Origin of the sequence: Streptomyces galbus, from assembly GCF_005280195.1 — a bacterium.
Classification (GTDB): domain Bacteria; phylum Actinomycetota; class Actinomycetes; order Streptomycetales; family Streptomycetaceae; genus Streptomyces; species Streptomyces galbus.
Genome location: NZ_SZPR01000010.1, coordinates 420,991 through 477,176 on the forward strand (window position 1 = coordinate 420,991; position 56,186 = coordinate 477,176).

The 56,186-nt window shown below is 73.9% G+C and carries 54 protein-coding genes (2 of these 54 only partly in view); 28 read left to right on the plus strand and 26 right to left on the minus strand.

Annotated elements, in window-relative coordinates; genetic code table 11:
- The 4 genes from E4U92_RS10190 to E4U92_RS10205 form a co-directional block, all read left to right on the plus strand.
- Positions 1–417: the 3' portion of an ROK family transcriptional regulator gene (locus E4U92_RS10190; RefSeq protein WP_137299980.1), read on the plus strand. The gene continues 792 nt to the left of window position 1, outside the view; the window shows 417 of its 1,209 coding nt (coding positions 793–1,209); the start codon falls outside the window, past its left edge; its stop codon occupies positions 415–417.
- A gap of 94 nt (positions 418–511) precedes the next feature.
- Positions 512–1,963 (plus strand): GAF domain-containing protein, encoded by a 1,452-nt coding sequence (locus E4U92_RS10195; protein WP_229862388.1) that lies wholly within the window; start codon positions 512–514, stop codon positions 1,961–1,963.
- Positions 1,964–2,029: 66 nt separating this feature from the next.
- Positions 2,030–3,553 carry an acetaldehyde dehydrogenase ExaC gene (gene exaC / locus E4U92_RS10200; protein ID WP_137299981.1) on the plus strand — a complete coding sequence of 508 codons (1,524 nt, stop codon included), beginning with the start codon at positions 2,030–2,032 and terminating at the stop codon, positions 3,551–3,553.
- A gap of 278 nt (positions 3,554–3,831) precedes the next feature.
- Complete coding sequence (locus E4U92_RS10205; protein WP_137300152.1) at positions 3,832–5,652, plus strand: rhamnogalacturonan lyase; 1,821 nt, start codon at positions 3,832–3,834, stop codon at positions 5,650–5,652.
- Here the strand turns inward: E4U92_RS10205 and E4U92_RS10210 are convergent.
- Both E4U92_RS10210 and E4U92_RS10215 read right to left on the minus strand, forming a co-directional pair.
- Positions 5,640–6,614 carry a D-2-hydroxyacid dehydrogenase family protein gene (locus tag E4U92_RS10210; RefSeq protein WP_137299982.1) on the minus strand — a complete coding sequence of 325 codons (975 nt, stop codon included), beginning with the start codon at positions 6,612–6,614 and terminating at the stop codon, positions 5,640–5,642. The genes E4U92_RS10205 and E4U92_RS10210 overlap by 13 nt on opposite strands.
- A gap of 168 nt (positions 6,615–6,782) precedes the next feature.
- Complete coding sequence (locus E4U92_RS10215) at positions 6,783–7,172, minus strand: hypothetical protein (protein ID WP_137299983.1); 390 nt, start codon at positions 7,170–7,172, stop codon at positions 6,783–6,785.
- A 40-nt stretch (positions 7,173–7,212) separates the two neighbouring features.
- On the opposite strand from E4U92_RS10215, the gene E4U92_RS10220 reads away from it, so the two are divergent.
- Complete coding sequence (locus tag E4U92_RS10220; protein WP_137299984.1) at positions 7,213–7,833, plus strand: hypothetical protein; 621 nt, start codon at positions 7,213–7,215, stop codon at positions 7,831–7,833.
- Positions 7,834–7,978: 145 nt separating this feature from the next.
- Here E4U92_RS10220 and E4U92_RS10225 read toward each other — a convergent pair whose 3' ends face one another.
- Positions 7,979–8,509: a hypothetical protein gene (locus E4U92_RS10225; RefSeq protein ID WP_137299985.1), complete on the minus strand. Its 531-nt coding sequence runs from the start codon at positions 8,507–8,509 to the stop codon at positions 7,979–7,981.
- Positions 8,510–9,330: 821 nt separating this feature from the next.
- Positions 9,331–11,352 (minus strand): sigma-70 family RNA polymerase sigma factor, encoded by a 2,022-nt coding sequence (locus tag E4U92_RS10235; RefSeq protein ID WP_137299986.1) that lies wholly within the window; start codon positions 11,350–11,352, stop codon positions 9,331–9,333.
- Positions 11,353–11,540: 188 nt separating this feature from the next.
- On the opposite strand from E4U92_RS10235, the gene E4U92_RS10240 reads away from it, so the two are divergent.
- The 3 genes from E4U92_RS10240 to tpg all read left to right on the plus strand — a co-directional run bounded on the left by E4U92_RS10240 (position 11,541) and on the right by tpg (position 15,458).
- Positions 11,541–12,599, plus strand: coding sequence for a thaumatin family protein (locus E4U92_RS10240; RefSeq protein WP_137299987.1), 1,059 nt, complete (start codon positions 11,541–11,543; stop codon positions 12,597–12,599).
- A 120-nt stretch (positions 12,600–12,719) separates the two neighbouring features.
- The gene (tap, locus tag E4U92_RS10245) at positions 12,720–14,888 is read left to right on the plus strand and encodes a telomere-associated protein Tap (RefSeq protein WP_137299988.1); all 2,169 of its coding nucleotides are present in this window, start codon (positions 12,720–12,722) and stop codon (positions 14,886–14,888) included.
- A 12-nt stretch (positions 14,889–14,900) separates the two neighbouring features.
- Entirely contained in the window at positions 14,901–15,458 is a 558-nt protein-coding gene (tpg, locus tag E4U92_RS10250; protein ID WP_137299989.1) for a telomere-protecting terminal protein Tpg, read from the plus strand.
- 196 nt (positions 15,459–15,654) lie between these two features.
- Here tpg and E4U92_RS10260 read toward each other — a convergent pair whose 3' ends face one another.
- Complete coding sequence (locus tag E4U92_RS10260) at positions 15,655–16,044, minus strand: ANTAR domain-containing protein (protein WP_373311484.1); 390 nt, start codon at positions 16,042–16,044, stop codon at positions 15,655–15,657.
- A 220-nt stretch (positions 16,045–16,264) separates the two neighbouring features.
- Here E4U92_RS10260 and E4U92_RS10265 point away from each other — a divergent pair, with 220 nt between their 5' ends.
- Together E4U92_RS10265 and E4U92_RS37010 are read left to right on the plus strand one after the other, a co-directional pair.
- A complete protein-coding gene (locus E4U92_RS10265) occupies positions 16,265–17,221 on the plus strand; it encodes a helix-turn-helix transcriptional regulator (RefSeq protein ID WP_137299990.1) in 957 nt (318 codons plus the stop codon).
- A gap of 81 nt (positions 17,222–17,302) precedes the next feature.
- On the plus strand, positions 17,303–17,431 hold the full coding sequence (locus E4U92_RS37010) for a hypothetical protein (RefSeq protein ID WP_268253524.1): 129 nt from the start codon (positions 17,303–17,305) through the stop codon (positions 17,429–17,431).
- 107 nt (positions 17,432–17,538) lie between these two features.
- On the opposite strand, the gene E4U92_RS10270 is transcribed toward E4U92_RS37010, so the two are convergent.
- Positions 17,539–18,036: a hypothetical protein gene (locus E4U92_RS10270; protein WP_137299991.1), complete on the minus strand. Its 498-nt coding sequence runs from the start codon at positions 18,034–18,036 to the stop codon at positions 17,539–17,541.
- A gap of 558 nt (positions 18,037–18,594) precedes the next feature.
- Here E4U92_RS10270 and E4U92_RS10275 point away from each other — a divergent pair.
- A complete protein-coding gene (locus E4U92_RS10275; protein WP_137299992.1) occupies positions 18,595–19,809 on the plus strand; it encodes a phosphodiester glycosidase family protein in 1,215 nt (404 codons plus the stop codon).
- Between the two features lie 12 nt (positions 19,810–19,821).
- Here the strand turns inward: E4U92_RS10275 and E4U92_RS10280 are convergent, their stop codons facing one another.
- The 6 genes from E4U92_RS10280 to E4U92_RS10305 all read right to left on the minus strand — a co-directional run bounded on the left by E4U92_RS10280 (position 19,822) and on the right by E4U92_RS10305 (position 25,133).
- A complete protein-coding gene (locus tag E4U92_RS10280) occupies positions 19,822–20,016 on the minus strand; it encodes a hypothetical protein (protein ID WP_137299993.1) in 195 nt (64 codons plus the stop codon).
- Positions 20,017–20,135: 119 nt separating this feature from the next.
- The gene (locus tag E4U92_RS10285) at positions 20,136–20,993 is read right to left on the minus strand and encodes a phosphatidylinositol-specific phospholipase C/glycerophosphodiester phosphodiesterase family protein (protein ID WP_137299994.1); all 858 of its coding nucleotides are present in this window, start codon (positions 20,991–20,993) and stop codon (positions 20,136–20,138) included.
- 178 nt (positions 20,994–21,171) lie between these two features.
- A complete protein-coding gene (locus E4U92_RS10290; RefSeq protein ID WP_137299995.1) occupies positions 21,172–22,257 on the minus strand; it encodes an acyl-CoA dehydrogenase family protein in 1,086 nt (361 codons plus the stop codon).
- Positions 22,254–23,444: an acyl-CoA dehydrogenase family protein gene (locus tag E4U92_RS10295; protein WP_137299996.1), complete on the minus strand. Its 1,191-nt coding sequence runs from the start codon at positions 23,442–23,444 to the stop codon at positions 22,254–22,256. The genes E4U92_RS10290 and E4U92_RS10295 overlap by 4 nt, the downstream gene beginning before the upstream one ends.
- On the minus strand, positions 23,441–24,418 hold the full coding sequence (locus E4U92_RS10300; RefSeq protein ID WP_137299997.1) for an NADPH:quinone oxidoreductase family protein: 978 nt from the start codon (positions 24,416–24,418) through the stop codon (positions 23,441–23,443). The genes E4U92_RS10295 and E4U92_RS10300 overlap by 4 nt, the downstream gene beginning before the upstream one ends.
- Positions 24,419–24,548: 130 nt before the next feature.
- Entirely contained in the window at positions 24,549–25,133 is a 585-nt protein-coding gene (locus tag E4U92_RS10305) for a helix-turn-helix domain-containing protein (protein WP_137299998.1), read from the minus strand.
- A 78-nt stretch (positions 25,134–25,211) separates the two neighbouring features.
- On the opposite strand from E4U92_RS10305, the gene E4U92_RS10310 reads away from it, so the two are divergent.
- From E4U92_RS10310 to E4U92_RS10330, 5 genes are all read left to right on the plus strand, one after another.
- Positions 25,212–26,177, plus strand: coding sequence for an NAD(P)/FAD-dependent oxidoreductase (locus E4U92_RS10310; protein ID WP_137299999.1), 966 nt, complete (start codon positions 25,212–25,214; stop codon positions 26,175–26,177).
- A gap of 29 nt (positions 26,178–26,206) precedes the next feature.
- Positions 26,207–27,745 (plus strand): ATP-dependent DNA ligase, encoded by a 1,539-nt coding sequence (locus E4U92_RS10315; protein WP_137300000.1) that lies wholly within the window; start codon positions 26,207–26,209, stop codon positions 27,743–27,745.
- Positions 27,742–28,206 (plus strand): NUDIX hydrolase, encoded by a 465-nt coding sequence (locus E4U92_RS10320; RefSeq protein WP_137300001.1) that lies wholly within the window; start codon positions 27,742–27,744, stop codon positions 28,204–28,206. Before E4U92_RS10315 ends, E4U92_RS10320 begins: the two co-directional genes overlap by 4 nt.
- A gap of 85 nt (positions 28,207–28,291) precedes the next feature.
- Entirely contained in the window at positions 28,292–29,677 is a 1,386-nt protein-coding gene (locus tag E4U92_RS10325) for an NADP-dependent succinic semialdehyde dehydrogenase (protein ID WP_137300002.1), read from the plus strand.
- 25 nt (positions 29,678–29,702) lie between these two features.
- Positions 29,703–29,936 carry a DUF6213 family protein gene (locus E4U92_RS10330; protein ID WP_137300003.1) on the plus strand — a complete coding sequence of 78 codons (234 nt, stop codon included), beginning with the start codon at positions 29,703–29,705 and terminating at the stop codon, positions 29,934–29,936.
- Between the two features lie 36 nt (positions 29,937–29,972).
- Here E4U92_RS10330 and E4U92_RS10335 read toward each other — a convergent pair whose 3' ends face one another.
- Both E4U92_RS10335 and E4U92_RS10340 read right to left on the minus strand, forming a co-directional pair.
- Positions 29,973–30,686 carry a hypothetical protein gene (locus E4U92_RS10335; RefSeq protein WP_137300004.1) on the minus strand — a complete coding sequence of 238 codons (714 nt, stop codon included), beginning with the start codon at positions 30,684–30,686 and terminating at the stop codon, positions 29,973–29,975.
- Positions 30,687–30,824: 138 nt separating this feature from the next.
- Positions 30,825–32,051, minus strand: coding sequence for an acyl-CoA dehydrogenase family protein (locus tag E4U92_RS10340; protein ID WP_137300005.1), 1,227 nt, complete (start codon positions 32,049–32,051; stop codon positions 30,825–30,827).
- Between the two features lie 174 nt (positions 32,052–32,225).
- Here E4U92_RS10340 and E4U92_RS10345 point away from each other — a divergent pair, with 174 nt between their 5' ends.
- Positions 32,226–32,882, plus strand: a complete 657-nt coding sequence (locus E4U92_RS10345) for a TetR/AcrR family transcriptional regulator (RefSeq protein ID WP_137300006.1) — start codon at positions 32,226–32,228, stop codon at positions 32,880–32,882.
- A 32-nt stretch (positions 32,883–32,914) separates the two neighbouring features.
- Here the strand turns inward: E4U92_RS10345 and def are convergent, their stop codons facing one another.
- Positions 32,915–33,454 carry a peptide deformylase gene (gene def / locus E4U92_RS10350; protein ID WP_137300007.1) on the minus strand — a complete coding sequence of 180 codons (540 nt, stop codon included), beginning with the start codon at positions 33,452–33,454 and terminating at the stop codon, positions 32,915–32,917.
- A 188-nt stretch (positions 33,455–33,642) separates the two neighbouring features.
- Between def and E4U92_RS10355 the strand changes: the two genes are divergently transcribed.
- The 5 genes from E4U92_RS10355 (at position 33,643) to E4U92_RS10375 (ending at position 38,151) form a co-directional block, all read left to right on the plus strand.
- Positions 33,643–34,881, plus strand: a complete 1,239-nt coding sequence (locus E4U92_RS10355) for a MurT ligase domain-containing protein (protein ID WP_067227575.1) — start codon at positions 33,643–33,645, stop codon at positions 34,879–34,881.
- Between the two features lie 16 nt (positions 34,882–34,897).
- On the plus strand, positions 34,898–35,626 hold the full coding sequence (locus E4U92_RS10360) for a type 1 glutamine amidotransferase (RefSeq protein ID WP_137300008.1): 729 nt from the start codon (positions 34,898–34,900) through the stop codon (positions 35,624–35,626).
- Positions 35,627–35,794: 168 nt separating this feature from the next.
- Positions 35,795–36,820 carry a 6-phosphofructokinase gene (locus E4U92_RS10365; protein ID WP_137300009.1) on the plus strand — a complete coding sequence of 342 codons (1,026 nt, stop codon included), beginning with the start codon at positions 35,795–35,797 and terminating at the stop codon, positions 36,818–36,820.
- 141 nt (positions 36,821–36,961) lie between these two features.
- Entirely contained in the window at positions 36,962–37,912 is a 951-nt protein-coding gene (locus E4U92_RS10370) for a cytochrome c oxidase assembly protein (protein ID WP_137300010.1), read from the plus strand.
- Between the two features lie 68 nt (positions 37,913–37,980).
- Positions 37,981–38,151: a hypothetical protein gene (locus E4U92_RS10375; RefSeq protein ID WP_137300011.1), complete on the plus strand. Its 171-nt coding sequence runs from the start codon at positions 37,981–37,983 to the stop codon at positions 38,149–38,151.
- Positions 38,152–38,169: 18 nt separating this feature from the next.
- Here the strand turns inward: E4U92_RS10375 and E4U92_RS10380 are convergent, their stop codons facing one another.
- From E4U92_RS10380 to E4U92_RS10395, 4 genes are read right to left on the minus strand one after another with little or no spacing between them, the layout of a single operon-like run.
- Complete coding sequence (locus E4U92_RS10380) at positions 38,170–39,375, minus strand: sensor histidine kinase (protein ID WP_137300012.1); 1,206 nt, start codon at positions 39,373–39,375, stop codon at positions 38,170–38,172.
- Positions 39,372–41,087 (minus strand): sodium/solute symporter, encoded by a 1,716-nt coding sequence (locus E4U92_RS10385; protein WP_137300013.1) that lies wholly within the window; start codon positions 41,085–41,087, stop codon positions 39,372–39,374. Before E4U92_RS10385 ends, E4U92_RS10380 begins: the two co-directional genes overlap by 4 nt.
- 18 nt (positions 41,088–41,105) lie before the next feature.
- Positions 41,106–41,489 (minus strand): hypothetical protein, encoded by a 384-nt coding sequence (locus E4U92_RS10390; RefSeq protein WP_137300014.1) that lies wholly within the window; start codon positions 41,487–41,489, stop codon positions 41,106–41,108.
- Positions 41,490–41,491: 2 nt separating this feature from the next.
- Entirely contained in the window at positions 41,492–42,244 is a 753-nt protein-coding gene (locus tag E4U92_RS10395) for a LytR/AlgR family response regulator transcription factor (RefSeq protein ID WP_137300015.1), read from the minus strand.
- Positions 42,245–42,333: 89 nt separating this feature from the next.
- Here E4U92_RS10395 and E4U92_RS10400 point away from each other — a divergent pair, with 89 nt between their 5' ends.
- From E4U92_RS10400 to E4U92_RS10425, 6 genes are all read left to right on the plus strand, one after another.
- Complete coding sequence (locus tag E4U92_RS10400) at positions 42,334–42,825, plus strand: Lrp/AsnC family transcriptional regulator (RefSeq protein ID WP_137300016.1); 492 nt, start codon at positions 42,334–42,336, stop codon at positions 42,823–42,825.
- A 137-nt stretch (positions 42,826–42,962) separates the two neighbouring features.
- A complete protein-coding gene (gene ddaH / locus E4U92_RS10405) occupies positions 42,963–43,772 on the plus strand; it encodes a dimethylargininase (protein ID WP_137300017.1) in 810 nt (269 codons plus the stop codon).
- Positions 43,772–44,998 (plus strand): ornithine--oxo-acid transaminase, encoded by a 1,227-nt coding sequence (gene rocD, locus E4U92_RS10410; protein ID WP_137300018.1) that lies wholly within the window; start codon positions 43,772–43,774, stop codon positions 44,996–44,998. The genes ddaH and rocD overlap by 1 nt, the downstream gene beginning before the upstream one ends.
- A gap of 150 nt (positions 44,999–45,148) precedes the next feature.
- Entirely contained in the window at positions 45,149–47,695 is a 2,547-nt protein-coding gene (locus tag E4U92_RS10415) for a SpoIIE family protein phosphatase (protein WP_137300019.1), read from the plus strand.
- A gap of 100 nt (positions 47,696–47,795) precedes the next feature.
- Positions 47,796–49,037 carry a PP2C family protein-serine/threonine phosphatase gene (locus E4U92_RS10420; RefSeq protein WP_137300020.1) on the plus strand — a complete coding sequence of 414 codons (1,242 nt, stop codon included), beginning with the start codon at positions 47,796–47,798 and terminating at the stop codon, positions 49,035–49,037.
- A gap of 156 nt (positions 49,038–49,193) precedes the next feature.
- Positions 49,194–49,919 carry a lysophospholipid acyltransferase family protein gene (locus tag E4U92_RS10425; protein ID WP_137300021.1) on the plus strand — a complete coding sequence of 242 codons (726 nt, stop codon included), beginning with the start codon at positions 49,194–49,196 and terminating at the stop codon, positions 49,917–49,919.
- A gap of 94 nt (positions 49,920–50,013) precedes the next feature.
- On the opposite strand, the gene E4U92_RS10430 is transcribed toward E4U92_RS10425, so the two are convergent.
- From E4U92_RS10430 to E4U92_RS10460, 7 genes are all read right to left on the minus strand, one after another.
- Complete coding sequence (locus E4U92_RS10430; RefSeq protein WP_137300022.1) at positions 50,014–51,609, minus strand: alpha/beta hydrolase; 1,596 nt, start codon at positions 51,607–51,609, stop codon at positions 50,014–50,016.
- Between the two features lie 139 nt (positions 51,610–51,748).
- Entirely contained in the window at positions 51,749–52,471 is a 723-nt protein-coding gene (locus E4U92_RS10435; protein ID WP_229862476.1) for an urease accessory protein UreD, read from the minus strand.
- 104 nt (positions 52,472–52,575) lie between these two features.
- Complete coding sequence (gene ureG, locus E4U92_RS10440; protein ID WP_137300024.1) at positions 52,576–53,256, minus strand: urease accessory protein UreG; 681 nt, start codon at positions 53,254–53,256, stop codon at positions 52,576–52,578.
- Positions 53,257–53,408: 152 nt separating this feature from the next.
- On the minus strand, positions 53,409–54,083 hold the full coding sequence (locus tag E4U92_RS10445) for an urease accessory protein UreF (protein WP_137300025.1): 675 nt from the start codon (positions 54,081–54,083) through the stop codon (positions 53,409–53,411).
- A 47-nt stretch (positions 54,084–54,130) separates the two neighbouring features.
- On the minus strand, positions 54,131–55,852 hold the full coding sequence (locus E4U92_RS10450) for an urease subunit alpha (protein ID WP_137300026.1): 1,722 nt from the start codon (positions 55,850–55,852) through the stop codon (positions 54,131–54,133).
- Positions 55,845–56,156 (minus strand): urease subunit beta, encoded by a 312-nt coding sequence (locus tag E4U92_RS10455; RefSeq protein WP_137300027.1) that lies wholly within the window; start codon positions 56,154–56,156, stop codon positions 55,845–55,847. The genes E4U92_RS10450 and E4U92_RS10455 overlap by 8 nt, the downstream gene beginning before the upstream one ends.
- Positions 56,157–56,166: 10 nt before the next feature.
- A protein-coding gene (locus tag E4U92_RS10460; RefSeq protein WP_137300028.1) for an urease subunit gamma crosses the window boundary here: on the minus strand, positions 56,167–56,186 show its 3' portion. It continues 283 nt past the right edge of the window; 20 of the gene's 303 nt are visible here — the last part of the coding sequence; its start codon lies off the right edge, out of view; the stop codon is at positions 56,167–56,169.

A 56,186-nucleotide genomic window follows, 5' to 3' on the forward strand; every position in this document is an offset into this window, starting at 1 on the left:
GCGTGCGGGTGCGGCGGGCGCGGCTGCCTGGAGCAGTACGCCGGCGAGGAGGCCGTGCTGCGCGCGGCCGGACTCGAACTGGGCGAGGACCGGGTGGGGTTGCTCGCGGGGCGGGCGGCCGACGGCGACGAGGACGTACGGCGCGCCCTGCGCGACGCCGGGGAAGCGCTGGGCATCGCGCTGACCGGCGCCGTCAACCTCCTCGACCCGCGGTCCGTGGTGCTGGGCGGCGCCCTCGCCGGGCTCGCGCCGTGGCTCCTGCCCTCCCTGGAGGAGGAGTTGGCGCGCCGCACGGCGGGACCCGCGTGCCCGGTGGCGGTGTCCCCGCTGGGCCCGCAGGGGCCGCTGCTCGGCGCGGCGCACGCGGTGGTGCGCGGGGTGCTGGACGACCCGGCGGGCGTGGCCGCCCACTCCTGACACCGGATCAGGGGCCGCAGGTGCGGCACCTGTTGTCGGGCCCCGGTCCCCGCGTGAGGATGGTCCCCAGCCGTATCGCTGTCGGGAGGCCGACTTGACCGATCCCTGGGTGGCTCTGGAGCCGGGCGCCGACCCCGGCGAGCGCGTACGGGCGCTGCGGCGCGCGCACGAGACGTTCACCGCGGCGGGCACCGTGCCGCGGCCGGTGCGGACCGTGGTGGCCGACTCCTGGAGACGGTCCGCGCGGGCCGGTGTCGGGCCGGACGGCGCCGCGAGCGTCGAGTTGAGCGACGGCGACCTCGGCGCGTACCGGGCGGAGCACCCGCTGGCCGCGGTGATGCCGCTGTTCCGGGAGCTGATGGGCACGTTCGCCGCCGACGGCGAGCACCTGCTCGCGGTGTGCGACGCGCACGGGCGGCTGCTGTGGGTCGAGGGGCACCCGGCGACGCGCCGCAAGGCGGGGCGGATGAACTTCGTGCCCGGCGCCCGGTGGGCGGAGAGCGCGGTCGGCACGAACGCGCCGGGGACGGCCGTCGCGGTGGACCGGCCGGTGCAGGTGTTCGCGGCCGAGCACTTCATCCGGCGCGTGCAGCCGTGGACGTGCGCGGCGGCCCCGGTGCACGACCCGCGCACCGGACGGGTGCTGGGCGCGGTGGACATCACCGGGGGCGACGGGCTGGCGCACCCGCACAGCCTGGGTTTCGTCCAGGCGGTCGCGCGGGCCGCCGAGTCGCACCTGGCGCTGCTCGCACCGCACCGCCCGCACCCGGACACACCGCAGCTGACGGCGCTCGGGCGCGACGAGGCGCTGCTGCGCGGCGGCGGACGGCGGATCCGGCTGAGCCGGCGGCACAGCGAGATCCTGGTGCTGCTGGCCGGTCACCCGGAGGGCCTGAGCGGGGACGAACTGCTGTGCGCGCTGTACGCGGACGAGTCGGTGACCCCGGTGACACTGCGGGCGGAACTGGCCCGGCTGCGCGGGGTGTTGGGGCCGGGTCTGCTGGCGTCGCGGCCGTACCGGCTCACGGGGCCGGTGACGTCCGACGCCGCGGTGGTGGAGCGCCGTCTGGCGGCCGGCTCGGTCACGGGCGCGGCGGCGGCGTACGCCGGTCCGCTGCTGCCGGCGTCGCAGGCCCCGGCGGTCGTCCGTATCCGGGAGCGGCTGGCCGACGAGGTGCGGGCCGCGCTGATCGCCCGCGGGGACCCCGACCTGCTGGCGGACTGGGTGCACGCGGCGTGGGGCGAGGAAGACCTCGACGCGTGGCGGGCGTTGGCGGCCGCGCGTCCCACGGCGGCGGTCCGGGCCCGGCTCGCGGCGCTGGAGGCGGAGCTCGCCGCGCCGGCCGGATGGGAGCGGGCGGGCGGCTCGGCCGGGACCGGACACCCGGCGGTCCGGGCCGGACAGCCGGCAGCGCGGGCCGGACAGGCGACGGCGTGGGCCGGGCACTCGACGGCGCGGCCGGGGCATCCGGCGGTCCAGGCCCGCGGGGGTGCGGCCCCGGACCCGGGCAGGCCCCCGACGGCACGCAACCTCCGTGCAACGTAGCGGCTCCTAGCCTCGCGTCGAGAGCCGCCCAACGGCGGGCGGCGCTTGCTGAGGGAGGCCACCCGCATGACTCGTTACGCCGCGCCGGGCACCGAAGGCGCGATCGTCTCCTACCAGTCGCGCTACGACCACTTCATCGGCGGGGAGTACGTCCCGCCGGCCCGGGGGCAGTACTTCGAGAACCCGAGCCCGGTGAACGGGCAGCCGTTCACGGAGGTGGCGCGGGGCACCGCCGAGGACGTGGAGAAGGCGCTGGACGCGGCGCACGCGGCGGCGCCCGGCTGGGCCCGCACCTCGGCCACCGAGCGGTCGGACATCCTGCTGAGGATCGCCGACCGCATGGAGGCGTACCTCGAACCGCTGGCGGTCGCGGAGAGCTGGGAGAACGGCAAGCCGGTGCGCGAGACGCTGGCCGCGGACATCCCCCTGGCCATCGACCACTTCCGCTACTTCGCGGGGGCGGTGCGCGCGCAGGAGGGCTCGCTCAGCGAGGTCGACGAGGACACGGTGGCGTACCACTTCCACGAGCCGCTGGGCGTGGTCGCGCAGATCATCCCGTGGAACTTCCCCGTCCTGATGGCCGCGTGGAAGCTGGCGCCGGCGCTGGCCGCGGGCAACGCGGTGGTGCTCAAGCCCGCCGAGCAGACCCCGGTGTCCATCCACTACTGGCTGAGCCTGGTCTCGGACCTGCTGCCGCCGGGCGTGCTGAACATCGTCAACGGCTTCGGCCCGGAGGCGGGCAAGCCCCTGGCGTCGAGCCCCCGGGTGGCCAAGGTGGCGTTCACCGGGGAGACGTCGACGGGCCGGCTGATCATGCAGTACGCGGCGGAGAACCTGAAGCCGGTCACGCTGGAGCTGGGCGGCAAGTCCCCGAACATCTTCTTCGACGACGTCTGGGAGAAGGACGACGACCTGCGGGACAAGGCGCTCGAGGGTTTCACGATGTTCGCGCTCAACCAGGGCGAGGTGTGCACCTGCCCGTCGCGCGGCCTGATCCAGAGCGGCAACTACGGCGACTTCCTGTCGGCGGCGGTCGCCCGCACCGAACTGATCAAGCCCGGGCACCCGCTGGACACCGACACGATGATCGGCGCCCAGGCCTCCAGCGAGCAGCTCCAGAAGATCCTGTCGTACATCGACATCGGCCGCGAGGAGGGCGCGAAGGTCCTCACCGGCGGCGAACGAGCCGAGTACGAGGGCGAGTTGAAGGGCGGCTACTACGTCCGTCCGACCATCTTCGAGGGCGACAACCGCATGCGGGTGTTCCAGGAGGAGATCTTCGGGCCGGTCGTCTCGGTGGCGTCGTTCGACGACTTCGACGACGCCGTCAAGATCGCGAACGACACGGCGTACGGCCTGGGCGCCGGGGTGTGGACGCGGGACATCAACACCGCGTACCGCGCGGGCCGGGCCATCCAGGCGGGCCGCGTCTGGACGAACTGCTACCACGCCTACCCGGCGCACGCGGCGTTCGGCGGCTACAAGCAGTCGGGGATCGGCCGGGAGACGCACAAGATGATGCTGGAGCACTACCAGCAGACGAAGAACCTCCTGGTGTCGTACTCACCGAAGAAGCTGGGCTTCTTCTAGAGACGGGGAGTCACACCCGCCGACACGCCCTGGGGCGCCCGGTGCCGCGCGAGCGGCGGCACCGGGCGCCCTTGCGTTGGTGGGTGCGCGCGTTCGGGCGTTGTTGCGCGCATCCTTGACGGTCCAACAACCGCTTTCTACGCTCCGGCTCACGCCGTGGAAGCGCTCCCACGCCTTCCCGAGCGCTGCCGCCCCCCACACCGGAGATCATCGTGACTTACACACACTGGCGCCCCCGCACGGCGTCGCCCCGGCCTCGCGGCCGACTGCTGGCCGGCATGACGGCCGCCGCCCTCGCGGCCTGCCTGCTCGGCGCGGCACCGCAGACCGCGCACGCCGCGACCGCGCGGCAGGCGGAGCGCCTCGACCGGGGGCTGGTCAGCGTCCACACCGGCAGCGGCAACCTGGTGTCATGGCGGTGGCTGGCCACCGACGCGGACGACGTGGCGTTCAACGTCTACCGCGGGGCGACGAAGCTGACCGCCTCCCCCGTCACCACCGCCACCGACTACTTCGACTCCGGGGCCCCCGACTCGGCCGACTACACCGTGCGCGCGGTGGTCGGCGGCGTCGAGCAGGCGTCCTCCGAGCACGCGCTCCAGTTCCGCGCCGGCTACAAGGACGTGCCGATCTCGCCCCCGGCAGGCGGCACCACCCCGGACGGAGTGGCGTACACCTACGAGGCGAACGACGCCTCCGTGGGCGACCTGGACGGCGACGGCGCGCTCGACCTCGTGCTGAAGTGGCAGCCGACCAACGCCAAGGACAACTCCCAGTCCGGCTACACCGGCACCACCGTCGTCGACGGCATCCGGCTCGACGGCACCCGGCTGTGGCGGATCGACCTGGGCCGCAACATCCGCTCGGGCGCGCACTACACGCAGTTCCAGGTGTACGACTACGACGGCGACGGCCGCGCCGAGGTCGCGATGAAGACCGCCGACGGCGCCCGGGACGGCACCGGCGCGGTCATCGGCAACTCCTCGGCCGACCACCGCAACTCCAGCGGCTACGTGCTGTCCGGCCCGGAGTACCTGACGATGTTCGACGGGCGGACCGGCAAGGCGATGGGCACGGTCGACTACGTCCCGGCCCGCGGCACCGTCTCCTCCTGGGGCGACTCCTACGGCAACCGCGTCGACCGGTTCCTGGCCGGCACCGCCTACCTGGACGGCTCCCGCCCCTCCCTGATCATGGCCCGGGGCTACTACACGCGGACCGTCATCGCCGCCTGGGACTGGCGCGGCGGTGCCTTCACCCGGCGGTGGACCTTCGACACCGCCTCTTCCACCAACACCGGCAAGGGCTACGACGGCCAGGGCAACCACCAGTTGGCGATCGCCGACGTCGACGGTGACGGCCGCGACGAGATCGTCTACGGGGCGATGGCCGTGGACGACAACGGCGCCGGTCTGTGGACCACGCGGAACGGCCACGGCGACGCGATGCACGTCGGCGACCTGGACCCCGCGCGTCCCGGGCTGGAGGAGTTCAAGGTCGACGAGGACTCCGCCAAGCCGTCGTCGTGGATGGCCGACGCCCGTACCGGGCAGGTCCTGTGGTCCACCCCCGCCAACGGCGACAACGGCCGCGGGGTCTCCGGGGACATCTGGTCCGGCAGCGCCGGTGCCGAGTCGTGGTCGTCGGCGGAGAGCGGTCTGCGCGGCCCGTCCGGCGCGGTCGTCACCGGCCGCAAGCCCTCCAGCACCAACTTCCTGTCCTGGTGGGACGGCGACACCGTACGCGAACTCCTCGACGCCACCCACATCGACAAGTACGGCCCCTCGGCCGACACCCGGCTGCTGACCGGCTCCGGCGTCCACGCCAACAACGGCACCAAGGCCACGCCGTCGCTGTCCGGGGACATCCTCGGCGACTGGCGCGAGGAGGTCGTCTGGCCCACCAGCGACAACCGGGCTCTGCGGATCTACTCCACGCCGTACCAGACGGGCACGAGGATCACCACGCTGCTCCACGACACCCAGTACCGCACCGCCCTGGCCTGGCAGAACACCGCCTACAACCAGCCGCCGCACCCCGGCTTCTTCATCGGCGCCGGCATGGCCACCGCCCCCCGTCCCGACGTCTACACCCCCTGACCCGGGCTCAGCACGCGCACCGGGTCGCCGTCGAGGTACGCGGCGATGTCCTCCACCACCTCGCCGTAGAAGGTGCGGTAGTTGCCCTCGGTGACGTAGCCGAGGTGCGGGGTGGCCAGCACGTTGGGCAGGGAGCGCAGGGGGTCGTCGGCGGGGAGGGGCTCGGTGTCGAAGACGTCGAGCCCGGCCCCGGCGATCCAGCCCTCGCGCAGGGCGCGCAGCAGCGCGCTCCGGTCGACGAGGCCGGCGCGGGAGGTGTTGATCAGGTGGGCGTGCGGGCGCATCGCGCGCAGTTCCGGCTCGCCGAGCAGACCGCGGGTGCGGTCGGACAGGACGAGGTGGAGGGACACGAAGTCGCTGCGGCGCAGCAGGTCCTCCTTGCCGGAGGCCAGTTCGGCACCGCCCTCGGCCGCCCGCTCGGCAGTGAGGTGGGGGCTCCAGGCGAGGACGTCCATGCCGAACGCGGTGGCGACGCGGGCGACCCGGCTGCCGATCCGGCCCAGTCCGAGCACGCCCAGCGTCCGGCCGGCGAGGTCCTGGCCGACGGTGGACTGCCAGGGTCCACCGTCGCGCAGGGCCCGGTTCTCGGTGGTGAGGTGGCGGGCGAGTCCGAGCAGGAGCGCCCAGGTGAGTTCGACGGGCGGGGTGGGGCTGCTCGCCGTGCCGCACACCGTCACGCCCTGCGCGGCCGCCGCGTCGACGTCGATGGAGGGGTTGCGCCGGCCGGTGGTGACCAGCAGGCGCAGCCTGGGCAGGCGGCGCAGCAGGCCGGCGTCGAACGGGGTGCGCTCCCGCATGGCCACGACGATCTCGCAGTCGACGAGTTCGGCGGCCAACCGGTCCTGATCGGTGTGGTGTTCGCGCAGCGTGCGCACCTCGACCCGGTCGGCGAGGGGGCTCCAGTCCGCGTGGGTGAGGGCGGCGTCCTGGTAGTCGTCGAGTACGGCGCAGTGGAAGATCATGCGGGAATTCTGCCGCGCCTCCCGCACTGGACGGCCAGCGGCTCGACCCGGACCGGCGGCCACCGGTGGGGGGGTTCCATGGCGGCCGCCTGCGGCTCCGCCACCGCCCGGACGTCCATACCGTCGCGGATCGTAGCTCCACCTGCAGAGCGCGCCACACGAATCCGGCTATGCGGCCGGGCGTCTCCCGTAGTACGCGCTCACGGTCCTGGCCAGCTTCCGCTGGATCCTTCGAAGCACCGGGAGCGTGGCCTCGTCACTGAGCCCGGTGGTTGTCTGCCACTCCACGCCTGAACCGACGAGGTCGCTGACGAAGACGATCTCCGCAGCCAGAAGAGTCCGCGCCCAATCGACGGGCTTGATCGGATCATCGTCAGCCAGAGCGCGGCCCAGGAGGCCGCACTGATCGAGCAGATCGCGAGCACTCTCGAATCCCATGCCGAAGGCGAGTTCGTCACTGCTCCGGGCCGGCCCGCCCCATTCGCCCAGAGCTCGCCGCAGCAGTTGGACCTCGCCCTCGGCCAGGAGCTCACTTGGCCTCACGGCTTGCTCCGGCATTCGTCCCGCCTTCCTGCCTCGCCCTTGCCGCAGGACGATCATGGAGGTCCGCAGCAGCCCGGACGACCGTGAACTGAGCAGCCTGTCGCGGAAGGTGATCCTGGACGAGCTGTCCGAGACGCTGGCCGGCTTCCGCACGCTGCTGGCCAAGCAGCAGTGGTCACCGGAGACCGTCACGATCCTCGGTTCCTTCCGCAACCTCGTGGGCCATCTGCGGACCGCCTGCCCCTGCCGGGACCGCACCGAGCAACTCGAACTGGCGCTGGAGCACTTCGCCCTCCACGCCGCACGTGAACCTTACCTGCCGACGGACGGCGATCTCCCTGCCGAGACCCGTCTCCTCATGGACGAGGCCGCCGGCTATGCGTACTTCTCGCTCACTCTGCTCGGCATCTTCGGACGCGAACCCTTCAACTCCCCCTTGGCCGCGGCCGCGCAGCACGGACCTGACGGCGACCCCGAACTCCTGGCACAGGCCCGGCTGGAACTCGCGATCTCCCCCCACAGCGCCAGACGTCTCGTCGACGGCATCCGTGTGGCCTGGGGTCTGCCCTCTGCGACCGTCGAACCGTTGATCGCCTCCGTCCCTCCGCCCCGCAGCAGGGTCTGCCCGCGGCATCACCGCTCCACGCGGACTGCGAGCAGAGGTGCCGGGCGATGAGCTGACGGCTCCGCCACCCGCACCACCGGTGCGGCGAACCGCCCTCGGCGATCCGGGCATCGCCGGGGTGCGGGCGCGGTCCGCCGTGTCCGCACCCCGGCCGCTTCACCGATCAGGTCCGTCGGAGCCGGGAGAACGGCCGCGCTCACAGGGGCAGGATCTCCAGGGTGCCGGGTCCGGCGACGCGCTGGACACCGGTGGTCAGGCACTGCACCGGGTCGATGGTCAGACGGGCGCTGGTGATCTGCAGGGTGCGGCCCTGGAAGTCGCCCGCGTCGATGGTGGCCACGACTATGCCGACGGTCTCGCCCACGGGACGCTGGCTCAGGGTGATGCTGCCCGTGAAGTGCGACGTGCCGGTGGTGTGGCCGGCGTCGTCCTGCCACCGCACGGTGCCGCTCGCGTTGGTGATCGGGACGTTGAGGGTGCAGCTGAGCGTTCCCCGGGCGCTGGAGGTGTACTCGGCGAAAGCGTGATCGGGATCGACGAGTTGTCCGGTACAGGGACCGAACTGCCCGTTCACGCTGACCGTCTCGGTCTGGGGCAGCACGGACAGTCCGGGGCTGATGGTCTGCTCGACGTAGCCGGGGCACGCTGCGACGGGAATGCCGTCCTGGGCTTGAGCGGGCTGCGAGACGACCGCGAGAAGCGCGAAGACCAGCGCTGGGACGGACAACAGGGCCGTTACAGCACGGCGTCGAGTCGGTATGCGGGGCATGGTGATGTCTCCTTTGCGCGGTTCGGATCCCGCTCGCTGCTGCCGGTGGGCACCAGGAGCGCTGGGACGTGCAGCCGGTTGCCGAGCAGGGCACGCCGGTTCGTACGGTGGCGACCGGCCAGTGAGCAGTTCTCGACGCAGCGGACTGCGGACTACGGCAGCCGACGCTTCCCGCGTCGGGAGTCTTGACGACACGGGCTGGTGCGTCAGACCATCCGGTCCGCCCTGCCCGGTACTGCGCGCCGCTTCGTTTTCCTTTCGGACGCGGCCACTATCCACCCATCGGACATACGGGTCATCAGCCAGAGTCACGGCCAACCCATATGGGTGACGAACGATGGATTGTCGGCTCGTACGGGCCAGGTTCCACCGCCCGTGCCGACGCGTGCGCCCCCCGGAACGAACCATGTACAGAAACGGTCGGAATGGCTGGCCAGGGCCTTAGTGAAGCGAGGCCGCCGACCACGACGCCTACTCCTGCGTCAACGACGACGCGACCAGCGTCCTCACCTGCTCCGGGGAGTGCGGCTACCGCGTCACTCGGGGCGTCAGCCCCTAGGCCGTGTCCGCAAAGTCCCGCCTGCCCTACGACGCCCGGCACGCACTCTCGCCGCACCGGTCGAACACCCGCGTACGGCCAGTACGCGGGCGTCCGCCCGGCACGCCGAGAGCACGCACCGGACGCCGCAGGGCCCGCCCTCCGGGCGGACGACGGGACTTTGCGGACACGACCTAGCCCGAGGGGCCGGTGCGGCGCGCCCGCCGCACCGGCCCTCGGTTCAGCGTGCCGCCTGGAACGCCCGGCCCGCCGCCGTGGCCGTCGTACCGTCCGTGAACAGCCCGCTGCTCGGCTTCGACGGGTCCGCACCGAGTCCGAACCACGCGTAACGATGCACGTAGGGCAGGCCGTCCAGCATCTTCGTGGACGCCGTGACGAACGCCGCCTGCTGCGCGGCCGAGGGGAACCGCGTCCCCTGCGAGAAGTCGATCAGCGCGTACTCGGTCAGCCAGATCGGCTTGTGGTAGCGCGCGTACACCGACGCCAGGTACGACTTGAGCTGCTCGACCGCCTGCGGGGTGCGGAAGTCACCGCCGTACCAGTGCAGCGTGACGAAGTCGACCCGGTACCCCTTCTGCGCCGCCCCGGCCATGAACCGGTCGAGCCAGCCGCCGGGTGTCGCCGCGCCCGTCGCGACCGCGGGGCTGCCCAGGACCTTCCCGGCCGACATCAACTTCGGCCACAGCTCGAGGGCTTGGTCCACCGACATGTTCGACTGCTGCGCGAAGTCGGGTTCGTTGAAGGCCAGCAGGTACGGCCCCGCGGCCCGGGCCTGCGCCAGCGCCGCGTCGGTGACGGACGCGGCACCCCAGATCATCGGCACGAACGAAGCCGACCTCGGAGTCGTCACGCCCTGGTGCTGGGTGTTCCAGGTGTAGTACCAGCTCGCCCCGCTCGCGGCGAGCGCCTGGCTCACCCCGTCGAACGTCCACACCCCGACCCCCTTCTTCGCGCCGGACGCGATCTGCACGGGAGGCGCGGAGTGTCGCCCGGAACTCCCCTTCACCGACGCCTTCGCCGACGGTGAAGGGGATGCACTGGCTGTGGCGCCGGCGCCGGCACGGGGAGTGGCACTGGGACCGGGACCGAGGCTCGGGCTCGCCGGGACGCTGGACGACGTGACGGCCTTCGGGGTGGGCGGCGCAACCGTCGCCGCGGCCGGCGCGGACGGCCCCGCCGTCAGCCGGGCGGCGACCAGCGCGGCCACCGCGACGGCCGCGACCACCGCCGAGCCACCGACGACGGCCTGCTTGCCCGCAACCCTCCTGCCGGCCACCCGCCTGCCCGTCCGCGCGTGCCGCCGGTGCCCCCGGCCGGCCGCCCGGCCTCCACCGCTCCCCGAGCCGGAAGACTCCCCGGACCCCGACGACCCCGACGACCCCGACGACGACGGGGACAACGGTGATGACGGGGACGAAGGAGCCGTCGCCCCCCAGACATGGGCGAGCACGCGCGCCGGATCGAGACTGGTCGGCACGGCAACCAACGGCAGTCCGCCGAGCAGCCGTTCCATCGGCAGCAGCCCCCGGTCCACGTCCCCGCACACCTCACAGCCGCGCACGTGACGGGCGAACCGCTTGCGCCACAGCGAACTCGGCGTGCCGTCCCACGGCGCGGCGATCTGGTCCAACTCCGCGCAGCGCGGCTCGGCGCCCAGCGCCCGCACCACGCCCCGCGATATCTCCATCTGCTTCTTCATCCGCTGCACCCGTACCGCCGCGTGCCGGCCGGACAGTCCCAGCGCACCGGCGAGGTCCGCGCGCTCCAGCTCGCCGGTCGCCTCCAGCCACCACAGGGACAGCAACTCCTGGTCCTCCGGATCGAGCCAGCGCGTCGCCTCGGCGACCTCACGGCGCTGCTCGGTCAGTCCCAGCCGCAGGATGGTCAGCCCGGCGAAGTCGAGGGCGGGGTCGGTGATCGCCTCGGCGTCGTCCAGGTGCGCCCTGCGGTCCCGGTCCGTGGCCCGCGACTGCTCCCGGTTCCGTACCTGCCGGATCGTGATCGCCACCAGCCAGGACCGGAACGCGGACGGATCCCGCAGCTTCGGCAGCCCGCGCACCATGCGCAACAGCGTCTCCTGTACGACGTCGTCGACGTCGGCATGACCGTTCAGGGCGCGGCCGACGATGTTGTAGACCAGCGGCAGGCAACGGCCCACCAACTCCTCAAGGGCCCGTCCGTCACCCGCGCGGGCGGCCGTGACCAAGCCGGGATCAGGCCCTCTCCGATGGTTGTCGCTCATGTGGGTGTGTTCCTCCACGCAGGGATCGGCTGTCGGAACGGAGACCGCCCGAGGCGCACGGGGACAACAGAAAACGGTGGATCGGCGTCAAGGCCCGTTTCTGCCCCGCACTTCCTGTTGTACGGACCCCGTCGACGAGGTCTCCGTGAGGTAGGCACCCGTCTGGCACGACCCGAGGAAGGCAAAGGATGGCACGAGGACGCAGGAGACGCGGCGCGCACCCACCACGGGGCCGCCGCTGGTGGCACGCCGCAGTGGCGGCCCTCGTCGCGGTCGCGGCCGTACTGGTCGTCCACGACGCCTGGGCGCCGTCCGGCGACGACAGCGTCGGCACCGCGCACCGCGAACGGGCCACCGAGGCGCTGCCGTCCGGGTCACGGGCCGCCCCGCCGGCCCCGACGGCCTCACCGAACGGCAGCGCCCAGCCCTCCGCATCGCCGTCGGCGGAGACGAAGACGAAGACGAAGACGAAGCCGCGGACAGAGCCGAAGTCGTCGGCCGACGCGTCGGCGAAGGCCACCGGCTCGGGTACCTCGGGCCGGGCCCAGCGGCAGTCGACCAGCGCACCCGCCGGCCAACGCCTGATCACCGTCGTCAACAAGACCCACAAGACGATCTGGGCCGTCGTCACCGACACCGCCGTGTACCCGGCCGGCCGGAAGCTCGCCCCCGGGCAGGTCATGTCGGTGACCGTGGCGGACAACTGGGCCGGCCGCATCTGGGGCCGCACCGGCTGCGCCACCACGGCCGCGAGCATCTGCGCCTCCGGCGACTGCACCAGTGTCTGCTCCGGCGCCAACCCGCCCACCACCCTCGGCGAGTTCACGTTCTCCGCCTTCGACGACCTGGACTTCTACGACGTCAGCATGGTCGACGGCGCGAATCTGCCCATGTACATCAACGTCTCCCACACCACGACCGTCGACCCGGTCAGCTCCTCCGGCTGCTACCGGGGCCGCTGCACCACGGAGGTCGAGTGCCCCAAGGCGATGCAGGCGCTGCGGAACGGCCAGGAGATCGGCTGCAAGCCCCCGTGCGCGGCGTTCGGCGGTGACACGTACTGCTGCCGGGGCACCTGGGCGGGCCGCGAGCACTGCCTCCCCGCCAAGTGGCCGGTCGACTACACCCAGGTCTTCAAACGGGCCGCGCCCTACGCCTACTCGTACGCCTTCGACGACTCGGCCACGATGTCCTGCAGGCACCGGTGCTACTACCGCGTCACCTTCGGCACCACGCACGGCACTTGACGTCAGTGGCCCCGGGGTCGGTGCGACATCGCGGCGAGAGCCGGTCAGGGACGCGACTCGTACGGCAAACGTACGCGATACGTACGCTCCTACGATAGGGTAGCGGCCAGGAGGTGTCCCATGTCCGAGTTGTTCGACGCGGTCGACGCGCTACTGGCGTCGCGCGCCGCGCTTCCGCCCCCGGCGGAGCGCAAGCGGCTGCGCGTCGCGCACGGCTTGACGATCGACGAGGTGGCCACCGCGCTGAAGGTGCGCCGAGCCACGGTGTCGAGCTGGGAGGCCGGCAAGACCGAGCCCCGCCCGCCCGAGCGCGAGGCGTACGCCCGGCTGCTGGACAAGCTCGCGGAGCTCTACCCCGCCGACGCGAACGCCGCGGCGCCGGCCACGTCCACCGCCCCTGCCGCCCCTCCCGCCCCGGCGGAAGCGCAGACTCCGGCCACGGACCGGGCGCCCGAGCCCGCGGACACGACCGCGACGGCGCGCACCGCCAAGCCGTCGTCGACGTCACGCCGCCCCGACACGAAGAAGGCGGCCCCGGCGGGCGGCACCGACCCACGGTTCGAGAACGGACCCCTCGCGGTCGTCGACGTCGAGGACGGCAAGGTGCTGGCGTACTGCACGGGCGGCCTGGTCCTGGACGTACCCGCCAGGAGCGTCCCGGCCCTGGTCGACTGGACACTGCGCGAGGCGAGGCTCGGGGCTCCGAAGCTCGCCGGGCCGGGCAAGGACGCCGATCCGCTGCTCGTGCTCACCGAGGCCGCCCTGGAGCGCTACGGCCTGCCCGTCACGCTCACGCAGGACGAGAAGCACGCAGGGCGGCTCCCGGAGGGCCACAAGGTCGTCAAGCAGCTCGCCCGCGCGGAGTGGAAGCTGACCAAGCGCGGGTTCGGCCCGTGGGCGCGGATCTACCGCCCCGCCACCGGTGCGGAACGGGCCTGCGTGCAGCTCTGCATCCCGTCGTGGAACGCGCTGGACCCCCGGCACTGGGGCGCGGCCGGGCAGCTCCCGCCGGCCCGACTCGCCCGCGTCCTGGGCGTGTATGCCTCGCGCGTGATGACGCCGCGCGGCTCCACCGCCGTGACCGGCCTGGAGCTGATGACCGCCCTGCACCCGCCGACCCGGGCCTCCGAACCGGACGCCCACGGCAAGCGGCACTCCGAGCACAACCCCGGCTCGCTCGGCAAGGACGCCGTCGACCCGATGAGCTGGCCGCCGTGCGAGGTCCCCGACGGCCACCCCGTCCTCAAGGACCTGCCCCGCTTCCACGTGCGCGGCCCCGGCGAGAAGCTGTTCGAGGAGGCGTACGACTGGGCACGGCCGATGACCGATGCCGAGTGCACCCTGCGGCACCTGGTCGGCATCGACGTCAACATGGCGTTCGCGGCAGGCGCGAACGGGCTGAACGTCGGCCTGGGTGAGGCGACGCACGTCCGGGCCCCCGCGTTCGACCCGAAGCTGCCCGGCTCCTGGCTGGTCGACCTCTCGCACGTCGACCTGTCGAAGGTGAAGGCCGGCAAGGACAGGTGGGTGGAGCTGGACGGCAGCCTGCTGCCCTCCCCGTTCACGCCGAAGGGCGAGCACCCGACCGGCCCGGCCTGGTACGCGACGCCCACCGTCGCCTACGCGGCGGAGCTCGGCTACGAGGTGCACCCGACCGAGGCGTGGGTCCGCTACGACAGCGGCCGCTACCTGGACGCCTGGTACAACCGCCTCCGGGACGCCTACCTGGCCACGATGGCCGACCTCGGCGTGCACGCGGACCTGCCGCCGGCCGACTTCCTCGCCGCGATGCAGGGCTACCAGGACCGTGACCCGGACCTGGCGATCGTCGTCGCGGCGATCAAGGCGACGGTGAAGGGCGGCCTGGGCAAGCTGCGCGAGCGTCCCCGCGGCGGGGGCTGGCGGCCCGGCGAGCCGTGGCGGGCACTGTCCCGGCCGACGTGGCGGCCGGACATCCGCGCGGCCGTCATCTCCCGCACCCGCGTCAACCTGCACCGCAAGATCGTCAAGCATGCGGCGTTCACCGGGCAGTACCCCGTCGCGATCCTGTCCGACTGCGTCGTCTACGCCTCCGACGGGCCCTCGCCGCTGGACTTCCTGCCCTACCGGGACGGCAAGCCGCTGCTCGGCGGCTTCAAGCTCGGCGTCAACCCCGGCCTGGTCAAGCACGAGGGGACCCAGTCCGTGCTGTGGGGCGAGGAGGTCCGCGAGCGCTTCGACGCCCCGGACCTCAACCTCGCCCGGTACATCAAGGACGGCACCGTCACCGACCTCGACAACGGCGAGTAGGGGCAGGGCACGATGAGCCTGTTCGGGGAGGGCCTGGACACCGCGGTGCAGAAGGCGTTCACCCGCCCCGCGCCCAAGAGCGCGGGCGCGCAGATGCGCTACCTGGTCAGGCAGCTCAAGGGCACGAAGGCGGTCGCCCAGCTGCTGCGGATCTCCCAGCGCACCGTCGAGCGGTACGTGAAGGACCAGATCAAGAAGCCGCGGCCCGACCTCGCCGCGCGCCTGGAGCGCGAGGTGACGAAGCGCTGGCAGCCCCGGATCCGGGCCAGGGCCAGGCAGCAGGCGGCCACCACCGGCGGCATCGTCATCGACACCCGGGCCCGCCTCGGCTACACGGCGCCGATCGGGTCGACGGACCAGGACCGCGTCCGGCACCTGACCGTCGCCCTGCCGCCCGTCCACGCCGCCCGCCTCTTCGACGCACAGGAGGCCGGCGCCACCGACCAGCAGCTCCAGCAGATCGCGGCCGAGGCCCTCAAGGAGGTCTACTTCCAGGACGGCGGCCGCCGCGCCGGCAGCCTGGAGGAGGTCCGGTTCACGGACATCGAGCACCTCGAGTTCGAGCTGTAGCAGCGACGCGGGGGTTGTCGCGGATCCGTTTCGCCTTGCCGGAGTCCGGTGGTGTCAGCGCATACAGCGTGCCGTCGTGGACGAGTCTCGAACCCGGACGAGCGCTGCGGTGACGGAGCCGGTGACGGGGACGGGCGGCGGACGCGACGGCGGCGAGGGGTGCGCCGGGGCGGCGCCCGGGGCCGGCGCCCGGCCGTCAGGTCCGCGGCGAGCGCTCCCGTTCCGCCGACCCCCACGGCCGGTACGGCCGGCGTACCAGGGCGCGGCCCAGGGGCGGGTGGTGGGCGGCGAGGACCGTGCTGAGGGTCGTGCGGGTCGGTTCGGGCAGGGCTTGGCTCTCCGCCCAGCGCACCACCTGGGCCGCGACCACCCGCAACTTGGTGTTGGTGCGCTGGGAGACCTCCCGCAGGATCTCCCAGCCCTGCTCGGGGCGCAGCCCGCTCACCGCGATGATCACGCCGATCGCCTGGTCCACCAGGGCGTGCGAGGCCACGGCCCGGCGGAGCTGGTCGACTTCCTCCTGCAGGGCGGCGATCCTGCCGACCAGGTCGTGCTGTCCGGTCATCTCCGGCCGTTCGTCTCCCATCGGTGCCTTCCCGTCACCCGCGCCCCGGCGCCCCCGGCCCGGCGCGGCACGTGCCTCCCGTTCCACCTTGCGCAGCGCGCGGCCGTGCGGCCAGCCGCCGGACGAACGATCCGGGCCATACCGGTACGGAAAACGAAAGGGCACGACCGGCACACGGGAAACGGGGTACCCGGGAGGGGACCCGGCGTGACGGCCGTCCGGGCGGGGAGACAAGGGCACCGTGCAGACCCTCACGTTCGACAGCGACGACCTGGACCTGACCGAGGACTTCCTCAGCCGCGCCTACGCCAGGATGCGCATCGGCGGCAGCCCCGCCGGCAGCCGGGCCCGCGTCCGGCGCAGCGCCACGCCGTCGCTGAGCGTGGACGAGCTGGCCCTCGACTTCGACATGAGCTACGCGGTCACCCCGCTGGGCCGGATCTGTCTGTGCGTCGTCCACGAGGGGACCATCGAGGACCACGTCTACCCGGGCGTCCAGGACTCCTTCGGCCCCGGCGACGTGGTGTCCTTCGCCCCGCCGGACCAGGCGTACGCGGGGCTGGTGCGCGCCGCCCGCTACAACATCACGATGTTGGACCCGGCCCTGCTCGACCAGGTCGCCACGACCGCGCCGGCGTCGCGCCCCGGTCCCGTCCGGCTGACCGGGCACCGGCCGCACTCCCCGGCGGCGGCCGACCGGCTGCGCGGCGCGATCACCTACCTGCGCGACCACGTCCTGGCCGACCCGGACCTCGCCGACCAGCCGCTGGTGGCCTCCACCGCCGCCCAGCATCTGGCCGCGACCGTGCTGGCCACCTTCCCCAACAGCGCGCTCACCGACCCGACGGGCTCCGACCGCGCCGACGCCCACCCGGCCGCGCTGCGCCGCGCCCTCGCCTACATCGACGACCACGCCGACGAGCCCGTGACCGTCGCGGAGATCGCCGGGGCCGCGCACATCACGGTGCGCGCGCTGCAGTACGCCTTCCGCCGGCACCTGGACACCACTCCGCTGGCCCATCTGCGCCGGGTGCGGCTCGCGCACGCCCACCACGAGCTGCTCGCGGGCGACCCCCGCGACGGCACCACGGTCACGCAGGTCGCCGCACGCTGGGGTTTCGCCCACCCGGGCCGCTTCGCCGCGCTCTACCGCGCCGCCTACGGCCGCTCCCCGCACCGGACGCTGGTCGAACCCTGACCCACCGCCCGAAGACGCGTACGACCTGGGGCGGCGGGGGTACCCGGTGCCCGTCCGTCCCGCACAGCGAAAGGCAGCACCATGACCGAGTCCACCCCGTCGCAGGCCGAGGGCGAGCGCGAGCCCGACGACGTGCCCACCGAGCCCGACCACTCGACCCCCTCGCAGGCGGAGGGCGAGCGCGAGCCCGACGAGGGCGAGGAGGCGTGAGCCCGACGAGGGCGAGGAGGCGTGAGCCGGCGCAGGCTCCGGCGCGACTGACGCGCCGCTGAGCACCCGCTCGAGCCGCCGACAGGGCCCCTAGGGGCCCGCCCCGCTCACACGCTGCTCAGGAGCTGCGGCGAGTGCTCCTTGAGCAGCGTGTTCGTCCAGCGGATCTGCCGCAGCGTCCGCGGGTGGCACTCGCTCGCCAGCGTCAGCAGGTCCTCGTCACGGGTCGCCTGGGCCGCCTGCGCGAGCATCCCCCAGTGCAGGGAGTTGCGCGTCGCGGCCAGGTGCAGGTCGCACAGGTCCTGCAGGAGCAGCAGTCCGTTCTCCGGCCGTCGGCCCAGCGCCCCGGCCGTCTTCTCGCGCAGCGCGGCGAGGACGCCGGGCGCCGGGTCGCCGGGCGGGCCGGACAGGCCCATGCCCCGTCCGCGGCCGCTGTCGGCGAGGCGGGAGCAGTGTTCGTGGGACCAGCGCGCGACGTCCATGGCGCCGTGGTGGAACTCGTGCTCGGTGCGGTGCCGCCCGGCCGCCGCCAGCAGGTTCCGCTCCAGTGAGCGTTCGCCGTCGTGCAGGGTGCGCAGCGTGAGCGTGATGCCCGTGGACGTCATAGGGGGTTCCCCTCCTCGGTGCGGGCGCCGTGCCGCGCGCCCGCGCCGCGCGGAGCGACGAAGGCGACGCGGGCGGCGCCCGACGTGAACGGCTGTCGTCTTGAGACGGGGTCCCCGTCCACGACGGGGACCCCGTAGGTGACCGCGCCCCCGTCACCGCCCCGGCCACCTGCCCCGCGGGGCGGTCGCCGTCGGCGTCCCGCACCCCCGCGCGCGCAGGCCGCACCGGCGGTGCGCCCGCTCCGGGGGCGTGGGGCCCCCCTGTTCCGATCAGCCACGTAGGCCACCGTTCCACCTCCGTCGGACGGTCGTGTCGCGCCCGGGTACCCCGCTGGGCGGATCCCGCGCGTGACGGCCCCGACCCGAAGCTCCCTCCCCCGTACGGATGACCCGCCCTGGACCCGAACGCCCCGGTGACACGTGCCTTTCCTCACCCGTTCTCGTGGAGTTCGCGCCTGTCCCGTACGGGCCGCCCCCGGTGCCGTGAGATGGTGTGGCGACTCGTGAGGGGGCTTCGTGACACTGCGTCAAACGTCGCTCGGGACAGGGCGGGACAGGATGATCCGCACCGCCAGGAGATCCGTCACCGTCCTCACCGCGCTCGGCACCCTGGCCGGCGCCGCCCTCGTCGGGGCGACCCCGGCGGGCGCCACGCCGCAGTGGACCGGCGTCGCCCCGGGGGTGACGTACCGCCAGTACGACGTGCCCGCGGCGGCCGGCGTGGCCCATGTGCACCTGCTGCGCGCCGACCTGAGCGACGCTCACGTGCGGCTCGGGCTGCTGCGGCCCGGGGCGGTGGCGGCCCGGGACACCGTGTCGCACATGGCGGGCCGTCAGAAGGCGGTCGCCGGCGTCAACGGGGATTTCTTCAACATCAGCGAGGCCCAGCACCCCGGGGTCCCGCCGACCGGGGCCAGTGTGGGTCCGGCGATCGCGGACGGCCGGATCCTGAAGGGCGCGGTGCCGGACGCCCAGCGGTTCGGGCCCGCCCTGCCGCCGGGCACCCACACGACGGCCGTGCTCGGCGTGGGCGCGGACGGCCGGGCGCACCTGGACGACCTGACCCTGAGCGGCTCGGTGGTCGCCGCAGGGCAGCGGCTGCCGCTCGGCGGGCTCAACCAGTACGCGCTGCCCGAGAACGGCGTCGGCGCCTACACGCCGGCCTGGGGCAGCGCCTCGCGGGTGCGGGCCACCTGCGGCTCCGACACCGAGCGGGCCGCCCCGTGCAGCGCCGACACCTACGAGGTGACCGTCCGTCACGGCCGGGTGGTGTCGGCCTCCGCCCGCCCGGGCAGCGGCGCCATCGCCGCCGGCACGACGGTCCTGGTCGGCCGGGAGGCGGGCGCCCGGCGGCTGCGCGCCCTGGCCGGGGGCGCCCGGGTGTCGCTGCGGTACGCGCTCACGTCGGCCCGGCGGGCCGTCTACCGGTTCGCCCTCGGCGGCTACCCGGTGCTGTCCGGCGGGCAGCCGCTGCCGGGCCTGGACACGCGGGCCTCGGCGGTGCGCACGGCCGTCGGTCTCGCCGACGACGGCCGGACGGTGTACCTGGTGGCGCTGGACGGCGCCCCGTCCTACCGCAGGGGTCTGACGATCGCCGAGGTGGCGCGCCTGCTGGCGGGGCTGGGCGCGACCGAGGGGTTCAGCCTCGACGGGGGCGGTTCCTCGACGCTGGTGGCCCGGCCGTCGGGGGCGGCGCCGGTGACCGTGCGCAACCACCCCTCGGACGGCTCGGAGCGTCCCGTGGCCAACGGCATCGGGGTGTTCACCCGGTGACCGCCGGCGGTCTCACGGCCGGATGCCGCTGACGATGTCGGCGGTCGCCATGAGGCCGCTGGAGATGGTCGGCGCCATGCTCGTGCCCGCCAGGAAGAAGCCGAGCAGCAGGCAGACCACCGCGTGCGACATCTTCAGCCCGCCGCTGCGTACGAAGATCACCGCCAGGATCAGCAGCAACAGCACGGCGGAAATCGTTACGGCCATCGTCACCCTCCTCCGCCACGCGTCCGGTTCGCGGCGTTCGGCCGCAAGTGTGGCGTAGCGGAGGGTTCGTCAGGGCGGCGTGGCCGTCGTCCGAACGGGTGGTGTCCGTGGGCGGACCGTCAGGCGCGGGCGTCCAGGAAGGACTCCAGGCCCGCCAGGTCGTCGGTGTTGAGGTAGTCGACGCCGGCCGCGAGCAGCTCGGTCCACAGGGCGTCCCGGGCGGGCCCCGGGGTGTCGGGGGTCGCCCAGAAGCGCACCTTCTGCCCGCGCCGGTGGGCGGTGGACACCAGGGTGCGCAGGGTGTGCCGCTCGGCGTCGGGGAAGGCGCCCACGCCGAGCCAGGTGAAGGTGAGCGTCCAGTTGTCGCTGACGAGCGGCACGAACGAGGCGGGCGCGGAGGTGCCGAGGTCGGTGAGGCGCCCGTCGTAGAAGGCGCGCCGGACCGTCTGGGCCTCCATCGGCACGCGGGCGGCGCGGTCGCCGGAGACGACGGCGGTGACCGGGCCGGGGTGCACGCGGCCGTGGGCGTACGTGGTGAACAGGTGTGGGTAGCGCCTGAGGTGGCGGTCGAGTTCGAGGTACGTGGAGGAGCCCTCGGTCTTGATGTCGATGAGGAGTTGCAGGGGTGTGCGCCATCCCCGGTAGACCGAGCCGTGCTGTGCCTTGACGCGGGCGGCGAGCGGGTCGAGGTACAGGGACTCCAGGGTGCGGGCGGGGTCCAGCTCGGTGGCGTCGTGGGCGACCAGGAGCTGGTCGCCGACGAGGAAGATGTCGGCCTCGACGCTGCCGAAGTGGTGGTCGAGCGCGTCGAGGAGGGGCCGGGGGTGCTCGTAGTCGTTGTGGGCGTGGGCGCGCCACAACGGGCGGGGGCCGCGCCGGTGTTCGGCGGCGAAGGCGTTCGCGGCGGGCGGGGCGAGGACCGCGGCGAGCGCGGCGCCTGCGGTGGTGAGCGCTCTGCGGCGGGTGATGAGGGCCATGCGCTGCCTCCCTGTGGGGCGGGACGGGACCACAGGGAGTATGGAGCCGGGCCGGGTCCAACGAACCCGTACGGAGGAGGAGTTGGCCGACTCGCCGTCACCCGTTCACTCCGGCGGCGGACGGGCACGGGAAAGCCCGCCCCGGGTGGGGCGGGCTTCACGCGGTGGGCGGTGGGCCTCAGGGGGCCTGGAGGTCCACGAGTCCGGCCACGGCCGAGCGGTGGGCGCCCGCCGTGCCGTAGGCGATCGAGTCGGCCTTGGCCCGCTTCAGGCAGAGGTGGACCGGGTGTTCCCAGGTCATGCCGATGCCGCCGTGCAGTTGCAGCGCCTCCTCGGCGGCGTGGACCGCGACGGGACCGGCGTAGGACTGGGCGACGGCGACCGTGAGGTCGGTGTCCTGGCCGGTGGTGAGCGCGTCGGCGGCGGCCCGCGCGGCGGCGCGCAGGCTGACGACCTCGAGCCACAGTTGGGCCAGCCGGTGTTTGAGCGCCTGGAAGCCGCCGACCGCCCGGTTGAACTGCTTGCGCTCCTTGAGGTAGCGCACGGTCTCGGTCAACGCCCAGTCGGCGAGCCCGAGTTGTTCGGAGGCGAGCAGTCCGGCGGCGCTGCGCAGGGCACGTCGCACCGCGGGCTCCGCGTCGCCGAGGCGGCGGCCCTCGGCGCCGGTGAGGGTGACCGTGGCGAGCGGGCGGGTCAGGTCGAGCGAGGTCTGCGGGGTGACGGTCGCGGCGCCGGCCTCGACGGCGTACAGCCCGCCGTCCTGCGCCGGCACCAGCAGGACGTCGGCCGCCGCGGCGTCCGCGACGCCGGTCACCTCTCCGTGCAGCCGCCCGTCCTCCAGCCGTACGGCGGGCAGGGCGCCGCCCGGGGCCAGGTGCAGCCCGACCGCCAGGACGCCGACGGTCCGGCCGGACGCCAGCTGGCCCAGCAGCTCCCGGTCACCGCACTCCAGCAGCGCCTCGGTGGCCACCACCGCACTGGCCAGGTAGGGCACCGGTGCCACCGCGCGGCCCAGCTCCTCCAGGACGACGGCGGCCTCGCGGTGCGAGGCGCCCTGGCCGCCCAGTTCCTCGGGGACCAGGAGTCCGGCCAGGCCCATGCCCTCGGTGAGGGACTTCCACAGCGCGCGGTCGTGCGGCGTGTCCGACTCGGCGCGGGCGATCACTCCGGCGGGGTCGCAGTGGTCGGTGAGCAGGTCCCGGACGGCGGCGCGCAGCGCCTCTTCCTCCTCCGAGTACAGCAGGTCGGGCTCGGTGCGGCTCATCGGGCGAGGTCCTTCCAGGCGACGTCCTTGTCGGTGCGCGGCTCGGCGGGCATGCCCAGGACGCGCTCGGCGACGATGTTCAGCAGGACCTCGCTGGTCCCGCCCTCGATGCTGTTGCCCTTGGAGCGCAGGTAGCGGTAGCCGGCGTCGCGGCCGGTGAAGTCCACCAGCTCCGGCCGGCGCATCGTCCAGTCGTCGTACAACAGGCCCTCGGGGCCGCGCAGTTCGACCTCCAGGCCGCTGATCTCCTGGTTGAGGCGGGCGAAGGCGAGCTTCATGCCGGCGCCCTCGGGGCCGGGCTGGCCGGCGACGAGCTGCTGGCGCAGCCGCTCGGCGGTCAGACGGGAGACCTCGGCCTCGACCCAGAGCTTCAGCAGCCGCTGGTGCAGGTCGTGGGTGCGCAGCTCGGGGCGTTCGCGCCAGGTCCTCGCGGCCGGGGCGATCATGCCGCCCTCGCGGGGCAGCCGCATGCCGCCGATGGCGACGCGTTCGTTGTTGAGCGTGGTCTGCGCGACCCGCCAGCCGTCGCCGACCTCGCCGAGGCGGCGGTCGTCGGGGATGCGGACACCGGTGAGGAAGACCTCGTTGAACTCCGCCTCGCCGGTGATCTGGCGCAGCGGGCGCACCTCGACGCCGGGGTCGGTCATGTCGCACAGGAAGTAGGTGATGCCCGCGTGCTTGGGCACGGCCGGGTCGGTGCGGGCGATGAGGATGGCCCAGCGGGCGAGGTGGGCGCTGGACGTCCACACCTTCTGCCCGTCGACCACCCAGTCGCCGCTCGCCTCCTCCCGGACGGCACGGGTGCCGAGCGCGGCCAGGTCGGACCCGGCGCCGGGCTCGCTGAAGAGCTGGCACCAGACCTCCTCGCCGGTCCACAGCGGCCGCAGGAAGCGCTGCTTCTGCTCGTCTGTGCCGTACTTGAGGATCGTCGGGGCGGCCATGCCCAGACCGATGCCGATGCGGCGCGGGTCGTTGTCGGGGGCGCCGGCCGCTTCCAGTTCGGCGTCCACGACGACCTGCAGGGAGCGCGGGGCGCCGAGGCCGCCCAGACCCTCGGGGTAGTGCACCCAGGCGAGGCCCGCGTCGAAGCGGGCGCGCAGGAACTCCAGCCGGTCGGTGGAGGCCGGCGGGTGCGCTGCCAGCAACTCGGCGGTGCGGTGCCTGAGTTCCGCTGCGTCGACGCTCATGCGGCGGCTCCGTCCTGCTGCGCGGGCACGACCACGACGCGGCCGGTGGTGACGCCGTCGGCGACCCGCTGCACGGCGGCCGCGGCCTCGGCGAACGTCACCCGCTCGCTGACCAGGGGCTTGATGGCGCCCCGGGCGGCGAGGTCGGTGAGCTGCTCGTGGCAGTGCTGGACCAGCTCGGGGTTCTTGGTGTTGTACAGGCCCCAGTGCAGGCCGAGGATCGAGTAGTTCTTCACCAGGGCGTGGTTGAGGCCGGGGCTCGGGATGGTGCCGCTGGCGAAGCCGACGACCACGATGCGGCCCTCGAAGGCGACGACCTTCGCGGACTGGGCGTAGGCCTGCCCGCCGACCGGGTCGTAGATCACGTCGGCGCCCCGGCCGCCGGTGGCCTCCTTGACGGCGGCGACCACGTCCTCGGCGCGCCGGTCGACGACGACGTCGCAGCCCAGCTCGCGGGCCACGGCGGCCTTGTCGGCGCCGCCGACGACGCCGATCACGGTGGCGCCGGCCGCCTTGCCGAGCTGGACGGCCGCGCTGCCGACCCCGCCGGCCGCGGCGTGCACCAGCAGCGTCTCGCCGGCCTCCAGGTGCGCCCTGCGGTGCAGGCCGAACCAGCCGGTCTGGTAGCCGATGTGCAGCGCGGAGGCCTCGGCGTCGTCCAGCGCGTCGGGCGCGGGCAGCAGGGCGGCGGCGTCCGCGACGGCGTACTCGGCGAATCCGCCGTGGGGCAGGTCCGGGTTGGCGATGACCCGGCGGCCGTCCTCGGTCTCGCCGCAGATCTCCACGCCGGGGGTGAACGGCAGCGGCGGGGTGACCTGGTACTGGCCGCGGCACATCAGCGCGTCCGGGAAGTTGATGTTCGCGGCGCGCACCTTCAGCAGGACCTGGCCGTCGCGCGGGGCGGGCCGCTCGACGTCCTGGAGCCGCATCACCTCGCTCGGCTCGCCGTTCTCGTGCACCTGCCATGCCTGCATGCGGAGCCTCCAGGGACTGCCTCGTCTGACCGGGGTCGACTGCATACTAAGCGGTCGCTTGCTCCGGGGGGAACAGTCGGATGCGTCACGCAGGAAGGAGCGCCGTCCCCCGCCGCGGCGCGGGGCCGCCTCACGCCCCCTTCGGCCGTGCCCGTACGTGTATCCGCTCGCCCTGCGGCCCGAACAGGCTGAGGAACTCCACCGGCCCCTCCCCCGTCGAGCCGAACCAGTGCGGCACCCGGGTGTCGAACTCGGCCGCCTCCCCGGCCGTCAGCACGACGTCGTGCTCGCCCAGCACCAGCCGCAGCCGCCCGGACAGCACGTAGAGCCACTCGTACCCCTCGTGGGTGCGCGGCTCCGGTGCCGGCTCGCGCTGCGGCTCCAGCACCTTGAACGCCTGCAGCCCGCCCGGCTGGCGGGTCAGCGGCCAGTGGGTACGGCCGTGCCGCACGATCGGCCGGGCCCGCACCCGCGGGTCGCGCACCGAGGGCGCCCCCACGAGCTCGTCCAGCGCCACCTCGTGCGCCCGCGCGAGGGGCAGCAGCAGCTCCAGACTGGGCCTGCGCAGGCCCGACTCCAGGCGGGAGAGCGTGCTCACCGAGATGCCGGTCGCCTCGGACAGGCCGGCCAGCGTCGCGCCCCGCTCCTTGCGGATCCGCCGCAGGCGCGGCCCCACCTCGGCGAGGACCCGGTCCATGGCGTCGTCGTCGGTCATGGACCCATTGCAGTTTCGGCAAATCGCTTTGTCAATGCGCGGGGACCGGAGCGACCGTGCCCGTGGAGGTGGTCACCCATGACCGAGAACCACGACCTGTCCGACGCCTACGAAGTGATCGTCATCGGCGGCGGGGCCGCGGGCCTGTCCGCCGCGCTCGTCCTCGGCCGCGCCCGGCGCCGCACCCTGGTGGTCGACGCGGGCGAGCCGCGCAACGCACCCGCCGCGCACCTGCAGGGCTTCCTGTCCCGGGACGGCATGGCGCCCGCCGAGTTCCTGGCCGTCGGGCGCGAGGAGATCGCCCGCTACGGCGTGCACCTCGTCCGGGACCGGGTGGTGGACGCCCGGCGGGACGGGGACTTCCTCGTCACCCTGGACGGCGGCCGCACCCTGCGCGCCCGGCAGCTGGTCGTCGCGACCGGCCTGAAGGACGAGCTGCCGTCCGTGCCCGGCGTCGCCGAGCGCTTCGGCCGGGACGTCCTGCACTGCCCGTACTGCCACGGCTGGGAGGTGCGCGACCAGGCGTTCGGCGTCCTCGCGGCCAGTGCGCTCAGCGTCCACCAGGCGCTGATGGTGACCCAGTGGTCGAAGGACGTGACGCTCTTCCTGCACCGGGTCGACGAGGCGGAGCTGTCCGACCTGGACCTGCGGCGACTGGCGGCGGCCGGGGTCGCGGTGGTGCCCGGCGAGGTGGCGGGCCTGGTGGTCGACGACGACCGGCTGACCGGAGTGCGGCTGGCCGACGGCAGCGTGCACGCGCGCGAGGCGCTGTTCGTCGCGCCGCGCCCGGTCCCGCGCACCGGCCTGCTGGAACGGCTCGGCGCCGAGCTGTGCGAGACCCCGTTCGGCTCCTATCCGGTGGTCGACGAGCGGGGCCTGACCTCCGTCCCGGGCCTGTGGGCGGCGGGCAACGCGAGCGGCTTCGCCGAGCAGGTCGTCAACGCCGCCAGCCGCGGCTACCGGGCCGGCGCCGCGATCAACGGGGAGCTGCTGATGGCGGACCTGGACGAACGGGTCGCAGCGGCCGGCGCCGCCGGGGTGTAGGCGCCGGTCCGGCGTAGCACCATGGCTGCATGCTGCTGACCCGGCTCGCCGACGTGTCCCGGGAGGTCGCCGCCACCGCGGCACGCTCCCGCAAGATCGCCCTGCTCGCCGAACTCTTCCGGGACGCCGAGCCCGACGACGTGCCGATCGTCATCCCCTACCTCGCGGGCCGGCTGCCGCAGGGCCGGCTCGGCGTCGGCTGGAAGGCCCTGGGCCAGTCCGTCCCCCCGGCGGACGGGCCGACGCTGACCGTGCGGGAGGTGGACGCCCGCCTCACCGAGCTGGGCGAGGTCTCCGGACCCGGGTCGCAGGCGGAACGGGCCCGGCTGGTGGCCGCGTTGATGGGCGCGGCCACCGCCGGGGAGCAGCGCTTCCTGCTGGGCCTGATCACCGGCGAGGTCCGCCAGGGCGCGCTGGACGCGCTCGCGGCCGAGGGGCTGGCGCAGGCCACCGGGGCGCCGCCGGCGGACGTACGGCGTGCGGTGATGCTGGCGGGCTCGCTGCAGGCGGTCGCGCAGGCGCTGCTCGCGCAGGGCCCGACGGCGCTCGACCGGTTCCGGCTCACGGTGGGCCGGCCGGTCCTGCCGATGCTCGCCCACAGCGCGTCCTCGGTGGCGGAGGCGGTCGGCAAGCTGGGCGCCTGCGCGGTGGAGGAGAAGCTGGACGGCATCCGGGTCCAGGTGCACCGGGACGGCGACGCCGTGCGCGTGTACACCCGCACCCTGGACGACATCACCGACCGGCTGCCCGAGGTGACGCGGGCCGCCCTGGGGCTTGCGGGCCGCCGGTTCGTGCTGGACGGCGAGGTGATCGCGTTCGACGACACCGGGCGCCCGCGCTCCTTCCAGGAGACCGCCGGCCGCGTCGGCTCCCGGGTGGACGTGGCGACGGCAGCGGAGGCGGTCCCCGTCTCCCCCGTCTTTTTCGACGCCCTGTCGGTCGACGACCGCGACCTGCTCGACCTGCCGTTCGCCGAGCGGCACGCCGAGCTGGCGCGGCTGGTGCCCGAGCCGATGCGGGTGCGGCGCGCGCTGGCCGCGGGGCCCGACGACGTGCCCGCCATGGAGGGCTTCCTCGCCGGGACGCTGGCACGCGGCCACGAGGGCGTGGTCGTCAAGGCCCTGGACGCGCCCTACAGCGCGGGCCGGCGGGGCGCGTCCTGGCTGAAGGTGAAGCCCGTGCACACGCTCGACCTGGTGGTCCTGGCCGCCGAGTGGGGCCACGGCCGGCGCACCGGGAAGCTGTCCAACCTGCACCTGGGCGCCCGCACCGCCGACGGCGGCTTCGCGATGCTCGGCAAGACCTTCAAGGGCATGACCGACGCGCTGCTGCTCTGGCAGACCGAACGGCTGCGGGACCTGGCCGTCGAGGAGCACGGCTGGGGGGTGACCGTACGCCCCGAACTCGTCGTCGAGATCGCCTACGACGGGCTGCAGCGCTCGACCCGCTATCCGGCCGGGGTGACGCTGCGGTTCGCGCGGGTGCTGCGCTACCGCGAGGACAAGCGCCCCGAGGAGGCCGACACCGTGGAGACCCTGCTGGCCGCGCACCCGGAGGTGGCGCGGTGACGGTCCGGCGCAGCGCGGGCCTGCTGCTGTTCCGGCGCACGGCGGACGGCCCGCAGGTGCTGCTCGGCCACATGGGCGGCCCCTTCTTCGCGAGGAAGGACGCCGGGGCGTGGACGGTCCCCAAGGGCGAGTACGAGCCCGACGAACCGGCCTGGGACGCGGCCCGGCGCGAGTTCCGCGAGGAGCTGGGGCTCGAACCGCCGGACGGCGAGGCGATCGCGCTGGGCGAGGTCAGGCAGACCAACGGCAAGCTCGTCACGGCCTGGGCCGTGGAGGGCGACCTCGATCCGGCGGCGGTCGTGCCGGGCACCTTCACGATGGAGTGGCCGCCGCGGTCGGGCCGGCTGCGGGAGTTCCCGGAGCTGGACCGGGTCGCCTGGTTCGGCCTGGAGCGGGCTCGCGCGGTGATCGTCACGGCGCAGGCCGCGTTTCTGGACCGGCTGGCGGAGCACTCGGCCTGAGCGGCCCGGACGCGGGCGCACGCGTTGCGGCTCCGGCCGCCGCGCGGGAAGGTCGGAGCAGAGTTCAGCTTCCAGGAGGTCGGTCATGCCCATCGCGACGGTCAACCCGGCGAACGGCGAGACGATCAAGACGTACGAGCCGATGGACGAGGAGGAGCTGGAGCGCAGGCTCCAGCTGGCCGAGGCCACGTTCCGCACGTACCGCACGACGTCGTTCGCCGAGCGGGCCGCGCTGCTGGAGCGGGCCGCCGACCTGCTCGACGAGGACCAGGCGGACATCGGACGGGTGATGACCACCGAGATGGGCAAGCCGGTCAAGCAGGCCCGCGCGGAGGCGGCCAAGTGCGCGAAGGCGATGCGCTGGTACGCCGCGCACGCCGAGGCGCTGCTCGCCGACGAGGAGCCGGACCCCTCCGACGTGACCGACTCCGGCGCCTCCCGGGCCGTGGTGCGCTACCGGCCGCTGGGCCCGGTGCTCGCGGTGATGCCGTGGAACTTCCCGCTGTGGCAGGTGGTCCGGTTCGCCGCGCCGGCGCTGATGGCGGGGAACGTCGGCCTGCTCAAGCACGCGTCCAACGTGCCGCAGACCGCCCTGTACCTGGAGGACCTGTTCCACCGGGCGGGCTTCCCCGAGGGCTGCTTCCAGACGCTGCTGGTGGGCTCGGGCGCGATCGACGACATCCTGCGCGACGAGCGGGTCAAGGCCGCGACGCTCACCGGCAGCGAGCCGGCCGGGCGGGCCGTGGCGTCCACCGCGGGCGAGATGATCAAGAAGACGGTGCTGGAGCTGGGCGGCAGCGACCCGTTCATCGTGATGCCGTCCGCCGACCTCGACCGCGCCGCGCAGGTCGCGGTCACCGCGCGCGTGCAGAACAACGGCCAGTCCTGCATCGCCGCCAAGCGGTTCATCGTCCACGCGGACGTGTACGACGCGTTCGCCGAGCGGTTCGTCGCCGGGATGCGGGCGCTGACGGTGGGCGACCCGCTGGACGAGGACACCGAGGTGGGGCCGCTGGCGAGCGAGCAGGGCCGGGACGACCTGGAGGAACTGGTCGACGACGCCCGGCGCGGCGGGGCGCGGGTGCTGTGCGGCGGCGAACGGCCCGACGGGCCGGGCTGGTACTACCCGCCGACCGTCGTCGCGGACGTCACCCGGGAGATGCGCATCCACCGCGAGGAGACGTTCGGGCCGGTCGCCACGCTGTACCGGGCCCGTGACCTGGACGAGGCGGTGCTCATCGCCAACGACTCGCTGTTCGGCCTGAGTTCGAACGTCTGGACGCGCGACGAGGCCGAGGTGGACCGCTTCGTGCGGGACCTGGAGGCCGGGGGCGTCTTCGTCAACGGCATGACGGCCTCGCACCCGGCACTGCCGTTCGGCGGGGTGAAGCGGTCGGGCTACGGGCGTGAGCTGTCCGGGCACGGAATCCGCGAGTTCTGCAACATCACCACGGTCTGGCACGGTGCGTGACGGTTCCGCGGCTACGATCCGCTGTGTGAACCGCGAAGTGACTCTCCCCCTGATCGTCGACGACCACGGCACCCTGCAGGTGGCCGCGGCCGACGTGAGCAAGCTGTTGCGGACGGTGGGTGCGCGGTGGGTCCGGCTCGTCGAGGCCGGGGAGGACCTGGACGAGGACACGGTGGCCGCGCTGGCCATCGAACTGGCGAAGCTGGCCGACCGGATCGACGTGGCGTGCATCGCGCACAGCAGCGGCGGCGCGCCCTGATCCACCGGGCATCCGGCCGGCAGCCCCTCCCCTACGTCACTTCACCTGGCCCGCGAAGATCGACGTCTCCGAGTCGAAGTCCGGTGCCACCTCGATCTGCAGGTACTTCTCCTTCTTGGGCAGTTCGCAGCCCCAGGTGAAGGAGAGGGACCGGCCGGCCAGGACGCTGGTGTCGGGGGTGCCGTCCAGCCCGTCGTCGAAGATCGAGTCGCTCTCCTTGCCCTCGTCGCCGTAGGCGCAGCTCACGGTCAGGGAGGTGGCGTCGAAGGTCTTGCCGGAGTTGTTGACGACCTTGATGGTGAACTTCGCGTAGGGCGTGTTCTCCGGGGACGCGTAGTCGTTGGAGACGCCGCGGGAGAACTTGCTCAGGCTGATCTCCACGTCGTTGTCGTAGGCGACGGTGTCCGTCAGCGCGTAGGCGCCGTCGTCGGTGGCGTCGGCGGAGGGCTCGTCACCCGTGCCGGCGGTGTCCGCGCCGTCCGCCGTGTCCGCGGCGTCGGCGGTGTCCGCGTCCACGGCGGTCTCGGTCACGGTGACCGTGGGGGCGGCCTCGGGTCCGCCGTCGCCGGACGTGGTGACCAGCGCGGTGACGGCCGACGAGAGGATCGCCGCGCCCACGGCCGCGAGCGCCGCGACGAGGGCCGTCGGGGGTCTCTTCGGCGGCGGGGGCGGCGGCGGGAACAGCGGGCCGTACCCCGGCACGGTGGGCGGCGGTGGCGGCGGTGGCGGCGGTGTGAAGTCGTTGCTCATGGTCCCCCCAGGGAAGTGCCGTCGATTCTGTGGAGAATCTGTTGAGAAGTGAATCATCCCTGCTGGGGGCGCCCTTGGGGAGGGGCGGGGTGCGTGGGGTCTCGGAACTGCTCCCGGGACCCCACGGGTGACGGTGCGTCAGCGGATCGGCATCCCCGACAGGGTGCGGGCGATGACCAGGCGCTGGATCTCGCTCGTGCCCTCGAAGATGGTGTAGATCGCGGCGTCGCGGTGCATGCGCTCCACCGGGTACTCGCGGGTGTAGCCGTTGCCGCCGAGGATCTGGACGGCCTGGGCGGTGACCTTCTTGGCGGTCTCGCTGGCGAACAGCTTCGACATGGAGCCCTCGGCCGCGGTGAACGGCTTGCCGTTGACGGCCATCCAGGAGGCGCGCCACACCAGCAGGCGCGCCGCGTCGATCTGGGTGCGCATGTCGGCGAGCTGGAAGGCCACGCCCTGGTTGTCGATGATCGGGCGGCCGAACTGCTCACGCGTCTTCGCGTAGTCGAGGGCGACCTCGTAGGCGGCGCGGGCGGTGCCGACGGCCATCGCGCCGACGGCCGGGCGGGACGCCTCGAAGGTGGCCATGGCCGCGTTCTTCACGCGCTCGCCGCCCGCCTTGGCCCGCTCGCGGGCCCGGGCCAGGCGCTCGTCCAGCTTCTCCTTGCCGCCCAGCAGGCAGGAGCCCGGCACGCGCACGTTGTCGAGGATCACCTCGGCGGTGTGCGAGGCGCGGATGCCGTGCTTCTTGAACTTCTGGCCCTGGGCCAGACCGGGGGTGTTCGGCGGGACGATGAAGGACGCGTGGCCCTTGGAGCCCAGTTCGGGGTCGACGACGGCCACCACGACGTGCACGTTGGCGATGCCGCCGTTGGTCGCCCAGGTCTTCGTCCCGTTGAGGACCCACTCGTCCTTGGCCTCGTCGTAGACGGCGCGGGTGCGCATCGAGGAGACGTCGGAGCCGGCGTCGGGCTCGGAGGAGCAGAACGCGGCGACCTTCACGTCGTTGACGTCGCCGTACATCTGCGGGATCCAGGTGCCGATCTGCTCCTCGGTGCCGTTGGCGAGGACGCCCACCGCGGCGAGGCCGGTGCCGACGATCGACAGCGCGATGCCCGCGTCACCCCAGAACAGCTCCTCCATGGCCATCGGGATGCCGAGGCCGGTGGCGTCGAAGTACTGCTGGGCGTAGAAGTCCAGGGAGTAGATGCCGACCTTCGCGGCCTCCTGGATGACCGGCCAGGGGGTCTCCTCGCGCTCGTCCCACTCGGCGGCCGCGGGGCGGATCACGTCGGCGGCGAACCCGTGGAGCCAGTCGCGGACCTCCTTCTGTTCGTCGTTGAGCTCCATGGTGAACTCGGCCATGTCCCCTCCAGCGGCGGCGCACGTGCGGTGTTACTTACGGTAACACGCAGTCTGTTACCCACCAGTAGGAAAAGTCAACTCCTGATGACGGCCCGGCAGCCCGTTCGATGTCGGGGCACGCCCGGGTGTTAGTTTGCGCAGGCGTCACCGAATCAGCACGGGTGGGGAGAGCAGATGGACACCACACAGCGGACCGAGCAGCAGCGGTCCGCCGACCGCCGCCGGCGCGAGCTGCTGGAGGCCGCCGACCGGGTGGTGCTCCGCGACGGACCGCAGGCCTCGATGAACGCCATCGCCGCGGAAGCCGGCATCACCAAGCCGATCCTGTACCGCCACTTCGGCGACAAGGGCGGGCTCTACGCCGCCCTCGCCAAGCGGCACACCGACGCGCTCCTCGCCTCCCTGCGGGCCGCGCTGGACGCCCCGGCGGACCGGCGCGAGCGCGTGGAGGCCACCTTGGACACCTACCTCGCGGCGATCGAGGCCCGGCCGCAGGTCTACCGGTTCCTCATGCATCCGGCGGAGGGGTCCCAGAGCGGCGACCAGAGCGCGGACCAGGGCTTCGACGTCGGCAAGCACTCGGCCCCGCTGCTGCGGCGGATGGGCGAGGAACTGGCCACGGTCATCGAGGAGCGGCTCGACCTCGGACCCGGCACCCAGCAGCTCGCCCGGGTCTGGGGGCACGGCATCGTCGGCATGATGCACGCCGCCGGGGACTGGTGGTTGGGCGAACGGCCCTGCACCCGCGCCGAACTGGTCCGCGGCCTCGCCGACCTGCTGTGGGGCCGGCTCGCCGCCGCCGGGGACAAGGTCGGCGGACCGGGCTTCTGACCGCCGGTGCGCGCGGGCGGTCCGGCGCCCGGTCACCGGCTCCAGGACGCCCGGGCCACCTGCCGCGCCAGCCTGCGCCGGCGCCAGCCCGTCAGGCGGTCCGCGTACACCGTGCCCTCCAGGTGGTCCGTCTCGTGCTGCAGGCACCGGGCGAAGAACCCCGTCCCGTGCACGGTCACCGGCTCCCCCGTCACCGTGCGGCCCTCGACCACCGCGTGGTCGTAGCGCTCGGTGCCCGCCTCGAGGCCCGGCAGGGACAGACAGCCCTCGGGGCCGCGGAGCACCACGCCGTCGGCCTCCACCAGGCGCGGGTTGACCACGTGGCCGACGTGGCGGACCTCGTCGTCGTCCGGGCAGTCGTACACGAACACCCGCCGGGAGTCCCCCACCTGGTTGGCCGCCAGGCCCACCCCGCGCGCCGCATACATCGTCGCGAACAAATCCTCCACAAAGGACGCCAGTTCCGGGCCGAAGTCCGTGACATCCTTGCAGGGCTCGTGCAGCACCGGGTTGCCGAGCAGGGTGAGGGGCCGGACGCGCCCGCGGGCGCCCGGGATCGAGCCGTGTCGCATGGCGGCAAGGGTACGGCCCCGCTCCCGGGCACCGGCCCGCCCCCGCCGCGCAGGCGCGGGCCGGGATTCGGGAGTGCGCAGCGATCTCGATAGGCTGACCACCACCACGGTGCCGTCAGGCTCGCAGTCTGTCGGAATGGTCAGGCACACCCTGAGCGCGGCGCGTACGCAAGGAGGATCGAGAACTGATGGCAGGCAACTCGGACCCGCTCTCGCCGCGGGCCAAGCTGGCCGTGACCGCGGGCAAGGCGGTCGCGGCGGCGTCCCGTGCCGCCGGACGCGGCAGCGGTTCGGTGATCGGCGGCCGGGTGGCGCTGAAACTCGACCCCGACCTCCTCGCCCGCCTCGCCCAGAACCTGGACGTCGTCCTGGTCTCGGCGACCAACGGCAAGACCACGACCACCCGGCTCATCGCCGAGGCGCTGGGCGCCGCGGGGCCGGTCGTCTCCAACGCCCTCGGCGCCAACATGCCGGCCGGCATCACCTCGGCGCTGGCGGGCGGCTCGGAGGCCCGGTACGGCGTGATCGAGGTCGACGAGAAGTACCTCGCCGGTGTCGCCCGCGACACCGACCCCAAGTGCATCGCCCTGCTCAACCTCTCGCGCGACCAGCTCGACCGCGCCGCCGAGACCCGGATGCTCGCCGAGAACTGGCGCGAGGGACTCGCCGGCTCCAAGGCCGTGATCGTGGCCAACGCCGACGACCCGCTGGTCGTGTGGGCCGCGTCCTCCTCCCCCAACGTGGTGTGGGTGGCCGCCGGGCAGATGTGGAAGGACGACGCCTGGTCCTGCCCGTCCTGCGGCGGCGTCATGCAGCGCCCCGGCGAGGACTGGTTCTGCGGCGAGTGCGGTTTCCGCCGGCCGACCCCGAGCTGGGCCCTGTCCGGCGACCACGTCCTCGACCCGCACGGCTCGGCCTGGCCGATCCACCTCCAGCTCCCGGGCCGCGCCAACAAGGCCAACGCCGCCTCCTCCGCCGCCGTCGCCGCCGTGTTCGGGGTGCCGCCGCAGGTGGCCCTGGAGCGGATGTACCAGGTGCAGGCCGTCGCCGGCCGCTACGACGTGGTGCAGTTCATGCAGCGCGACCTCCGGCTGCTGCTCGCGAAGAACCCGGCGGGCTGGCTCGAGACGTTCAGCCTGATCGACCCCCCGCCCACCCCGGTGATCCTCTCCGTCAACGCCCGCGGCGCCGACGGCACCGACACCTCCTGGCTGTGGGACGTGGACTACACCCGGCTGACCGGCCACCCGATCTGCGTGATCGGCGACCGCAAGCTGGACCTCGCGGTGCGCCTGGAGGTGGCCAACCAGCACTTCCAGGTCTGCGAGGACCTCGACGAGGCCGTGCGCGCCGCCCCGCCCGGGCGGATCGAGGTCATCGCGAACTACACCGCCTTCCAGGACCTGCGCCGCCGCGTCGGCAACTGACACACAGGGGACTTTTGTGAGCGACAACAGCCTGCGGGTCGTCTGGGTCTACCCGGACCTGCTCAGCACCTACGGCGACCAGGGCAACGTCCTGGTCGTGGAGCGCCGGGCGCGCCAGCGCGGCCTCGACGTGGCCCGGCTCGACGTGCGCAGCGACCAGCCGATCCCCACCTCGGGCGACATCTACCTGATCGGCGGCGGCGAGGACCGCCCGCAGCGGCTCGCGGCCGAGCGGCTGCTGCGCGACGGGCACCTGTTCCAGGCGGTGAACAACGGCGCCATCGTGTTCGCGGTGTGCGCCGGCTACCAGATCCTCGGCCACGAGTTCGTCAACGACCTCGGCCAGCGCCAGCCCGGCCTCGGCCTGCTCGACGTGACCACCGTGCGCGGCACCGGCGAGCGCTGCGTGGGCGACGTGCTCGCGGACATCGACGCCCCGCTCGGCCTGCCGGCGCTGACCGGCTTCGAGAACCACCAGGGCATCACCCACCTCGGTCCGACGGCCCGCCCGCTGGCCCGGGTCCGCTTCGGCAAGGGCAACGGCACCGGCGACGGCACCGAGGGCGCGTACAACGACACCGTGTTCGGCACGTACATGCACGGCCCGGTGCTGGCCCGCAACCCGCAGATCGCGGACCTGATGCTGAAGCTGGCGCTCGACGTGAACGCGCTGCCGCCGACCGACGACCGCTGGTACGAGGCGCTGCGCACCGAGCGCATCGCGGCCGCCCAGCAGCCCGCCTGACACCGGCCGCCCGAGCCCGTCTGACACCACGTCCGCACAGGTGAGCGGGGTCGTCCAGCAGGCGGACGGACGCTACGGACAGGACCCCCGCTGCCGCTAGGGTGGCGGGGATCGAGCCGGACAGCGTGGTCCGGTCCTGTGCCCACGTTGAGAAGGTTGTTTCGGGCTATGCGCATTGGTGTCCTCACGTCCGGCGGCGACTGCCCCGGCCTGAACGCCGTCATCCGGTCCGTCGTGCACCGCGCCGTCGTCGACCACGGCGACGAGGTCATCGGCTTCCGGGACGGGTGGAAGGGCCTCCTGGAGTGCGACTACCTCAAGCTCGACCTCGACGCGGTGGGCGGCATCCTCGCCCGCGGCGGCACCATCCTCGGCTCCTCCCGGGTCCAGCCCTCGCACCTGCGGGACGGCGTGGAGCGGGCCAAGGGCCACCTGCAGGAGCTGGGTCTCGACGCGATCATCCCGATCGGCGGTGAGGGCACGCTGAAGGCGGCCCGCCTGATGTCGGACAGCGGGCTGCCCGTCGTGGGCGTGCCGAAGACCATCGACAACGACATCGCGGTCACCGACGTCACCTTCGGCTTCGACACGGCCGTCGGAGTGGCGACGGACGCGCTGGACCGCCTGAAGACGACCGCCGAGTCCCACCAGCGGGTGCTGGTCGTGGAGGTCATGGGCCGGCACACCGGCTGGATAGCGCTGCACTCCGGGATGGCGGCGGGCGCCCACGCGATCGTGGTGCCCGAGCGGCCCTTCGACATCGAGGAGCTGACCCGGCGGGTCGGTGAGCGGTTCGAGGCGGGCAAGCGGTTCGCCATCGTGGTGGCCGCCGAGGGCGCCAAGCCGGCGCCCGGGTCCATGGACTTCGACGAGGGCGGCAAGGACATCTACGGCCACGAGCGGTTCGCCGGGATCGCCCGCCAGCTCTCCCTGGAGCTGGAGCAGCGGCTCGGCAAGGAGGCCCGGCCGGTCATCCTCGGGCACGTGCAGCGCGGCGGGACGCCGACGGCGTACGACCGGGTGCTGGCGACGCGGTTCGGCTGGCACGCGGTGGAGGCCGTGCACCGGGGCGACTTCGGGATGATGACGGCGCTGCGCGGGACGGACATCGTGATGGTGTCGCTGGCGGAGGCCGTCGAGACGCTGAAGACCGTGCCGGCGGAGCGGTACGCCGAGGCGGAGTGCGTGCTGTAGCCGTCCGCCGGGGCACCGGGGCCGTCCCCGCGCCCCGGTCCCGCCCGGCTGTCGTGGCCCCCGGTCGAAGGTTCGGCCGGGGGCCGCTCTAGTCTTGGTCCGGACGTACTCGTACAACCCCCACGAAACAGGAGCCGGCCGATGGACCACAGCGGGCACGGCATGCCCATGGATCTGGCGCCCTTCACGCTCGGGCGCGGGCTTCAGTGGTCGGCGGATCCGTTCTTCCTCGTCGCCTGCGTGGCGGGGGTCGCCCTGTACGGGTGGGGGGTGCTGCGGCTGCGGCGGCGCGGGGACGCCTGGCCGGTGAGCCGCACGGTGTCGTACGTCGTCGGAGTGCTGACCATCGGGCTCGTGATGTGCACCCGGCTGAACGACTACGGCATGGTCATGTTCAGCGTGCACATGGTCCAGCACATGGTCATCAGCATGCTGTCCCCCATCCTGATCCTGCTCGGCGCCCCGGTCACCCTGGCGCTGCGCGCGCTGCCGGTGGCCGGCCGGGGCCGCAAGGGGCCCCGCGAGCTGCTGCTGGCGTTCCTGCACAGCCGGTACATGCGGGTCGTCACGCACCCGGCGTTCACCATCCCGCTGTTCATCGCCAGCCTGTACGCGCTGTACTTCACCCCGTTGTTCGACTTCCTGATGGGCTCCAGGACGGGGCACGTCGCGATGATGGTGCACTTCCTCGCGGTGGGCGTGGTCTTCTTCTGGCCGATCATCGGCGTGGACCCGGGGCCGCACCGGCCCGGCTACCTGATGCGGATGCTGGAGCTGTTCGCGGGCATGCCGTTCCACGCGTTCTTCGGGATCGCGCTGATGATGGCGTCGACGCCCATGGTGGAGACCTTCAAGAACCCGCCGGCCTCGCTCGGCATCGACGCGCTGTCCGACCAGAACGCGGCCGGCGGCATCGCCTGGGCGTTCAGCGAGATCCCGTCCGTGCTCGTGCTGATAGCGCTGCTGTTCCAGTGGTACCGCTCCGAGCAGCGCCAGGCCCGGCGCACGGACCGGGCCGCCGACCGGGACGGCGACAAGGAGCTCGAGGCGTACAACGCGTATCTGGCCTCTCTCAACACCCGCGGGAGCTGATCGGGCGGCTGAGGGGCACCATGGAGGGGGACGCACCCTGAGGAGGGTGTTCTGAGGAGGGTGTCGCGATGCCCGGTTCGACGGACGGTTCCACGCGGACGATGGGGGTGCTCACCGTCGGCGGTCTCGTCGTGGTGACGGCCTACACGGTCGCGCTCGGCAGCAACGGCTGGCTGTGGTTCGGCTGGGTCGTGCTGGGGCTGATCACCCTCGCGCTCATCGTGATGCGCGGCACCTGAGGGGGCGGTGCCCCGGGCTCACTGCGGGGTGAGCCGGGCCCCCGGGTGCACACCGGGCTGGTACTTCGGCAGCCGCGCGGTGACCTTCATGCCGGCGCCGGGCGCCGTCTCGATGACGAGGCCGTGGTCGTCGCCGTAGACCTGGCGGAGCCGGTCGTCGACGTTGGACAGGCCGATGCCGCCGGAGGGGCTGACGCCGCCGGCCAGGATGCGGCGCAGCAGCTCGGGGTCCATGCCGGCGCCGTCGTCCTCGATGACCACCAGGGCCTCCGCGCCGGCGTCCTGCGCGGTGATGCGGATGTGGCACTTGGCGGCCTTGCCCTCCAGGCCGTGCTTCACCGCGTTCTCCACCAGTGGCTGCAGGCACAGGAAGGGCAGCGTGACCGGCAGCACCTCGGGGGCGATCTGGAGGGTCACCGCCAGCCGGTCGCCGAAGCGGGCCCGCACCAGCGCGAGGTACTGGTCGATGGCGTGCAGTTCGTCGGCGAGGGTGGTGAAGTCGCCGTGCCGGCGGAACGAGTAGCGGGTGAAGTCGGCGAACTCCAGCAGCAGCTCGCGGGCGCGCTCGGGGTCGGTGCGCACGAAACTGGCGATCACGGCGAGCGAGTTGAAGATGAAGTGCGGGGAGATCTGCGCGCGCAGGGCCTTGATCTCCGCCTCGATCAGCCGGGTGCGGGAGTCGTCGAGGTCGGCCAGTTCCAGCTGCACGGACACCCACCGGGCCACCTCGGCGGCGGCCCGCACCAGGACGGCGGACTCGCGGGGGGCGCAGGCCACCAGGGCGCCGCGGACGCGGTCGTCGACGGTGAGCGGGGCGACGACCGCCCAGCGGACCGGGCAGTCGGGTGAGCCGCAGCTCAGCGGGAACGCCTCGCCGCGGCCGGTCTCCAGGGGGCCGGCCAGCCGTTCCGCGACCTCGGCGCGGTGGTGGGCGCCGACCCCGTCCCAGGCGAGGACGTCCTTCTCGTCCGCGAGGCACAGCGCGTCGGTGCCGAGCAGCGAGCGCAGTCTGCGCGCGGACCGGCGGGCCGTCTCCTCGGTGAGGCCGGCGCGCAGCGGGGGCGCGGCCAGGGAGGCGGTGTGCAGGGTCTGGAAGGTGGCGTGCTCGACCGGCGTGCCGAGTCCGCCGAGGCTCCGTGGCCGGGCGGTGCGGCGGCCCAGCCAGAACCCGGCGGCGAGCAGCGGCAGGATCGCCACGAGCAGCCCGGCGAGGAACCCGCTCATGCCTTCACCTCCGTCGTGCCGAGGGACTCGGGGAGGTGGAAGCGGGCCAGGATCGCCGCGGTGCCCGGCGGGACGCGGCTCGCGGTCGCCAGCGACACCAGGACCATGGTGAGGAAGCCGAGCGGCACCGACCACAGGGCGGGCCAGGCGAGCAGGGCGTGCAGGCTCCCGGTGACCGGCAGGCCGGCCATGGTCGCGGCCACGGCGACGAACGCCGAGCCGCCGCCCACGAGCATCCCGGCGGCGGCGCCGGGCGGGGTGAGCCGCCGCCACCAGATGCCGAGGACCAGCAGCGGGCAGAACGAGGACGCCGACACGGCGAAGGCGAGCCCGACGGCGTCCGCGACGGGCAGCCCGCCGACCACGAGGCCGGCCGCGAGCGGCACGGCCATGGCGAGCCCGGTGCCCAGCCGGAAGTGCCGTACGCCCCGGGAGGGCAGGACGTCCTGGGTGAGCACGCCGGCCACGGCCATGGTGAGGCCGGAGGCGGTGGACAGGAACGCCGCGAAGGCGCCGCCCGCGACCAGCGCGCCCAGCAGGTCGCCGCCCGCGCCGCCGATCATCCGGTCGGGCAGCAGCAGGACGGCCGCGTCGGCGTCGCCGGTGAGGGCCAGCTCGGGGGCGTACAGGCGGCCGAGGGCGCCGTAGAGGGGCGGGAGGAGGTAGAAGCAGCCGATGAGGGCGAGCACGGCGACCGTGGTGCGGCGGGCGGCGACGCCGTGCGGGCTGGTGTAGAAGCGGACGACGACGTGCGGCAGGCCCATGGTGCCGAGGAAGGTGGCGAGGATCAGGCCGTAGGTGGCGTACAGCGGGCGTTCCGCGCGGCCGGCCGCCAGGGAGGCGGACATGGTGCCGTCGGCGCTGCGGTCGGCGGCGGGGACGGCGGCGCCGCGGGCGAAGGTGAGCCGGGTGCCCCGCTCGATGCGGTGGGTGCCGGCGGGCAGCCGCAGCGCGGTGGCGTCGTGGCGGCGGCCGTCGACGGTGCCGGTGACGGTCACCGCCAGGGGTGCCCGCAGGGTGAGGTCGACGGTGTCGTCGACGCGGACGGCCCGCTGCTCGCGGAAGGCGGCGGGTTCCCCGAAGGCGTGCCGGGGTGCCCCGTCGCCCTGCCAGGCGAGGACGAGGAAGAGGGCGGGCACCAGCAGGGCGGTGAGCTTCAGCCAGTACTGGAAGGCCTGGACGAAGGTGATGCTGCGCATGCCGCCCGCCGCCACGGTCGCGGTGACCACGACCGCGACGATCACCCCGCCGAGCGAGTCGGGGGCGCCGGTGAGGACGGTCAGGGTCAGTCCGGCGCCCTGGAGCTGGGGCAGCAGGTAGAGCCAGCCGACGCCGACGACGAAGGCGCCCGCGAGCCGGCGCACCGGCCGGGAGGCGAGCCGGGCCTCGGCGAAGTCGGGCAGGGTGTAGGCGCCGGAGCGGCGCAGCGGGGCGGCGACGAACAGCAGCAGCACCAGGTAGCCGGCGGTGTAGCCGACCGGGTACCAGAGCATGTCGGGGCCCTGGACCAGGACGAGCCCGGCGATGCCGAGGAAGGACGCGGCGGAGAGGTACTCGCCGCTGATGGCGGCGGCGTTGAGGCGGGGCCCGACGGTGCGCGAGGCGACGTAGAAGTCGGAGGTGGTGCGGGAGACGCGCAGCCCGAAGGCGCCCACGAGGACGGTCGCGACGACGACGAGGGCGACGGCGGGGACGGCGTAGCCGGAGTTCACGGTGGCGGTGGCCTCGTCTCAGCGGTCCTCGACCAGGCGCACGAAGTCCCGTTCGTTGCGTTCGGCGCGGCGGACGTACCAGCGGGCGAGCAGGACCAGCGGCGCGTACAGGCCGAAGCCGAGCAGGGCCCACTGCAGGCGGCGGGCGTCCGGGAGCGCGGCGAAGAGCAGGGGCAGCGGGCCGACGAGCAGCACGAGGACGGCGAAGGCGGCCAGGGCGGCGCGCAGTTGGCTGCGCATCAGGGAGCGCACGTAGGTGTGGCCGAGGGTGGTCTGCTCGTCGATCTCGGTGCGCGGCCGGTACTGGCCCGGGGCGTACCCGGGGCGGCCGCGGGAGCCCGTGCGGGTGCGGCGGGGCGGGCCGGTGACGACGACCCGCCGCTCGGCGGGGTCCTGGGGCACCGTCAGGTCCTCCTCATCAGCAGGTCCCGCAGTTCACGGGCGTGGCGCCGGCTGACCTGGAGCTCCTCGCCGCCGACCAGGACGCTGACGGTGCCGGCGTCGAGGCGGAGTTCGCCGATGTGGCGCAGGGCGACGAGGTGGCGGCGGTGGATGCGGACGAAGCCGCGGGCGCGCCAGCGTTCCTCCAGGGTGGACAGGGGGATGCGGACGAGGTGGCTGCCCCGGCCGGTGTGCAGGCGGGCGTAGTCGCCCTGGGCCTCGACGTGGGTGATGTCGTCGACGGCGACGAAGCGGGTGACGCCGCCGAGTTCGACCGGGAGCTGGTCGGGGTCCGGCTCGTGCACGGGGATGCGGGGCGCGGGCGTGCCGCGCAGGGCGGCGGCGCGGCGCACGGCCTCGGCCAGGCGCTCCTTGCGGACGGGCTTGAGGACGTAGTCGACGGCCTTGAGGTCGAAGGCCTGGACGGCGAAGTCTTCGTGGGCGGTGACGAACACGACGAGCGGCGGCCGGGCGAAGCCGGTGAGCAGGCGGGCCAGGTCGAGGCCGTCGAGGCCGGGCATCTGGATGTCGAGGAACACCACGTCGAGGGCGTCCGGTCCGTCGGGCCCGCTCTCCAGGGCGCGGTTGATGCGGCGCAGCGCCTCGGTGGCGTCGCCCGCGCCCTCGACGGCGCCTATTCGGGGGTCCGCGGTGAGCAGGTACAGCAGTTCCTCCAGCGAGGGCCGTTCGTCGTCGACGGCGAGGGCGCGCAACATGAAGGTGGAGTGTAGGAGCAATCCGCACGGCTGGACACGGGCCCGGCGCGCAGGTCCGCGCGGGGTGCGGTGCCGCTTACAGTGCCTCCATGAACAGCGGCCCCGCGTCCTTCGACGAGCTCGACCGGAAGATCCTCACGGCGCTGATGGCGAACGCCCGGACGAGTTTCGCCGAGATCGGCACGGCGATCGGGCTGTCGTCGACGGCGGTGAAGCGGCGCGTGGACCGGCTGCGCGAGGCGGGTGTGATCACGGGGTACACGGCCACGGTCAAGCCGTCGGCGCTGGGCTGGCGCACCGAGGCGTACGTCGAGGTGTACTGCGAGGGCGCGGCGCCGCCCCGGCGGCTGGCGGAGGTGGTGCGCCACCATCCGGAGATCACCGCGGCCATGACGGTGACCGGCGGCGCGGACGCGCTGCTGCACGTGCGGGCGCGGGACGTGGAGCACTTCGAGGAGGTGCTGGAGCGCATCCGCGCCGAGCCGTTCATCCGCAAGACGATCAGTGTGATGGTGCTGTCCCACCTGCTGCCGGACAGTCCGGAGGCGGGGGCCATCCACGCCGCACCGGACGTGCGTTGAGCGGCCCCACAACGCAGCATCGTTGCGCCGACGCGCAGCTTTCGTTCCTTGTCGAGCGGTTCGGTCCCTTCCTACCGTGGTGTCAACCCACCGTAGACACCGCAGGACATGCGGAGGAGCAGCGGAGGAACCCCTCTGTGTCCGACACCCGTGTGCCGCGCCGCCGGCGCTTTCTCGTCTGCGAACCCAGACATTTCGCCGTGCGGTACTCCATCAACCCCTGGATGCATCCCGACACCCCCGTCGACGTCGACCTGGCTCAGGAGCAGTGGCACGGGCTGATCAGCGCCTACCGTGCCCACGGCCACGACGTGGACACCGTGGAGCCCGTGCCGGGCCTGCCCGACATGGTCTTCGCCGCGAACTCGGCGGTCGTCGTCGACGGCCGCGTCCTCGGCTCCCTCTTCCACGCGCCCGAGCGGCGCCCCGAGTCCCGGCACTACGAGACGTGGTTCACGTCGGCCGGCTACCCCGTCCACCGTCCGCGCAGCGTGTGCGAGGGCGAGGGCGACCTGGTGTGGACGGGCCGCTTCATCCTGGCCGGCACCGGGTTCCGCACCACCCGGGACGCGCACCGCGAGGCCCAGGAGGTCCTGGGGCACCCGGTGATCGGGCTGACCCTGGTGGACCCGTACTTCTACCACCTGGACACGGCGCTGTTCGTCCTCGACGACGACAACGTCGCTTACTACCCGGAGGCGTTCTCCCCGGGCAGCCGGGAGGTGCTGGCGCGGCTGTACCCGGACGCGGTGCTCGCCACCCGGGAGGACGCGCTCGCGTTCGGCCTGAACTCCGTGTCCGACGGCCGCCACGTCTTCATCGCGCCGCGGGCCGAGGCGCTCGCCGCCCGTGTCGCCGAGCACGGCTACGTCCCCGTCCCCGTCGACCTGTCGGAGCTGCACAAGGCCGGCGGGGGCATCAAGTGCTGCACCCAGGAGATCCGCTGATGACCGCACCCGCGCACACGCGCACCTCCGACGAGCTGATCCGCGCCGAGGAGCCGGTCCTCGCGCACAACTACCATCCGCTGCCGGTGGTCGTCGCCCGTGCCGAGGGGGCCTGGGTGGAGGACGTCGAGGGGCGCCGCTACCTCGACATGCTGGCCGGGTACTCGGCGCTCAACTTCGGCCACCGCCACCCGGCGCTGATCGAGGCCGCCCACCGCCAGCTCGACCTGCTCACGCTGACCTCGCGGGCCTTCCACAACGACCGGCTCGCCGGGTTCGCGGAGCGGCTGGTGGCGCTGACCGGGCAGGACATGGTGCTGCCGATGAACACCGGCGCGGAGGCGGTGGAGAGCGGCATCAAGCTGGCCCGCAAGTGGGCCTACGACGTCAAGGGCGTCCCCGCGGACCGGGCGACGATCGTGGTGGCCGCGGACAACTTCCACGGCCGCACGACGACGATCGTCAGCTTCTCCACGGACGAGACGGCCCGCGCGGGCTTCGGCCCGTTCACCCCGGGCTTCCGGATCGTGCCGTACAACGACCTGGCCGCGCTGGAGGCCGCGGTCGACGGGACGACGGCGGCGGTGCTGATCGAGCCCATCCAGGGCGAGGCGGGCGTGAACATCCCGGACGACGGCTACCTCGCGGGCGTGCGGGAGCTGACCCGCCGCGCCGGCTGCCTGTTCGTCGCGGACGAGATCCAGTCGGGGCTCGGCCGCACCGGACACACCCTGGCCGTGGAGCACGAGGGCGTCGTCCCGGACGTGGTGCTGCTGGGCAAGGCGCTCGGCGGCGGGATCGTGCCGGTGTCGGCGGTGGTGGGCCGCCGGGAGGTGCTGGGCGTGCTGCACCCGGGCGAGCACGGGTCGACGTTCGGCGGCAACCCGCTGGCGGCGGCCGTCGGCACGGCGGTGGTGGAACTGCTGGAGACGGGCGAGTTCCAGCGCCGCGCCGCGGAGCTGGGCGAGGTCCTGCGGGACGGCCTGGCCGCGCTGGTCGGCCGGGGCGTCGTCGGCTTCCGCTCGCGCGGGCTGTGGGCGGGCGTGGACGTCGACCCGGCGCTCGGCACCGGGCGGGAGGTCAGCGAGCGGCTGATGCGGGAGGGCGTCCTGGTCAAGGACACCCACGGCTCGACGATCCGCCTGGCTCCGCCGCTGACGATCACGGCGGAGGAGCTGGCCTCGGCGCTGGCCTCGCTGGAGAAGGTGCTGGCGGCGGGCGTCTGACCGCGGCCGGCCGGGTGCGGGGGGTGCCGCCGGGCGGCGCCCCCCGCACCGTGCCGTCACCGCCCCGGGTAGCCGACCGTCCTGCGTGCGTGCAGGGTGAAGGGGGAGCACCGAGGTGGTGGACCACGCTCAGCGACAGAAAGGCCGGTCGTGGGCGCTGACGAGAACCCTGACGCCGCCCGCCGCTGGACCGGCGTGGCCGACGCCGCGCCCGTGCTGCTCGACGCGGACGGCGTGATCACGGGCTGGACCGGGAACGCGCGGCGGCTGCTGGCGTACCCCGCCGCGGAGGTCGTCGGCACACGGCTGGCGCGGCTGCTGGGCGAGGAGGACGCGGCCCGGCTGCCCGGGCTGCTGGCCCGCTGCCGCGACGACGGCGGCTGGGCGGGGCTGCTGACCGCCCGGCGCCGCGACGGCCTGCCGGTGAAGCTGATGGTGCGCGTCAGCGCCGCGGCCGACGGGCAGGGGCCCTCGCGCTGGCTGCTGCTGATGCACGACGCGGACCGGGCGCCCGCGGCGCCCGGCTGGGACCTGGACCGCGGGGTGCTGGAGCAGATGGTCGCCGGCTCCCCCATCGGCATCGCGATCGTCGACACGGACCTGCGGTTCGTGTGGTCCAACGCGGCGCTGGCCCGGTTCGGCGGCGGGGCCCCGGCCAGCCGGCTCGGGATGCGCCTCGCGGACGTCCAGCCGGGGGTGAGCGCGGAGCCGATCGAGGCGATCATGCGCCGGGTGCTGGCGACCGGCGAGCCCGTCCTCGGCTACGAGCACGTGGGGCGCATCCGGTCCGCGCCGCACCGCGAGACGGCCCACATGATGTCCTTCAACCGGCTCGACGACGACCACGGCCGGCCGATGGGCGTGTACTACACGGTGATCGACGTGACCGACCGGCACCGGGCGCGGCAGCGGCTGGCGCTCCTCGACCGGGCCGGGCAGCGCATCGGGAGCAGTCTGGACCCGGTGCGCACGGGCCAGGAGCTGGCCGACGCGGCGGTGCCGGACTTCGCCGACCTGGTCGCGGTGGACCTGCTGGAGTCGGTGCTGCGGGGCGCGGAGCCCGCCCCCGATCCGCGGGGCGGCGCGCGGGCCGGGCCGCTGCGGCGGGTCGGGCACCGGTCGGTGGACGAGGGCGTCCCCGGGGCCGTCGCCGGCGTCGGCGACCCCGCCGGGTACCTGCCCGGGTCGCCGCCGCTGCGGGCGCTCGCCACGGGGCGCCCCTGGCGCGAGACCCGGCTCGACCCGTCGGCCGGGGAGTGGGCGTCCCGTGCCGTCCCTGGGCCGGACGTCGGCGGCGGGGCGGCCCCCCTCCGGCCGGATGCCGCCGACGGGCCGGCCCCCCTCCCGGACCCGGACCCGGGCCCGCACAGCGTGCTCGTGGTGCCGCTGCGCGCCCGGGGCGTGACGCTCGGGGTGACGACGTTCTTCCGGTGGCACCGGCAGGAGCCGTTCGACGCGGACGACCTCAGCCTGGCCGAGGACCTGGTCTCCCGGGCGGCGGTGTGCGTGGACAACGCCCGCCGCTACACCCGGGAGCGCGACGCGGCCCTGGTGCTCCAGCGCAGCCTGCTCCCCCGCCGGCTGCCCGAGCAGGACGCCGTCGAGGTGGCCGCCTGCTACCGCCCGGCCGACGAGCTGACCGGGCTGGGCGGCGACTGGTACGACCTGATCCCGCTGTCGGGGGCGCGGGTGGCGCTCGTGGTGGGCGAAGTGCCCGGGTACGGCATCGACGCGGCGGCGGCCATGGGACGGCTGCGCACGGCGGTGCGCACGCTGGCCGCGCTGGACCTGCCGCCCGACGAGGTCCTCGCCCACCTGGACGACCTGGTGGCACGCGCGGACGGCGAGGAGGGCGCGGCCGCGGACCCGCCCGCCGGGCAGGACGCGCAGCAGGTGGGCTCGGGGTGCCTGTACGTGGTGTACGACCCGGTCGACGGGCACTGCGCCATGGCGGCCGCCGGGCACCCGGCCCCGGCGGTGGTGCTGCCCGACGGGGACGTCCGCTTCGTCGACCTGCCGCAGGGCCCGGCGCTGGGCACCGGCGGGCCGCCCTTCGAGGCGGTCGAGCTGTGCCTGCCCGACGGCAGCACCCTCGCGCTGCACACGGACGGGCTGCTGGCGCGGGGCGGGCAGGGCGCGCCGGACGCGGACCGGGACCGGCTGCGCCGCGCCCTGGAGCGGCAGGCCGCCTCGCTGGAACTGCGCTGCCGGGCGCTGATCGACGCGCTGGTGCCGGACCGGCCGCACGACGACGTGGCGCTGCTCATGGCCCGTACCCGGCGCCTGGGCGCGGAGCGGGTCGCCGAGTGGGAGGTGCCGGCGGACCCCGCGGCGGTGGCCGACGCCCGCCGCGCGGCGAGCCGCCGGCTGGCGGAGTGGGGGCTGGAGGAGCTGGCGTTCACCACGGAGCTGGTGGTGAGCGAGCTGGTCACCAACGCCATCCGGCACGCGGACGGGCCGATCCGGGTACGGCTGCTGCGGGGGCGGACCCTGGTGTGCGAGGTGTACGACGGCGGGGCGACCGCGCCCCACCTGCGGCACCCGCGCACCACGGACGAGGGCGGCCGCGGGCTGCTGCTGGTGTCGCGGTTCACCCGGCGCTGGGGCACCCGGTTCACCCCCGAGGGGAAGATCATCTGGGCCGAGCAGCCGCTGGACGGCGGCGCGGGCGGCGACGACGGCGAGGGCCGCGGATGAGGGCCCCCGGCCGGGCGGCGGGCGGCTCCGCCGGGAGCGTCCGGCGACGGGCGGCCGACGATGAGAAGATGTCGCGAACCGGGCAGGATGGGGCGTGGTCATGGACGGCACGGTGATCGACTACGCGGCGGTGTTCCAGGCCCTGCCCGGCATGGTGGCCCTGCTCACCCCCGACCTGGTGATCGCCGACGCCAACGCCGAGTTCCTGCGGGGCGCCGGCCGCCCCCGCGAGCAGGTGGTCGGCCGCCGCCTGTTCGACGTGTTCCCGGAGAACCCGCACGACCCGGGCGCGACCGGCATGCGCAACCTGGAGGCCTCGCTGCGGCGGGCCCTGACCACCGGCGAGCGCGACGCGATGGCCCTCCAGCGCTACGACGTGGAGAACCCGGAGCAGCCCGGCGAGTGGGAGGAGCGCTACTGGAGCCCGGTCAACACCCCGGTGTTCGGCCCCGACGGCTCGGTGGTGCTGCTGGTGCACCGCGTCGAGGAGGTCACCGAGCTGATCCGCGCCCGGGGCCGGCGCGGCAACTCCCGGGTCGGCAGCCGCGCCCGCGTCCTGGAGGCCGAGCTGTACACCCGGGCCCGCGAGCTGCAGCAGCTCAACGAACGGCTCCGCCAGGCGCACGCCCGCGAGCGCGAGGTCGCCCTCGCCCTGCAGGAGGCCATGCTGCCCGCCCGGCCCCAGGTCAAGTACCGCCAGGTGGCCGTGCGGTACCGCCCGGCGGTCGGCGCGCTCAACGTGTGCGGCGACTGGTACGACCTGGTCGACCTGGTCGGCGGCAACCGCATCGGCGTCTCCGTCGGCGACGTCGTCGGCCACGGCCTGGAGGCGGCCGGGGTGATGGGGCAGCTCCGCAGCGCGCTCAGCGCCGCCTCCCGGGTGGCCGGCGGCCCGGCCCAGGCGCTGGACGTGCTCGGGCGCTACGCCCACGTCGTGGACGGCGCCGAGTCGGCCACCGCGGTCACCACGTTCATCGACTTCGACGACCGCAGGATCACCTACTCCAGCGCGGGCCACCCCCCGCCCGTGCTGGTCCACCGCGACGGCCGCGTGGAGTTCCTCGACCGCGCCACCGACCCGCCGCTGGACGCGCGTCCCGAGCCGACGCCGAGGCCCCAGGCGGGCACCCGCTACGGCGCGGGCGCCACGCTCGCGCTGTACACCGACGGGCTGGTGGAGCGGCGGCACGAGGACATCGACACCGGTCTGACCCGGCTCGCCGGCTCCCTGGCCCGCCACCGCGACGAGGACCCCGAGTTCCTGGCCGACGCCGTGCTGCTGGAGCTGCTGCCGCCCGGCGGCGCGACGGACGACACGGCCCTGGTGATCGTCCGGCTGTGACGGCCCGTCACCCGCCGGACGGACGGTGCGCGCGACGGTTCCGGCCGCACCCCGCCGCGCCTACACTGACAGCCCCACGGCCCACCGGCTGACCTGCTGGAACACGGGGGGTCACACGGGGGGCCGGACCGGTCCGGCGGACGGAGGAGCACCCCGTTGTTCTACTACCTGCTGAAATACGTGGTGTTGGGACCGCTGCTGAGGCTGCTGTTCCGGCCGCGCATCGAGGGTCTGGAGCACGTGCCGGAGTCGGGGGCGGCCATCGTGGCCGGCAACCACCTGTCGTTCTCCGACCACTTCCTCATGCCGGCGGTGCTCAAGCGGCGCATCACCTTCCTCGCCAAGGCGGAGTACTTCACCGGTCCCGGCATCAAGGGGCGGCTCACCGCGGCCTTCTTCCGCAGCGCCGGGCAGATCCCGGTGGACCGCTCGGGCAAGGAGGCAGGGCAGGCCGCCATCCGGGAGGGCCTCGGGGTCCTCGGCAAGGGCGAGTTGCTCGGCATCTACCCGGAGGGCACCCGCTCGCACGACGGCCGCCTGTACAAGGGCAAGGTGGGCGTGGCGGTGATGGCGCTGCGGGCGGGCGTCCCGGTCGTGCCGTGCGCGATGATCGGCACGTTCGAGGCGCAGCCGCCGGGCCGGGTCGTGCCCCGCCTGCGTCCCGTCGCCATCCGCTTCGGCGAGCCGCTGGACTTCTCCCGCTACGCCGGGATGGAGAACGAGAAGGCGGTCCTGCGCGCCGTCACCGACGAGATCATGTACGCGATCCTGTCGCTGTCCGGGCAGGAGTACGTCGACCGGTACGCGGCCGACGTCAAGGCGGAACAGGCGGCCGCCGACGCGGCGCGGGAGCGCAGGTTCCGCAGGCTCCCGCTGCGTTGACGGCGGCGGGGCCGTGGCCCCGGGCGCACGGGAAGGGGCGGTCGGATGGCTTTCCGACCGCCCCTTCGCCTGTCCCCCGGGCGCTACCGCCTGCTTACGGCTTCGGCGTGGCGTGCGGGGCGCAGGTCACGTCCGCGCTGTCCACCGTGCCGCCCAGCAGGTAGGCGTCGACCTTCGGGTTGATGCACGGGTTCACCAGGCTGGTGACGCCGTGGGAGCCCGCGTCCTTCTCGGTGATCAGGCGGGAGCCCTTGAACCGCTTGTGCAGCTCGACGGCACCTTCGTACGGGGTGGCCGCGTCCCGCTCCGACTGCACGATCAGCACGGGCGGCAGGCCCTTGTGCGTCTTGACGTCCACCGGCGTCTGCTGCTTGACCGGCCAGTAGGCGCACGGGAGGTTCATCCAGGCGTTGGCCCAGGTGAGGAACGGGTAGTCCTTGTGCAGCCGGGTGTTGTCCCGGTTCCAGGTGCGCCAGTCGGTGGGCCACTTGGCGTCCACGCACTCGACGGCCGTGTAGACGGCGTTGCTGTTCTCCGAGGCGATGTTGCCGGCCGTGTCCGTCAGGTCCGGGGCGGCGGCGTCGACCAGCGCCTGGGTGTCCCCGGCGAAGTACTTGCTGAAGACGGTCGCCACCGGGATCCACGACGAGTCGTAGTACGGGGCGCCCTGGAAGAAGGAGATCAGCTCGGCCGGGCCGACGACCCCGCCGATCGGGCTCTTCTTCGCGTCGGCCCGCAGCTTCAGCCACTTGGCCTGGACGGCGTCCCGGGTGGTGCCCAGGTGGAACGTGGCGTCGTTGGCGGCGACCCAGTCCTGCCAGTCCTTCCAGCGGCCCTCGAACGCGATGTCCTGGCCGAGGTTGGCCTGGTACCAGATGTTCTCGCGCGCGGGGTTGACCACGCTGTCCACGACCATGCGGCGCACGTGGCCCGGGAACAGGGTGCCGTAGACCGCACCGATGTAGGTGCCGTAGGAGACGCCCAGGTAGTTGAGCTTCTTCTCGCCGAGCGCGGCGCGGATGACGTCGAGGTCGCGCACCGTGTTCGTCGTGGTCATGTACGGCAGCATCTCGGCGCTGCGCTCGTAGCAGCCGTCGGCGTACTCGCGGGCCAGCTTGATCTGGGCGAGCTTGTCCGCCTCGGAGTCGGGCACCGGGTCGGCCTTGGGCGCCTTGACGAACTCCTGCGGGTCCACGCACGAGATGGGCGCGGAGTGGCCGACGCCGCGCGGGTCGAAGCCCACGAAGTCGTAGGCCTTGGCCACGTTGGCCCACACGGGGGCCTTGGTGGTGACGCGGCGCGGGAAACGCAGGCCGGAGCCTCCGGGGCCGCCCGGGTTGTAGACGAGGGCGCCCTGGCGCTCCGCCTTGCTCCCGGTGTTGCCGATGCGGTCGACGGCGAGCTTGATCTGCTTGCCGTTGGGCCGGGCGTAGTCGAGCGGCACGCTGACGTAGCCGCACTGGATGGGCTTCTCGATGCCCCAGTCCGCCGGGCAGTCCTGCCAAGCGATGCCCGCCTTGGCGGCGCGCTCGGCGGCGATCGCGGCGCCGCGCTGCTCACGGTCCTGCCCGCTGCCGCTGGTCGCGCCCGCGGAGGGCGCCGCCACGGCACCGGCGATCAGGGTCGCAGCGACCAGCGCACCGGCCGAACCGAGCACCGTCGTCCGCCTGTTCGGTCGTATCTCCCTCAAGTGAGGCTCTCCCCCTACCTAGAGTCGACAGATAGGGGGGATCCTTGCTCCTGTGGGGCACCTGAGAACAGGTTTCGTTGACCTTCTTTGCCAATCCGATAACCGGGACGGGTGCACCGCAGAGCGGATGCCGGGTGGGTCAGCCGAGCTCGGCGAGGGCCGCGTCGAGCACCCGGCGCAGGCGCAGCCCGTCCGGCGCCAGGGCGGTGACGAGCACCGCGGGCCCGGCGAGCGGCACCAGGGAGGCGGTCTCGCCGAGCAGCCGCGCCTCGGGCGGGTGCTCGGCGAAGGAAGGCCGTACGACGAGGAGTTGCCCGAGGGCGCGGTGCCCCGCCAGCACGGCGGGCCCGTCCCAGCCCGCCGGCGCCCCGGGGCCGCACGCCACCTCCTGGTCGAGGACGAGCCGGGCGCCGACCCGCAGGACCAGACGGCCGGAGAGCCGCCCGGGTTCCTCGCCGACGCGGCCCAGCACCTGCTCCTCGCGCAGCACGAGGGTGGCCGTGGGAGCGACGTCGACGCGGGTGGTGACGCGCAGGTCGCTGCCGCGGGCGGAGATGAGGGGCTCGGGCAGCCAGCCGAGCCGCGCCCCGTCACCGACCCGGATGCGCAGGTCGTAGCGGGCGTCGCCGCCGGCCTGGCCGGGCAGGGCGATGGTGGCCGCGGCGGAGGTCAGGCGCAGCCGTGCGCCTTCCTCCACGTCGGCCCGGACGGCGAACCGGTCGCCGCCGAGCGGCCCGCTCATGGCCCCGACGAGCACGACCCGGGCCTCGTCGGCGTCCCCGCGGGTGCGGCGCAGCGCGAGGGGTCCGTCGCTCTCCAGCACGGGCAGGCAGGTTCCGCCCCGCCCGTCGGTCCGGGCCACGAGCCGGGCGGTGGCGCGGACCCCGGAGGAGGTGGCGGCGGGGGCCGCGCGCCCGGCCGGGGGCGCCGGGGGGAGCGTGCGGGGCGCGGCGGACGCGGGCCCGGTCACGCGGTCCACGCGGCCAGCCGGCCCCGTACCCACGCGGCGACGTCGCGCACGCCGCTCCCGGCGCGCAGCGACTGGAGGACGACGGGCAGTTCGGCACGCTGTGCCTTCGCGTCGGCTGCCATGCGGGCGAGGTCGGAGCCGACGTAGGGGGCGAGGTCGGTCTTGTTGACGACCAGCAGGTCGGCCGTGGTCACGCCCGGGCCGCCCTTGCGCGGGATGTCGTCGCCGCCCGCCACGTCGATGACGAAGACCTGCGCGTCCACCAGCCCCTTGGAGAAGGTGGCGGTGAGGTTGTCGCCGCCGGACTCCACCAGCACCAGGTCCAGGGGCCCGACGGCGTCCTCCAGGTCCTCGACGGCCTCCAGGTTGGCGGAGATGTCGTCGCGGATCGCGGTGTGCGGACAGGCCCCGGTCTCCACGGCGGCGATCCGCTCCGGCGGCAGCACGGCCTCCCGCAGCAGGAACTCGGCGTCCTCGCGGGTGTAGATGTCGTTGGTGACGACGGCGAGCGCGAACTCGTCGCGCAGCTCCCGGCAGAGGGCGGCGACGGTGGCGGTCTTCCCGGAGCCCACGGGTCCGCCGAGCCCGATGCGCAGGGCGCGGCGACGCCCGTCGGGACGGCGGGCGTCGGCGCCGACCGCCGCCGGGGCGTGGGGGTCGGAATGGTCGAGGTGCATGGGAACTCCCGGGTTCTCTGGGGCCTTCTGGGGGGTGGGCTTCGAGGGCGCACCGGTCGGGGCGGTGGTTCCGCGGGCCTGCGCGGGACGGCGCGACGGCGGGGCGGTGGGCCGCCCGCGGGCTCGCGGGGGGGAACGGCGGGGAGGGACGGTCAGGAGGCGAACAGCCGTGTCGGCCGGGCGGCGTGCGCCTCCGCGCCGATCTCCAGCAGGGGCGCGGAGGCCGCCGGGAGCGCCTCCACTCCCTCGGTCAGGGCGGTGCGGGCCGCGGCCACCGCCCGGTCGGTCACCCGGTCCACCTCGCCGGCCGTCCGCGCGAGGACGCCGGTCGCGTCGAACGGGTCCAGGCTGAGCAGCCTCACCACGGCCGTCGCGGGGCCGCTGACGCTCTCGTAGGCCGCGCAGTACGCGGCGTCCCGCGCGTCCAGGCCCGCCGCCCGGGCGGTCACGCCGAGCACCACCGGCTGGTGGGCGCCCTTGGGGAACGTCCGCGCCAGCGCGTCGAGTCCGGCGTCGGGCCAGGCGGACCGGGCGGCGCGCAGCAGTTGGCGCCCCAGCCTGCGGGCGGTGCCGCGCAGGGCCGGTGACGGGGTCCGCGCGTCGGCGGCCTCGTCGAGCGCCACGGGGTCCGCGCCGAGCGCGGCCGCCGCGGCGAGCGCCGCCGCCACCAGCCCCGCGGTGTGCAGCCGTCCCCGGCAGAAGTCCTCGAGGTCCGCGGACCCGGTGATGCGTCCCGCCCGGACGGCCGCCTCGGCACCGCCGGAGTGCGCGTGCCCTCCGGCGGGGAACCGGCCGTCGGCGAGGACCAGAAGTGCCGCCTTGGTCATGCTCGTTCGCTCCCGCCCACTCGTACGATCCGTTGACTGCCGGCTGCTCAGAAGAGGAAGTACCGCTGGGCCATCGGCAGCTCGGCGGCCGGGGTGACCTCCACGAGGTCGCCGTCGATGCGCACCGCGAAGCTGTCGGGGTCCACCTCGACCCGGGGCCGGGCGTCGTTCTCGCGCAGGTCGGCCTTGGTCACCCCGCGGGTCGACTCGATGGCCACGAACCGCTTCCCGAGCCCGAGCCGCTCCGGCAGCCCGTCCTCGATCGCCAGCGGGGCCACGAAGTTGAACGAATTGGCCGCCGGGGCCCGGCCGATCGCCCCGTACATCGGGCGGGGCAGCACCGGCTGCGGGGTCGGGATGGAGGCGTTGGCGTCGCCCATCTGCGCGTACGCGATCTGGCCGCCCTTGAGGACGAGGTGGGGCTTGACGCCGAAGAACGCCGGTTCCCACAGCACGAGGTCGGCGAGCTTGCCGGTCTCCACCGAGCCGATCTCCCGCGCGAGGCCCTGGGCGAGCGCCGGGTTGATCGTGTACTTGGCGACGTAGCGCCGTACGCGGTGGTTGTCCGCGCGCCCGTCGCCCGGCAGGGCGCCCCGGCGCCGCTTCATCACGTGCGCGGTCTGCCAGGTCCGCAAGACGACCTCGCCGACCCGGCCCATGGCCTGGGAGTCGGAGGAGACGATCGAGATGGCGCCCAGGTCGTGCAGGACGTCCTCGGCGCCGATCGTGGACGGCCGGATCCGGGACTCGGCGAAGGCCAGGTCCTCGGGCACCGCCGGGTTGAGGTGGTGGCACACCATCAGCATGTCGAGGTGTTCCTCGGCGGTGTTGACGGTGAACGGCCGCGTCGGGTTCGTCGAACTGGGCAGCACGTTCGGCTCGGAGACGACGGTCATGATGTCGGGTGCGTGCCCGCCGCCCGCGCCCTCGGTGTGGTACGCGTGGATGCCGCGCCCGGCGATCGCGGCGAGCGTGTCGCCCACGAAACCGGCCTCGTTGAGGGTGTCGGTGTGGATCGCGACCTGGATGCCGGTGCGGTCGGCGACGGTCAGCGCGGCGTCGATGACGGCGGGGGTCGAGCCCCAGTCCTCGTGCAGCTTCAGCCCGAGGGCACCGCCCCGGACCTGGGACAGCATGGCCTCGTGCGAGACGGTGTTGCCCTTGCCGAGGAAGCCGATGTTGAGCGGGTACTGCTCCATCGCCTCCAGCATGCGGGCCAGGTGCCACGGCCCCGGGGTCACGGTGGTGGCCTTGGAGCCCTCGGCGGGCCCGGTGCCGCCGCCCACCAGGGTGGTGATGCCGGCCGCCAGCGCTTCGTCGGCGATCTGGGGGCAGATGAAGTGCACGTGCGCGTCGATCGCGCCCGCCGTCAGGATCCGCCCGTTGCCCGCGACGATCTCCGTCTCGGGGCCGATCACCAGGTCCGGGTGGACCCCGTCCATGGTGTCGGGGTTGCCCGCCTTGCCGATGCCGGTGATGCGGCCGTCGCGTATGCCGACGTCGGCCTTGACGATGCCCCAGTGGTCGACGATCACCGCGCCGGTGACGACGGTGTCGGGAGTGCCCTCGGCGCGCGTGGCGCGCGACTGGCCCATGGACTCGCGGATGACCTTGCCGCCGCCGAACACGGCCTCGTCCCCGGCGAGCCCGGGGCCGCCCGAGCGGTCCTCCTCGATCTCCACGAGCAGGTCGGTGTCGGCGAGGCGGATCCGGTCGCCGGTGGTCGGCCCGAACAGGTCGGCGTAGGCGGCGCGGGAGATCTCAGGCATCGAGGGCACCTCCGGTCTCCCCGCGCAGTCCGGGCACGACGCGGGCACCGGCGAGGGGGACGAGTTCGACGTCGACGGGCAGGCCCGGCTCGAAGCGCACGGAGGTGCCCGCGGCGACGTTCAGCCGCTTGCCGCGGGCGGCGGCGCGGTCGAACTCCAGGCCCGGGTTGGCCTCCGCGAAGTGGTAGTGGGAGCCGACCTGCACGGGGCGGTCGGCGGCGTTGAGGACGGTCAGCCGGGTGACCTCACGGCCCGCGTTGTACACGATCGGGCCGTCCCCGAACAGGACTTCGCCGGGAATCACGGGTGCCCCCTCAGACGATCGGGTCGTGGA

Bases quoted from the DNA above. Each gene is read 5' to 3' on its own strand.
- E4U92_RS10420 (WP_137300020.1), top strand. From the start codon at position 47,796: ATGGACGGCACGGTGATCGACTACGCGGCGGTGTTCCAGGCCCTGCCC.
- E4U92_RS10215 (WP_137299983.1), bottom strand. From the start codon at position 7,172: ATGCCGGAGCAAGCCGTGAGGCCAAGTGAGCTCCTGGCCGAGGGCGAG.
- E4U92_RS10365 (WP_137300009.1), top strand. From the start codon at position 35,795: ATGCGCATTGGTGTCCTCACGTCCGGCGGCGACTGCCCCGGCCTGAAC.
- E4U92_RS10345 (WP_137300006.1), top strand. From the start codon at position 32,226: ATGGACACCACACAGCGGACCGAGCAGCAGCGGTCCGCCGACCGCCGC.
- E4U92_RS10210 (WP_137299982.1), bottom strand. From the start codon at position 6,614: ATGATCTTCCACTGCGCCGTACTCGACGACTACCAGGACGCCGCCCTC.
- rocD (WP_137300018.1), top strand. From the start codon at position 43,772: ATGACCGCACCCGCGCACACGCGCACCTCCGACGAGCTGATCCGCGCC.
- def (WP_137300007.1), bottom strand. From the start codon at position 33,454: ATGCGACACGGCTCGATCCCGGGCGCCCGCGGGCGCGTCCGGCCCCTC.
- E4U92_RS10260 (WP_373311484.1), bottom strand. From the start codon at position 16,044: ATGGGAGACGAACGGCCGGAGATGACCGGACAGCACGACCTGGTCGGC.
- E4U92_RS10285 (WP_137299994.1), bottom strand. From the start codon at position 20,993: ATGGCCCTCATCACCCGCCGCAGAGCGCTCACCACCGCAGGCGCCGCG.
- E4U92_RS10235 (WP_137299986.1), bottom strand. From the start codon at position 11,352: ATGAGCGACAACCATCGGAGAGGGCCTGATCCCGGCTTGGTCACGGCC.
- E4U92_RS10340 (WP_137300005.1), bottom strand. From the start codon at position 32,051: ATGGCCGAGTTCACCATGGAGCTCAACGACGAACAGAAGGAGGTCCGC.
- tpg (WP_137299989.1), top strand. From the start codon at position 14,901: ATGAGCCTGTTCGGGGAGGGCCTGGACACCGCGGTGCAGAAGGCGTTC.
- E4U92_RS10445 (WP_137300025.1), bottom strand. From the start codon at position 54,083: ATGACCAAGGCGGCACTTCTGGTCCTCGCCGACGGCCGGTTCCCCGCC.
- E4U92_RS10220 (WP_137299984.1), top strand. From the start codon at position 7,213: ATGGAGGTCCGCAGCAGCCCGGACGACCGTGAACTGAGCAGCCTGTCG.
- E4U92_RS10275 (WP_137299992.1), top strand. From the start codon at position 18,595: ATGATCCGCACCGCCAGGAGATCCGTCACCGTCCTCACCGCGCTCGGC.
- E4U92_RS10335 (WP_137300004.1), bottom strand. From the start codon at position 30,686: ATGAGCAACGACTTCACACCGCCGCCACCGCCGCCACCGCCGCCCACC.
- E4U92_RS10325 (WP_137300002.1), top strand. From the start codon at position 28,292: ATGCCCATCGCGACGGTCAACCCGGCGAACGGCGAGACGATCAAGACG.
- E4U92_RS10295 (WP_137299996.1), bottom strand. From the start codon at position 23,444: ATGAGCGTCGACGCAGCGGAACTCAGGCACCGCACCGCCGAGTTGCTG.
- E4U92_RS10315 (WP_137300000.1), top strand. From the start codon at position 26,207: ATGCTGCTGACCCGGCTCGCCGACGTGTCCCGGGAGGTCGCCGCCACC.
- E4U92_RS10270 (WP_137299991.1), bottom strand. From the start codon at position 18,036: ATGACGTCCACGGGCATCACGCTCACGCTGCGCACCCTGCACGACGGC.
- E4U92_RS10375 (WP_137300011.1), top strand. From the start codon at position 37,981: ATGCCCGGTTCGACGGACGGTTCCACGCGGACGATGGGGGTGCTCACC.
- E4U92_RS10310 (WP_137299999.1), top strand. From the start codon at position 25,212: ATGACCGAGAACCACGACCTGTCCGACGCCTACGAAGTGATCGTCATC.
- E4U92_RS10305 (WP_137299998.1), bottom strand. From the start codon at position 25,133: ATGACCGACGACGACGCCATGGACCGGGTCCTCGCCGAGGTGGGGCCG.
- E4U92_RS10205 (WP_137300152.1), top strand. From the start codon at position 3,832: ATGACGGCCGCCGCCCTCGCGGCCTGCCTGCTCGGCGCGGCACCGCAG.
- E4U92_RS10240 (WP_137299987.1), top strand. From the start codon at position 11,541: ATGGCACGAGGACGCAGGAGACGCGGCGCGCACCCACCACGGGGCCGC.
- E4U92_RS10400 (WP_137300016.1), top strand. From the start codon at position 42,334: ATGAACAGCGGCCCCGCGTCCTTCGACGAGCTCGACCGGAAGATCCTC.
- exaC (WP_137299981.1), top strand. From the start codon at position 2,030: ATGACTCGTTACGCCGCGCCGGGCACCGAAGGCGCGATCGTCTCCTAC.
- E4U92_RS10395 (WP_137300015.1), bottom strand. From the start codon at position 42,244: ATGTTGCGCGCCCTCGCCGTCGACGACGAACGGCCCTCGCTGGAGGAA.
- E4U92_RS10300 (WP_137299997.1), bottom strand. From the start codon at position 24,418: ATGCAGGCATGGCAGGTGCACGAGAACGGCGAGCCGAGCGAGGTGATG.
- E4U92_RS10380 (WP_137300012.1), bottom strand. From the start codon at position 39,375: ATGAGCGGGTTCCTCGCCGGGCTGCTCGTGGCGATCCTGCCGCTGCTC.
- ureG (WP_137300024.1), bottom strand. From the start codon at position 53,256: ATGCACCTCGACCATTCCGACCCCCACGCCCCGGCGGCGGTCGGCGCC.
- E4U92_RS37010 (WP_268253524.1), top strand. From the start codon at position 17,303: ATGACCGAGTCCACCCCGTCGCAGGCCGAGGGCGAGCGCGAGCCCGAC.
- E4U92_RS10280 (WP_137299993.1), bottom strand. From the start codon at position 20,016: ATGGCCGTAACGATTTCCGCCGTGCTGTTGCTGCTGATCCTGGCGGTG.
- E4U92_RS10290 (WP_137299995.1), bottom strand. From the start codon at position 22,257: ATGAGCCGCACCGAGCCCGACCTGCTGTACTCGGAGGAGGAAGAGGCG.
- E4U92_RS10355 (WP_067227575.1), top strand. From the start codon at position 33,643: ATGGCAGGCAACTCGGACCCGCTCTCGCCGCGGGCCAAGCTGGCCGTG.
- E4U92_RS10450 (WP_137300026.1), bottom strand. From the start codon at position 55,852: ATGCCTGAGATCTCCCGCGCCGCCTACGCCGACCTGTTCGGGCCGACC.
- E4U92_RS10370 (WP_137300010.1), top strand. From the start codon at position 36,962: ATGGACCACAGCGGGCACGGCATGCCCATGGATCTGGCGCCCTTCACG.
- tap (WP_137299988.1), top strand. From the start codon at position 12,720: ATGTCCGAGTTGTTCGACGCGGTCGACGCGCTACTGGCGTCGCGCGCC.